Source organism: Kitasatospora sp. NPDC059088, from assembly GCF_042738155.1.
Classification (GTDB): Bacteria; Actinomycetota; Actinomycetes; order Streptomycetales; family Streptomycetaceae; genus Kitasatospora.
Genome location: NZ_JBHYGR010000010.1, coordinates 30,752 through 88,422, shown reverse-complemented (window position 1 = coordinate 88,422; position 57,671 = coordinate 30,752). Strand labels below are relative to the sequence as shown.

Genomic DNA, 57,671 nt, shown 5'->3' with positions numbered 1-57,671 from the left:
AGGCCGTGCCCGCTGCTGGAGACGGTCAGCACCAGGTCGTGCCCGGTGTCGGGGTGGACGGCGAAGCCGATGCCGAGCAGCCCGCCGACCGGGACGATCCCCCGGCCGACCTGCCGCCACGGCGCCGGCGGGGGGATCACCTCGGCAGCCAGGATCCGGTCGCGGAGCTGCTGCTGGAAGGGGGTCAGGACCATGCGGATGATCATCCCACCGACGGTCGGGGCGCTACTCCTCCGTACGGGACAGCCGCAGCAGCGCCAGTGCCCCGACCGCCGTGGTCACCGCCAGCCCGCCCCACAGCAGACCCGGCCCCGCGGCCAGCAGCGCCGTCAGCACCGCCGGAGCCGCCGCCCGGCCGACCCCCATCGACAGCTCCCAGCGGGCCAGCGCCCGCCCCAGCAGGTGCGGCGGCGCGATGGCCGCCACCAGGGCCGTACCGGAGCCGGTGTAGAGGATCTCGCCGAGCGTGTACAGCACGGACACCAGCACGATGCCCACCGTGCCCGGGACCCCGCCCAGCGACCCGGCCGCCCAGAAACCCAGGTACGACAGGCTCAGCGTCGCCCCCGCGGCCGCCAGCACCGACTGCCGGGAGTGCTTCGCCAACCGCAGCACCAGCGCCAGCTGCAGCGCGATCACCAGCACGGTGTTGCCCACGAACACGCCCGAGGACCAGGCCGCGGAGGCGTGCAGCTGGAGCACCAGCAGCGCGGGCAGCGCCACCTCCAGCACGTCGAAGCAGAACGCGTACGGCAGGTTGGCCAGGCTCAACAGGGTGATCCGGCGCAGCGGTTCACCGCCGTCCCCGGCCTCCCCGGCCCGCTCCGCCACCGTCTGCGGCGCCCGGACCCGCAGCGAGGCCACCAGGGCGGCGGCCAGCAGGCTGGCCGTGCCGGTCAGCCCGGCCAGCACCCGGATGGTGTCCGTCCCGCCGGCCACCGCGACCGTCGCCAGCAGGGCGCCCGCGCCCATGCCCGCGTTGCGCAGCGAGCGCCCGGCGGCCAGCGCCGCGTCCCGCAGCCGGCCCTCGGTCAGGGTGCTCACCACGGCGGTGTGGGTGGTCGGCCAGGACTGGCTGCCGATGCCGAACAGCACCGCCGCCGCGGTGAACAGCGGCAGCCCGTCCGCGGCGAGCAGGACCAGTGCGCCCGCCGCCCGCAGCAGCAGGGTGACGGCGGCGGGCAGGGTGCGGGCGCCGGTGTCGATCCAACGGCCGGTCAGCGGCACCATCACCAGCCCGGCGACCATCCCGGCCGACAGGGCCAGGCCGACCGCCCCGGCGGGCAGGTGGAGCATCCCGACGCCGTACAGCAGCAGGAACGGGCGCAGCATGCCGCCGCCCACCGCGTCGACGGCGACGGCCGCCGCGTACCGGGGGCCGCCGGCGGCGGTCAGCAGGCCCAGCAGCGCGGACGGGCCGCCCCGGCCGGTGCCGGTCGGCGGGGCGGGCGGTTCGCTGGTGGGGACGGAGGCGGTGTCGTGGCCGGACTTCTCCTGGATCGGGCTCATGGCCGGTACGGTCCGCCCAGGTGGCGCCGCGTGTCGCGTGGATTGACGGTTAGCGTCAATCGGCGTGGGAGGGGGCGCCGCGGGATGACAGGATTTGATCGTGAGTGTGACCATCGACATCACCGGCCTGCCCGAGGAGCGCCTGCTCTTCGCGCCCTCGCCGCTCGCCGAGCTGAACGCCATGCTGCACGTGCTCGCCGAGCCCGCGCACCATCCGGCGTTGCAGGGCTGGGCGGCCTCCACCACCACGGCGATCCCGCCGGAGCTGTCCGAGCGGCTGCTGGAGGCGGACTTCCTCTGGCGGTCCTCGCGGGCCGACTTCCTGGTGCCCGGTCAGCCCGCCGCCACCCTCGCCGAGGAGCTCGACGCCGTCGACCGGGTCGACGACGAGCTGTACGTGACCGCGGCCCTGATCACCACCTGCGGCTCCTCCCGGCTCAACCGGCGGACGGCCTCCCCGCTCAGCGACCCCGCCGCCAACGAGCGCGCCCGCGAGCTGGCCCTCGCCCGCGGCCCCCGGCAGGCGGCCTTCGCGGACCGGCTGCTCGCCGACCCGCCCGCCGTCCGGGCGCTGGTGCGCCGGATGCTGGAGGACTGCGAGTCGGCGTTCTTCGCCGACGCCTGGCAGCGGGTCCTGCCCGGGCTGGCCGCGGACTCCCGGCACAAGGCCGACCTGCTCGCCCGCCGCGGCCTGGCCGAGGCCATCGGCGCGCTGTCGCCGTCCGTCGGCCTGGACGAGAGCGGCGGGCGGCGGCGGATCGTCATCGACAAGCTCCAGGACTCCGGCACCAGCGGCACCGACGGCAACGGGGTCACCTTCATCCCCACCGCCTTCGGCCGCCCCCACCTGCTGGCGGTGCACGCCCCGGGCTGGCGGCCGGTCCTGCAGTACCCGGTGGCCGAGGCCGGGCTGCCCGAGCCGGTCTCGCTCGCGCTGGTCCAGCAGCGGCTGGAGGCGCTCGCCCACCCGATCCGGCTGCGGCTGGCCCGCACCATCGCCCGCGGCCCGCACACCACCGGCGAACTCGCCGCGGCCTGGCAGTTGAGCGCCCCCGAGGTGTCCCGCCACCTGGCGGTGCTGCGCAAGGCCGGGCTGCTGGTCACCGAGCGGCGTGGGCGGTACATGCTCTACCAGCTGGACCTGTCCGGCAGCGCCCGGCTCGGCTCGGACTTCCTGGAGGCGGTGCTGCGGTGAGCGGGCCGTACGTGGACGAGGGGAACGGCGGGAACAGCGGGCGGCCGGAACACGTTCGTCCGGTCATGACCGACGACGCTCCTGAGATCCTCCGCTACGCCGCCTTCGCGATCCGCCCCGAGGGCGGCAACCCCGCCGGCGTGGTGCTCGACGCCACCGGACTGACCGCCGAGCGGATGCTCGCCGTCGCCGCCGAGGTCGGGTACTCCGAGACCGCCTTCCTGACCCCGGGCAGTGAGCAGGGCGCCTACCACGTGCGGTACTTCAGCCCGCTGCTGGAGGTGCCGTTCTGCGGGCACGCGACGGTGGCCGCCGCCGTCGCGGTCGCCGAGCGGTCCGGCCCGGGCCGCTACGTGTTCGGCACGGCGGCCGGGGACGTCCCGGTCGAGGTCGAGCGCGGCGCCGACGGCCTGCGGGCGACGCTCACCAGTGTCGAGCCGAAGGTCGAGGAGGTGCCGGCGGCGGACGTCGAGGAGGCGCTCGCGCTGCTCGGCTGGTCGGCCGCCGACCTGGACCCGGCGCTGCCGCCGCGGATCGGCTACGCGGGCGCCCGGCACCTGGTGCTGGCCGCCGGCACCCGCTCCCGACTGGCCCGGCTGGACTACGACTTCGACGGGCTGGCCGCGTTCATGAACGCCCGCGACCTGGTCACCCTGCAGCTGGTCTGGCGCGAGGCCCCCGAGGTCTTCCACGTCCGCGACCCGTTCCCGGTCGGCGGCGTGGTCGAGGACCCGGCCACCGGCGCGGCCGCGGCCGCCTTCGGTGCCTACCTACGCGAGCTGGGCGCGGTGACCGCCCCGGCCGTGCTGACCCTGCACCAGGGCGAGGACCTCGGGCGCCCGGGCGTGCTGCGGGTCGAACTGCGGGCGGAGGACACCCGGGTGCGGGTCTCCGGCACGGCGGTGGCGATCCCGTAGTGCCTCGGCGCCGAGGGGGAGGGGAGAGGCCCTCCCCCTCGGCGCCCCGGCTCAGGACCGGGCGGCGAGCAGCGCGGCCAGGCCGTCCAGGCCCCGGTCGACGGTCGCCGGGTCCACCTGGCTGACGGAGAGCCGCAGTTGGCGCTCCCCGCCCGCACCGGGGTAGAAGTGGGACATCGGCGTCCAGATCACCCCGTACCGCGAGGCGGAGAGCTCCAGCAGGGCGTCGTCCACCACGCACGGCACCGTGAGCACCAGGAAGAAGCCGCCGCGCGGCTCGTTCCAGGTCACCCCGCCGCCCGGCGGGAAGCGCCGGGCCAGGCCCGCCAGCACCAGGGCGAGGTTGCGCCGGTAGAGCGCGGCGACCTCGGTGTTGGCGGCCCGCAGGCTGTGGCCGTGTTCGAGCAGCGCGCCGCCGATCACGGCCTGGGCGATCGGCGAGGTGTTCACCGTGGTCATGCTCTTGACCATGCCGAGCAGGTCGGCCAGCAGGACGCTGCCGCCCGCGCCGTCCGCCACCAGCTGGTCCGCGACCACGTAGCCGACCCGGGCGCCCGGGAGGGCCGTCTTGGCGAAGGACCCGAGGTGGACCACCCGCCGTGCGGTGTCCAGCGCCTTGAGCGAGGGCAGCCGCTCCTCGCCCGCGAACACGCAGTACGGGTTGTCCTCCAGGACCAGGAAGTCCTCCTCGGCGGCCAGCTCCAGCAGCTCCCGGCGCAGGTCCAGCGGCAGGCTGGCGCCGCTCGGGTTGGCCACGTCCGGGACCAGGTAGAGCGCCCGGGGGCGCAGCCCCTCGGCCCGGGCGTCGGCCAGCTGCCGACGCAGGTCGGCGAGGTCGAGCCCGTCCGGGCCGTCGGCCACCGGCCGCACCGGCAGGTCCGCCAGCAGGGCGGCGCCGGTCAGCCCGACGTAGGTGGGCGAGACGGCCAGCACCACGTCCTCGGGGCCGCGGCGCAGCGCCCGCAGCACCAGGAACATCGCCTCCTGGCAGCCGACCGTCACCACGATCGACTCGGCGGGCACCTCGATGCCCTCGTCCACCGCGAGGTGCGCGGCGATCAGCTCGTGGATGATCCCCTTGGTCCGCCCGTACTGGAGCACCTGGCGCCGGGCCTGCTCCTCGGACAGGCCGCGCTCGCCGCGCAGGTGCGCGGTGTAGCGGTCCAGGTACCGGTGGACGGCGTCCAGGTCGAAGAACTGCTCGGCCGGGCGGCCGGCCGCGAAGGAGACCGCCTCCGGGTAGCGGATGGAGATCTCGTTGAGCAGGTTCATCGAGGTCATCGCCGGGTCGGCGAGGGAGGGGTGCAGGTCGGTCAGCCGCAGCTCGTGCGGCGGGGCGGTGACGGTCACGGGGCACTCCAGGCGGGGCAGGGCAGGGGGGTGGTGCGCAGCTCGGCGGCGGCGGTCAGGTCGGCGCAGCCGGCCAGGCCGAGGGCGTGGCGAAGCTCGGCGGCCAGCAGCTCCAGCACCCGGGTGCAGCCCGGTTCGCCGGCGGCCGCCAGGCCCCAGATCGCCGGGCGGCCGAGCAGCACCCCGGACGCCCCGAGGGCCAGCGCGGTGAGCACGTCCGCGCCGCCACGCACCCCGCTGTCCAGCAGCACCTGGCAGCCGCGCCCGGCCAGCGCCTCGGCGACGGCCGGCAGGGCCGTCAACGAGGGCACCGCCCGGTCGAGTTGGCGGCCGCCGTGGTTGGAGACCACCACGGCGGAGGCGCCCAGCTCGGCGGCCCGCAGGGCGTCCGACGGGTCGAGCACCCCCTTGACCACCAGCGGCAGCCGGGTGTGCTCGCGCAGCCAGCCGAGGTCCGCCCAGGTGACGGCGGGGGAGAGCAGCTCGGCGGTGTGCGCGGCCACCGCCGAGACCTCGGCGGTGCTCCGGTGCGCCCGCCCGGCGGCGCCGCCCTCCAGCAGCGCCGCGCGGACGTCCCCGGGCAGGGCGAAGGCGTTGCGGGCGTCGCGCAGCCGGCGGCCCATGTACGGCACGTCGGCGGTGACGACCAGGCACTCGCTGCCCGCCGCCTCGGCCGCCGCGACCAGGTCGAGCAGCCGGGCCCGGTCGCGCAGCCAGTACAGCTGGAACCAGAGCGTGGCCCCGGTCGCGGCCAGCTCCTCGAAGCCGACGCTGCTGAGCGTGCCGACGGTGAACGGCACCCCCGCCGCGGCGGCCGCCCGGGCCGAGGCGAGTTCCCCCTCGGGGTGGAACAGCCGGTGGTAGGCGATCGGCGCCACCGCCACCGGCAGGGCCGAGCGGCTGGCCACCAGGGTCGCGGAGGTGTCGCAGGCGGAGACGTCGGCGAGCACCCGGGGCACCACGGCCTGCCGGTCGAAGGCCGCCCGGTTGGCGGCCAGGGTGCGCTCCTGCTCCGCACCGCCGGCCAGCCAGTCCCAGACCGGGGCGCTCAGCGCGGCCCGGGCCGCCTGCTCGTACTCGGCCACGGACAGCGGCTGCCGCGGCGCGGCGGTGCCCGCGCCCGGCGGGGTCAGGATCGGCGCGCTCATCCGGATACTTCGCTGGCGTTGCGCTGGAGTTCGACGGCCTCGTAGAGGGCGCGGATGTTGTTGCTGCCGAAGTTGCGGGCCCGGATGCGCTCGATCACCTCGAAGAAGAAGGTGCCGCGGGGGTGCTGGGAGCGGGTGAAGATCTGGAACAGCTGGCCGTCGTGGTCCTGGTCGACCAGCAGGTTCAGCTCGCGCAGCTGGTCGAAGGAGTGCCGCAGCGGGGTCAGCCGGGCGGGCAGGGCGTCGAAGTAGGTGCTCGGGGTGCGCAGGAAGGGCACGCCGCGGGCGGCCATGGTGGAGACGGAGTGGACGGCGTCCTGGGAGGAGAAGGCCACGTGCTGGACCCCGGCGCCGCCGTGGTCGGCGAGGAAGGAGGCGATCTGGCCGCCGGCGTCCGGGGTGAGCGGCTCGATCAGGGTGAGGGTGACGCTGTGGTCGGGGCTCTGCACGACCATCGAGTCCATGCCGAGGGCGCCGACCTCGATCCGCTCCTCGAAGACCATCCGGAAGCCGAAGACCTCCTGGTAGTGCCGGACGGTCGCGCGCAGTTCGCCGGAGGGGACGCAGACCGCGAAGTGGTCGACGGAGCGCAGGCCCACCTCCGCGGCGCCGGTCACGGGCGGTGCGTCGGGCAGGCCGGGGATCCGGTCGGCGGGGACGTCCGGGTCCCGCTCGATCAGGGTGTGCACCACGTCGCCGAAGGCGCCGACCACGGCGGTGACACAGCCGTCCGCGGCCTGCGGCGGGCGCAGCCCGTCGGCGCCCCGCCCGGTCAGCGCGCGGTAGGCGGCGGTGGCGTCCGGGACCCGCAGGGCCAGTGCGGCCACGCCGTCCTCGTGCCGGGCCAGGTAGGCGGTGGCCGGGTGGCCGGCGGCCAGCGGCTGGGTGAGCAGCAGCCGGATCGCGGCCTGGCCGAGCAGGGCGGAGACGCAGCGCTCGGCGCTCGCGCCGCGCTCGGTGGGCGGGACGAGCAGGTCGAAGCCGTACTCCGCGGTCAGCCGGGCGACGTCGGCGGCGAGGTCGGTGACGTAGAACTCGACGTGGTCCAGGGCGAGTTCGAGCGGCTCCCCGGTGTCGGTGGTGAGGTCGGTGAGGTCGGTGGGGAGCTCGGGAGAGGAACGGTCGGGCATCTGAGGGGCTCTCTCGTGAGGAGTGCGCGGAGGCCCGCCCCGGCGGCGGTGCGGTGCGGCAGGGCCGCCGCCGGGTGGGCCGGTGGCGTGGTGCGGGCCTGGGTGGTGCGGGGACGGGAGGTGCGGGGACGGGAGGTGCGGGACGGTCAGGTGGACTGGAGGCGCGGGGCGGGCTCGGTCTCCTCGGCCGGGGCCTGGGCCTGGGCCGGGGTGAGCTCTCCGGCGGGCTGCTCCGCCGACTCCACCTCGTCCTCGTCGTCCTCGATCGCCGCGTCGGGCTTGCCCAGCAGGTAGAGGCCGGACAGCAGCGCGCCGATCACCATGGCGACCAGCACCGTGCGGAAGTCCAGCGCGGCCACCAGGCCGGCGCCGACGCCGATGGCGATCGCCTGCGGGGCGGTGAGGGCGAGGTTGACGGCCGCCTGGGTGCGGCCCATCAGCTGCGGCGGGGTCAGCGACTGGGCGGCGGTGGCCAGGCCGACCACGCCGGCCGGCATGCCGGCCCCGGCGATCAGCAGACCGGCCGCCACCACCCACACCGAGGGCGCCAGCAGCAGCAGGGCGCCGACCCCGAAGGTGGCCGAGCCGAGCATGACGGTCCTGCGGGGGCCGAGCTTGCCGATCAGGACGCCGCCCAGCACCGAGCCGCCGAGCGCCCCGACCGCCTCCACCGTCTCCAGCACGCCCAGGAACTGCGGCGAGCGGCCCAGTCCGTGCTGGATGAGCGAGAACAGCACCGGCTGGAGGAAGCTGAGCACGGTCGCGGTGGCGGTGGTCGCGATCAGCAGCGGCAGCAGCGAGGCGGTGGAGCGCAGGTGCTGGAAGCCCGCCAGTACCTCGGTGCGCCAGTGCCGCCCGGACGGCTCCGGCTTGGACTCGGGCACCCGCAGCGCCAGGAAGGCGAGCGCGGCCGCGAGCAGGATGCCGATGTCGACCAGGGCGACGGCCCGGCCGCCGAGCCACCCGTACAGGCCGGAGCCGACCAGCGGCGCGACCAGGGTGGTGCCGGCCCGCATGGTCTGGGTGAACCCGACGGCCGCGCCGAAGTCCTGACGCTCCGTCAGGATGGTGCGCAGCATCGCGCTCTGGGCCGGGGTGAGGACGGCCCCGGCCAGCCCGTAGAGCACCGCGGTGCCGTAGATGATCCACAGGTGGCCGCGGCCGTCGACCAGCAGCAGCGGCGAAACCGCCACCGCCAGACCGAGGTTGACCGCGACCAGCAGCGGCCGTCGGCGGACCCGGTCGGCGACCAGGCCGCCGAGCGGCAGCAGCAGCATCGGGACGGCGTAGCAGAACATGACCAGACCGGCCGCCGAGCTGCTCCCCGTCAGGACCTTGGCCCAGATGCCGAGGGCGATGAAGAGCGCGCTGTCCCCGAGGACGGACAGCGTCTGTCCCGCGATGTAGAGCCGGAACTCCGGCCGCGCCAGAAGTGGGTGCATGTCCTGTCCTGTCCTTGACTGCTGCGTGTGCGGTGGGTGGTGCGGGTCCAGCGGGTCCAGCGGGTCTGGCAGGCCTAGGGCCTGTCCGGCGGATCTTGCCAGGCGCGCGACGCCGGGCATCCCGCCTGGACGCACGCCCGAATCGCCCAAGTACGTCCAGTACGAGGCCGACTCGGGCGCACGCCCAGCCGGGCGCCCAACGCCGCGCGCTGATCTGCCAAGATCCGCCGGACAGGCCCTAGCGGGGCGGTGCGCCGGCGGCCCGGTGGGCGCGGGTGAAGCCCTCGATCACGGCGTCGACGGCGTCCTTCTCGCCGACGGCGATCCGGATGCCCTGGCCCGGGTAGAAGCGGACGGCCACCCCGAGCCGCTCCAGCTCCGCCTTGACCGGGAGCTGCTCCTCGGGTGAAGGTGCCGTCACCCAGAGGAAGTTGGTCAGGCTCGGCGGCACCGACCGGCCCAGGGCGAGCAGTTCGGCCCGCAGCCGGTCGCGTTCGGCGGCGATCTCGGCGATCCGCCGGTCCACCTCGTCCTGGGCGGCGACGGCGGCCAGCAGGCCCGCCTCCTGGAGCCGGTTCACCGCGTACGGCACCTGGACGTCGCGCACCCGCCGCGCCACCGACTCCTCGGCGACGGCGTAGCCGATCCGCAGCGCGGCGAGGCCGTGCGACTTGGAGAGGGTGCGCAGCACCACCAGGTTGGGCCACTCGGCGATCCGGTCGGGCACCGCCGGGGCGGCCCAGCCCCGGGCGAAGTCGACGTAGGCCTCGTCCAGCAGGATCAGCGCGGTGGCCGGCACCTTGCGGAAGAAGTCGGTCAGTTCCGCCCAGGAGTAGACCGTGCCGGTCGGGTTGTGCGGGTTGCACAGCACGATGATCCGGGTGCGCCCGTCCACCCGGCCGGCCATCGCGGCCAGGTCGTGCCGGGCGTCCGGGCCGAGCGGGACGGACCGGGACTCGGCGCCGGCGATCGCGCAGAACAGCGGGTACGCGTCGAAGCAGGGGTCCGAGTGCACCACGTTGTCGCCGGGGCGGACGACGGAGTGGAAGAGGTCCAGGGCGACGCCGGCCGAGCCGTGGCCGACCACGACCTGCGCGGCCGGGACGTCCTGCCAGTCGGCGATGATCCGGGCGAAGCGCTCCGGGCGGAAGTCCGGGTAGCGGTTCAGGTCGCCGACCGCCCCCGCCAGGGCGGTCAGCACGGACGGCAGCGGCGGGTACGGGTGCTCGTTCTGGGCCAGCAGGTGTGCGGCCCCGGCTGCGGCGGCCATCAGTCGGCCTGGAGGACGTAGAGCCAGCTGTGCGGGGTGGCCAGCGCCTCGACCCGGTCGATCCGCAGCCCGGCGTCGGTGAACAGCTGCTCGTAGGTCTCCTTGGTGTGCAGCGGCACGCCCATCATCGCGTGGGCCAGTTCGAAGCCGACCGAGAAGACCGGCATCGCGCTCTGGGACTCGCCCGGGCCGCGCAGCATGGTGTCGCCGAGCACGAAGGTGCGGGCCTTGGGGAAGGCCTCGCGCATCCGGGTGAAGATCGAGGAGCGGGTACTCGGGTCGGCGAGCAGGTCGTGCAGCAGGAAGAAGCTCATCACGGTGTCGACCTCGGCCACCTCGGCGGCCTCGGCGTCGTTGTCGATCTGGGTGCCGAGCAGGCCCAGCACGTCGGCCCGGACGGCGGTGACCCGGTCCTGCATCCCGGCGGCGGCGATGTCGGCGCGGGCGATGTCGGTGGCCGGGCGGCTGATGTCGATGCCCAGGCCGCGGCTGCCCTCGCGCTGGGAGACCACCCGGCGCACCCGGGCGGAGGTGCCGCTGCCCAGGTCGGCGATGGTGCGGAAGTCGATGCCGGAGAGCACGTCGGTGAGCTGCGCGGCGAACATCGACTGGTCGCACTGGGCGGAGCCGAGGGCGACCATCGCCTCGTCGCGGTACACGTCCTGGTTGTAGTGGTGCGAGCCGGTGCTCAGGTGCCCGGCGCGGCCGAACACGTCGTGGTAGCCGCCGACCGCCCAGGTGAAGTAGCCGCGGGCGGCGGCGATCTCGATGCCCGCCTCGGTGGGCAGGTAGCCGGCGCCGTCGGCCTTGAGGTAGCCGTAGTCGGCGGCGGCGCGCAGCACGGCCTCGGTGCGGGCGGTGTCGCCGCGCTGGGAGGTGGCCGTGGCGGCGGACAGCGCCTCGCCGCGGCCGATCTGCTCCAGCACGCCGATCCGGTCCAGCGCGAAGATCACGTTGGCGGCGATGAAGCCGTTGTAGGCGTCGGTCGACGAGATCGGCGCCGGGGTGACGCCGCGCCAGGTGTCGGGGATGACGGCAGTCTGCATCGGTGTGTCCATTCCTCGTGTGGGCCGGGTCGCGGCCGCTTGGCGTGGTGGTGCGGGGGGTGTCGCGGTGGTGCGGGGTGGTGCGGTGGTGAGGGGAGGCTCAGGGGCGGGGCGTGGGGGCCTGCGCGGGGTCGCGCAGGCGCTGGGCGAGCACCGGGCCGATGACCGCGAGGGCCTCCGGGCCGGTCATCGCGCCGTGGGTGCTGGGCACGTGGTGGACCTCCAGCCGGCCGCCCACGTGGGGCCGCCAGCTCTCGGGGTCGGGGGCGTCGGCCGGGCGGTCCTGGGTGGCGACGAAGACCAGCGCGTCGCCGTCGTAGCCGGGCAGCGGGGCGTCGCCGGCCAGCGCCAGGTTGGCCAGGAAGACCTCGACCACCCGGGCCACCCCGGCGCCGCTCAGCCCGGCCAGCGGGCCGGCGCCGTGCCGGACCAGCTCGGCGTAGCCCGCCTCGTCGGCGGGCCAGTCGGTGATCTCGCCGGCCTGCTGCCCGAGGGACTCCAGGATCGCGGCGAGCAGCGCCGGGTCGCGGTCGGGGGAGCCGCCGGTGGACCGGGGGCGGGAGCCGCCGGTGATCCGGTCGGGGGAGGCGCCGGTGATCCGGGCGTACTCGTCCAGCTCGGGGTAGCCGTCCAGCACGGCGAGCAGGTCGACCCGCTCGCCCTGTTCCCGCAGCAGCGCCGCCACGGCGTGGGCGACCGGGCCGCCGAAGGACCAGCCCAGCAGGGCGTACGGGCCCTCGGGGCGCACCGCGCGCAGTTCGGCCAGGTAGTCGCGGGCCATCTCCGCCAGGCTCGCCGGGTGGCGGGAGAGGTCGGCCAGGCCGGGGGCCTGGAGGCCGTAGATCGGCTGCTCGGCGTCCAGGTGGCGCAGCAGGCCGGTGTACACCCAGCTGATCCCGGCCGCCGGGTGCACGCAGAACAGCGGCGGGCGCGTGCCGCGGGTGCGGATCGGCAGCAGCACCGGGAAGTCCTCCTCGGCGGGGGCGCCGTCCCGGGCCGCGGCCAGCAGGTCGGCCAGCCCGGCGACGGTCGGCGCCCGGAACAGCGCCCGGACGCCGAGTCCGGCGCTGCCGGTCAGCTCGCGCAGGCCGGCGACCAGGCGCCCGGCCAGCAGCGAATGGCCGCCCAGCTCGAAGAAGTTGTCGTCGATGCCGACCCGCTCCAGGCCGAGCACGTCGGCGAACAGCCCGCAGAGCACCTCCTCCAGCGGGGTGCGCGGCGCCCGGCCGCCGCCCGCCCGGCCCGGCTCGGGGGCGGGCAGCGCCCGCTCGTCGAGCTTGCCGTTGGGGGTCAGCGGCAGGCGTTCCAGCGGCACCAGGGCGGCGGGCAGCATGTAGTCCGGCAGCTCGGCGGCCAGGTGGGTGCGCAGCGCGTCCAGGTCCGGCGCACCGGCGTCCGGGGCCGGCACCAGGTAGCCGACCAGGCGCTTCTCGCCCGGGGTGTCCTCGCGCACCACCACGGCGGCGGAGGCCACTTCGGGACGGCGGCTGAGCACCGAGCCGATCTCGCCCAGCTCGATCCGGAAGCCGCGGATCTTCACCTGGGCGTCGATGCGGCCCAGGTAGTCCAGTTCGCCGGAGGCCGTCCAGCGGGCCAGGTCGCCGGTGCGGTACATCCGGGTGCCGGGGGCGCCGAACGGGTCGGCGACGAAGCGCTCGGCGGTCAGTGCCGGGCGGCCCAGGTAGCCGCGGGCCAGGCCGGCCCCGGCGACGTACAGTTCGCCGGGCACCCCGGCGGGCACCGGGCGCAGCCGGGAGTCCAGCAGGTACAGCCGCAGGTCCGGGATGCCGGCGCCGATCAGCGACCGGGACTGCCCGGCGGCCGTGGCGGTGTCCAGCGGGCGGTAGGAGACGTGCACCGTGGTCTCGGTGATGCCGTACATGTTGACCAGCACCGGCGCGTCCTCGGCGTGCCGCTCGTACCAGGGCGCCAGCCGGGCCAGGTCGAGCGCCTCGCCGCCGAACACCACCCGGCGCAGGGCGAGCCGGGAGCCGAGTTCCGGCTCCTCCTGGTCGGCCTGCATCAACTGGTAGAAGGCGGACGGGGTCTGGTTGAGGACGGTGACCCGCTCGCGCACCAGCAGCTCCAGGAACTCCCGGGGCGAACGGCTGGTCCCGAAGGGCACCACGACCAGGCGGCCGCCGTGCAGCAGCGCGCCCCACAGCTCCCAGACCGAGAAGTCGAAGGCGTAGGAGTGGAACAGGGTCCAGACGTCCTGCGGGCCCGGGGCGAACCAGTGGTCGGTGGCGGCGAACAGCCGGGCGACGTTGCGGTGCGGGATCACCACGCCCTTCGGCCGGCCGGTCGAGCCCGAGGTGTAGATGACGTACGCCGGGTGGTCCGGGCCGAGCGCGGGGGCGGGGGAGGGGGCCTCGGCGGGCGTCCGGGCCAGTTCGGCGGCCGTCCCCGGGGCGTCGAGGAGCAGCAACGGCAGCTGGGGGTCGAGCAGTCGGCCGGCGGCCGCGGTGGTGGTGAGCAGCAGCGCGGGGGCGGAGTCGGCCAGGGTGTAGGCGATCCGGTCGGCCGGGTAGTCCGGGTCGATCGGCACGTAGGCGCCGCCGGCCTTGAGCACGGCGAGCACGGCGACCACCAGCTCCACCGAGCGGGGCAGCGCCAGCGCCACCAGGCGCTCGGGGCCGACGCCGCGGGCGGCGAGGAGCCGGGCCAGCCGGTTCGCCCGGGCGTCCAGTTCGGCGTAGTCGATCCGCTCGTCCTCGTCGACCACCGCCACGGCCTGCGGGGTCCGGGCCGCCTGGGCCGCGAACAGCTCCGGGAGGGTGCGGGGTTCGGCGGCCGCCGGCCGATCGGTGGGCGCGCTCCAGTGGTCCAGGATCAGGGCCCGCTCGGCGGGGTCGAGGATCTCCGCCGCGTCGACCGGGCGGGCCGGATCGGCCAGCACGGCGGTCAGCAGCCGCTCGAAGCGCTCGCCGACCGCCGTCACCGTGGCCGGGTCGAACAGCTCCTCGGCGAACTCGACGACCACGCCGATCCCGGCCGGGGAACCGTCGGCGGCCAGCCGCTCGCTGAAACCGAAGGCCAGGTCGAACTTGGCGAGTTCGGCCGCCGAGGGCTCCACCCGGGCGGGCAGGCCGGCGAAGTCGAGGGCGGCCTCGGCCTCGGGCCCGGCGGCGAAGGTCAGCATCACCTGGAACAGCGGGTGCCGGGCCGTCGAGCGGGCCGGGTTCAGCACCTCGACCAGCCGCTCGAAGGGCACGTCCTGGTGCTCGAAGGCGTCCAGGTTGGCCTGCCGCACCCGCTCCAGCAGCGCGTGGAAGCTCGGGTCGCCGGAGAGGTCGGCGCGCAGCACCAGGGTGTTGACGAAGAAGCCGATCAGCTCGTCCAGCGCCTCGTCGGTGCGTCCGGCGACCGGGGTGCCGAGCGGGATGTCGGTGCCCGCGCCCAGCCGGCCCAGGGTGGCGGCCAACGCGGCCTGCACCACCATGAACACGCTGGTACGGCTCTCCCGTGCCAACTCGACGACGGAGGCGTGGAGTTCGGCCGAGAGCCGGAACTCCACGGTGTCCCCGCGGCGGGTGGGTGACAGCGGCCGCTTGCGGTCGTAGGGGAGCGTCAGCTCCTCCGGGAGACCGGCCAGCGCCCGCCGCCAGTAGGCGAGTTGGCGGTGCTGGGCGCCGTCCGGGTCGTCCTCCGCGCCGAGCAGCTCGCGCTGCCAGAGGGCGTAGTCGGCGTACTGGACGGGCAGCGGCCGCCAGTCGGGCTCCGCGTTCGCGCGGCGGGCCCGGTAGGCGGTGTCCAGGTCGCGCAGCAGCGGGCCGACGGACCAGCCGTCGCTGACGATGTGGTGCATCAGCACCAGCAGTGCCTGCTCGCCCTGTGGCAGGGAGAACAGCGTGGCCCGCAGCGGGAGTTCGACGGCCAGGTCGAAGGCCTCCCGGCTCGCGGCGGCCAGCGCGGCCCGCAGCTGCGCCTCGTCGGCCACCGTACGGGTGTGCAGGACGGGTTCGGCGCTCGGGGTGACCAGCTGGTGCGGCCGGCCGTCGGCGCCGGGGAAGGTGGTGCGCAGCACCTCGTGCCGGGCGACCACGTCGGCCAGGGCGCCGGCCAGGGCGTCGGCGTCCAGGGTGCCGTCGATCCGGAGCACGAGCGGGGTGTTGTAGAGCGCGCTCGGGCCCTCGAACTGGTCGATGAACCAGAGGCGCTGCTGGGCGTGGGAGAGCGGGACCAGCTCCGGGCGCGGCCGGGGCAGCAGCCGGGCGCGGACCGGGCCGGTGCCCTCGCCCAGGTGGCCGGCCAGGGCGGCCACGGTCGGGTGGTCGAAGAGGGCGCGGATGGGGAGTTCGACGTCCAGGGCGGTGCGGATCCGGCTGATCAGCTTGGTGGCGAGCAGGGAGTGGCCGCCCAGGGCGAAGAAGTCGTCGTCGATGCTCAGGGCGGGCAGGCCGAGGGTCTCGGCGAACAGGGCGCACAGGGCCCGTTCGGCGGTGCTGCGGGGGGCGCGGCCCTCAGGGGTGCCGGTGTAGTCGGGGGCGGGCAGGGCGCGGCGGTCCACCTTGCCGTTGGCGGTGACCGGCAGCGCGTCCAGGGTGACGATCGCGGCCGGGACCATGTAGCCGGGCACCCGGTCGGCGAGGAAGGTCCGCAGTTCGCCGGGGGTGGCGTCGCCGGTGACGTATGCGACCAGGCGCTTGTCCCCGGGCTGGTCCTCGCGGACCGTCGCCACCGCGTGCCCGACCGCCGGGTGGGCGGCCAGCGCCGCCTCCACCTCGGCCGGCTCGATCCGGAAGCCGCGGATCTTCACCTGGTCGTCGGCGCGGCTGAGGAACTCCAGCACGCCGTCCGCGCTCCACCGGACGATGTCGCCGGTGCGGTACATCCGCTCGCCCTTGCCGCCGAACGGGCAGGCCACGAAGCGCTCCGAGGTCAGGCCCGGGCGGCCCACGTAGCCCCGGGCCAGGCCGTTGCCCGCGAGGTACAGCTCACCGGGCACCCCGGCGGGGACGGGCCGCAGGGCGTCGTCCAGCACGTACGCCCGGGTGTTGGCCAGCGGGCGGCCGATCGGCACCACGGCCGGGACGTGCCCGCCGGGCGTCATGGTGAAGGTGGTCTTGATGGCCGTGGTCTCCGTCGGCGCGTACACCGCCACCACGTCCGTCTCCGGGCACGCCCGGAACAGCTGCCGGACGGCCTCCGGGGGCACCACGTCACCGCCGGTCCACACCTGGCGCACCCCGCGGAACGCCTCCGGGGTCTCCTCGGCCATCAGGCGCAGCAGACCGGAGGGCGCCTGCACCAGGGTGACGGCGTGCCGGGTGATGGTCGCGGCCAGCGCGGGGAGGTCGAGCTGTCCGGGGGCGGCCAGCACGATCCGCCCGCCGGTCACCAGCGGGGCCCACACCTCGGTGGTGGAGGCGTCGAAGGCGGTGGGCGAGTGCAGCAGGACGCTCTCGTGGTGGCCCTGGTGGAAGTGCGGGTTGGTGAGCAGGTCGACGACGTTGCGGTGGGTCACCGCGACGCCCTTGGGGAGGCCGGTCGAGCCCGAGGTGTACATCACGTAGAGCAGCTGGCCGGGGTGGGAGCGGCGGCCGGCGGGGGTCTGGGCGTTGGGGGTCCGGGCGGCGGGGGCGAGGCCGGTGGGGGCCTCGGTGACGTCGAGGGCGGTGAGGCCGGTGCCGGTGCCGTCGGTGCCGCTGTCGAGGACCGGGTGGTCGCGGTGGGCCGGGTCGACCAGGACGAGCTGCGCCCGGGTGTCGGCGAGGATGTGCCGCATCCGGTCCAGCGGGTACCGGGCGTCCAGCGGGACGTACGTGCCGCCCGCCTTGGTGACCGCCAGGATCGCCGTCACCAGCTCGGCCGAGCGGTCCATCAGGATCGCGACCGGCTCCTCCACCGCCAGCCCGCGGGCCAGCAGTACGGCGGCCAGGGCACCCGCCCGGGCGTCGAGTTCGGCGTAGCTCAGCCGCCCGGTGTCGGACACCACGGCCACCGCCTCGGGGGTGGCGGCCGCCCGGGCCTCGAACAGCTCGGACAGCGTGCTGTCGGCGATCGGGACGGCGGTGTCGTTCCAGCCGGTGAGCAGCTGCTCGCGCTCGGCCGGGTCGAGGATCTCGATGGTGCCGATCGGCGCGTCCGGGTCGGTGGCGGCGGCCTCCAGGACGCGCAGCAGGCGCTCGGCGAGGGTGGCGACGGTGGCGTGGTCGAAGAGGTCCGCCGCGTACTCCACGGCCGCGGCCACGCCGAGCGGGGTGCCGTCCGCGTCGTGCTGCTCGGTGAAGTTGAAGTTCAGGTCGAAGTGCGCCTGGGACTCGCCCGCGCCCTCCAGTACCCCGCTGACCCCGCCCAGGGTGAGCACGGGGGCCGGGCCGCTGCTCACCGTGAGGACGGTCTGGAAGAGCGGGTGGCGGGCCGGGGTGCGGGTGGGGTTGAGCTGTTCGACCAGGCGCTCGAAGGGGAGGTCCTGGTGCTCGAAGGCGTCCAGGGCGGTGCGGCGGACGCGGTCGAGGAGTTCGCGGAAGCCGGGGTCGCCGGAGGTGTCGGTGCGCAGGACGAGGGTGTTGACGAAGAAGCCGACCAGGTCGTCCAGGGCTTCGTCGGTGCGTCCGGCGACGGGGGTGCCGAGCGGGAGGTCGGTGCCGGCGCCGAGCCGGGTGTACAGCGCGGCGACGGCGGCCTGCACGACCATGAACAGGCTGGCCCGGTTGGCAGCGGCCAACTCGCTGAGCCGTCGGTGCAGTTCGGCGTCCAGCCGGTACTCCACCGTCCCGGCCCGGTGGCTAGGGGCGGCCGGTCGCGGCCGGTCGTACGGGAGCGCCAGCTCCTCCGGGAGCTCGGCCAGGGCCTGCTTCCAGTGGGCGAGTTGGGTGTGCTGGGCGCCGTCCTGGTCGTCCGCGGTGCCGAGCAGGCCGCGCTGCCAGAGGGTGTAGTCGGCGTACTGGACGGGCAGCGGCCGCCAGCCGGGTTCCGTGTGGGCCAGGCGGGCCCGGTAGGCGGTGTCCAGGTCGCGCAGCAGCGGGCCGACGGACCAGCCGTCGCTGGCGATGTGGTGCAGCAGGACGACCAGGGCGTGCCGTTCGGCGTTCAGCGAGAACAGCGAGACCCGGATCGGCAGGTCCTCGGCGAGCCGGAACACCGCGCCGGTGGCCTCGGCGACGGCGGCGCGCAGCTGTGCCTCGTCGGCCACCGTGCGGGTGTGCAGGGCGGGTTCGGCGTGCGCGGCGATCAGCTGGTGCGGCCGGCCGTCGGTGGCCGGGAAGGTGGTGCGCAGCACCTCGTGGCGGGCGACCACGTCGGTCAGGGCCCCGGCCAGGGCCTCGGGGTCGATCTCTCCGCTGAGGTGGGCGACGAACGGGGTGTTGTAGAGCGCGCTCGGGCCCTCGAACTGGTCGATGAACCACAGGCGTTGCTGGGCGGGGGAGAGCGGCACCAGGGCGGGCCTGGCCTGCGGGCGCAGGGCCGGGCGGGCCGGGGTGTCGACGGTCGGCAGGGTGGTGGCCAGGGCGGCCACGGTGGGGTGGTCGAAGAGGGCGCGGAGGGGGAGTTCGACGTCCAGGGCGGTGCGGATCCGGCTGATCAGCTTGGTGGCGAGCAGGGAGTGGCCGCCGAGGGCGAAGAAGTCGTCGTCGATGCTCAGGGCGGGCAGGCCGAGGGTCTCGGCGAACAGGGCGCAGAGGGCCTGCTCGGTGCCGGTGCGGGGGGCGCGGCCCTCAGGGGTGCCGGAGTAGTCGGGGGCGGGCAGGGCGCGGCGGTCGACCTTGCCGTTGGGGGTGACGGGGAGGGCGTCGAGAACGAGGACGGCGGCCGGGACCATGTAGCCGGGGAGGCGCTCGCCTGCGAAGGCGCGCAGTTCGCCGGGGGTGGCGTCGCCGGTGACGTAGGCGACCAGGCGTTTGTCGCCGGGCCGGTCCTCGCGGACCAGGGCGAGGGCCTGGCGGACGGCGGGGTGGGCGGTGAGGGCGGCCTCGACCTCGCCGAGCTCGATCCGGAAGCCGCGGATCTTGACCTGGTCGTCGGCGCGGCCGAGGAACTCCAGCACGCCTTCGGTGGTGCGGCGGACGAGGTCGCCGGTGCGGTACATCCGGCTGCCGGGGGCGCCGTAGGGGTCGGCGACGAAGCGTTCGGCGGTGAGGGCCGGGCGGCCGACGTAGCCCCGGGCCAGGCCGTGTCCGGCGACGTAGAGCTCGCCGGGGACACCGACTGGGACGGGCCGCAGGGCGTCGTCCAGCACGTAGGCCCGGGTGTTGGGGAGCGGGCGGCCGATCGGGACGCTGTCCGGCACCTCGGCCGCGGTGGTCATCCGGTGGTGGGTGGCGAAGGTGGTGGTCTCGGTCGGGCCGTAGCCGTCGACCACGGCCAGGCCGGGGCAGGCGGTCATGACGCGGCGGACGGCGGCGGCGGAGACCACGTCGCCACCGGTCCACACCTCCCGGAGGCCGGTGAAGAGGGTCGGCGCCTCGGTGGCCATGACGTTGAACAGTCCGGCCGTGAGCCAGGCGGCGGTGACGCCGCCTCGCTGGAGGGTGTCGGTGAGTTCGGTGACGCCGAGTCGCCCGGGCGGGGCGATGACGAGGCGGGCGCCGGAGAGCAGGGGGGCCCAGAGTTCGTAGGTGGAGGCGTCGAAGGCGGTGGGCGAGTGGACCAGGACGCGTTCGTGGGCGCCGCCCGCGAAGGTGCCGCCGAGGGCGAGGTCGACGACGGAGCGGTGGGTGACGCCGATGCCCTTCGGCGTGCCGGTGGAGCCGGAGGTGTGCATGACGTAGGCCAACTGCTCGCCGCTGGCCACGAGTTCGAGGTTGGGGGCTCGTTCCTCGCCGACGGTGAGGGTGGTCAGCCCGGCCAGCGCGGGGTGGTCGCGGTCGGTGACGGCGATCCGGGCGCCCGCGTCGGCGAGCACGGCCGCCAGGCGCTCCTGCGGCTGGGCGTCGTCCAGTGGGACGTAGCTGCCGCCGGCCTTGAGCACCGCGAGCAGGGCGATGACCAGGGCGGGGGAGCGCTCCAGCAGCAGGGCGACGGGGGTCTCGGTGCCGACGCCCGCCTCGGCCAGGCGCAGCGCCAGGCCGTTGGCCCGGGCGTTGAGTTCGGCGTACGTCAGCTCGGTGGAGCCCGCGACCAGGGCGATCGCCTCGGGCGTCGCTGCGGCCTGGGCCTCGAACAGCTCGGGCACGGTGCCCGCCGGAAGCTGCGCCACCGGCCCGTGCCAGCCGGTGAGCAGCTGCTCGCGCTCGGCCGGGTCGAGGATCTCGATGGTGCCGATCGGCGCGTCGGGGTCGGTGACGGCGGCCCGGAGGACGCGCAGCAGGCGCTCGGCGAGGGTGGTGACGGTGGCGTGGTCGAAGAGGTCCGCCGCGTACTCCACCGCGCCGGAGAGGCCGCCCGGTACGCCTGGTCCGCCCGGTCCGGCCGGACCGCTCAGCTCGGCGAAGCCGAAGGAGAGGTCGAACTTGGCCACGTTGAGGTCGAACTCCAGCTCGCCGCACGGGAGGCCGCCGAAGGTCTGCGGCGCCTTCGCCTGGTTCTCCAGGGCGATGAGGGTCTGGAAGAGCGGGTGGCGAGCCGGGGTGCGGGTGGGGTTGAGCTGTTCGACCAGGCGCTCGAAGGGCACGTCCTGGTGCTCGAAGGCGTTGAGGTCGGACTGCCGTACCCGGTCCAGGAGTTCGCGGAAGCTGGGGTCGCCGGAGGTGTCGGTGCGCAGGACGAGGGTGTTGACGAAGAAGCCGACCAGGTCGTTGAGCGCCTCGTCGGTGCGTCCGGCGACGGGGGTGCCGAGCGGGAGGTCGGTGCCGGCGCCGAGGCGGGTGTAGAGGGTGGCGACGGCGGCTTGCAGGACCATGAACAGGCTGGCCCGGTTGGCGGTGGCCAACTCGCCCAGCCTCTGGTGCAGTTCGGCGTCGACGGTGAACTCGACCAGCTCGCCCCGGTGGCTCGGCGCGGCCGGTCGCGGCCGGTCGTAGGGCAGCGCCAGTTCCTCCGGCGCGTCGGCCAGGGATGCCTGCCAGAAGACGAGTTGCCGCCCGATCAGGCTGTCCTGGTCCTCCTCGTCGCCGAGGAGTTCGCGCTGCCAGAGGGTGTAGTCGGCGTACTGGACGGGCAGCGGCTCCCACTGGGGCGCGTCTCCGTGGCGGCGGGCCCGGTAGGCCTCGCCCAGGTCGCGGAAGAGCGGGGCGACGGACCAGCCGTCGCTGGCGATGTGGTGCAGCAGGAGCAGCAGCACGTGCCGCTCGTCGGGCAGCGAGAACAGCGCCGCCCGGAGGGGCAGTTCGGTGGCGAGGTCGAAGGCGTGCGCGTTCGCCCGGTCCAGCAGCCCGGCCAGCTCGGTCTCGTCGGCGACGGTGGTGACGGTCAGGGTGGGCTCGACGGAGTCGGTGACCAGCTGGTGGGGCTGCCCGTCGGCGACCGGGAAGAGGGTGCGCAGCACCTCGTGCCGGGCCAGCAGGTCGTGCAGGGCGGCGGTCAGGGCCCCGGTGTCGACCGGGCCGGTGAGCCGGAGCGCGAAGGGGGTGTTGTAGAGGGCGCTCGGGCCCTCGAACTGGTCGATGAACCAGAGGCGTTGCTGGGCGTAGGAGAGCGGTACCGGCTCAGGGCGGGTGCGCGCCGTCAGCCCGGCCCGGCCCGGGGTGGTGTCCGCGCCGAGGTGCTGGGCGAGGGCGGCGATGGTGGGGTGGTCGAAGAGGGTGCGCAGGGGGAGTTCGGTGCCGAGGGCGGTGCGGATGCGGCTGGTGAGCCGGGTGGCGAGGAGGGAGTGCCCGCCCAGGTCGAAGAAGTTGTCGTCGATGCTCGGCTCGGCGGTTCCGAGGACCTCGGCGAAGAGCGCGCACAGGGTCTGCTCGGTGGCGTTGCGGGCCGCCCGGCCGGGGGTGGCGGCGGAGTAGTCGGGGGCGGGGAGGGCGCGGCGGTCGACCTTGCCGTTGGAGTTGACCGGGAGGGTGGTCAGCGGCACGACGGCGGCGGGGACCATGTAGCCGGGCAGCCGGTCGGTGACGAAGGCGCGCAGTTCGTCGAGCGGGGCGTCGCCGGTGACGTAGGCGACCAGGCGCTTGTCACCGGGATGGTCCTGGCGGACCGTCGCGAAGGCCTGCCGGACGGCCGGGTGGGCGGCGAAAGCGGCCTCCACCTCGGCGAGTTCGATCCGGAAGCCGCGGACCTTGACCTGGTCGTCCGTTCGACCGACGAACTCCAGTTCTCCTGTGGTGGTCCAGCGGGCGAGGTCGCCGGTGCGGTACATCCGGGTGCCGGGCGCGCCGTACGGGTCGGCGACGAAGCGTTCGGCGGTGAGGGCGGGGCGGCCGACGTAGCCGCGGGCCAGGCCGTGCCCGGCGAGGTAGAGCTCGCCGGGGACGCCGACCGGGACCGGCCGCAGGGCGTCGTCGAGGACGTACACCCGGCTGTTGGGCAGCGGCCGGCCGATCGGCACCACGGCGGCCGGCACCTCGGCGGGGGAGGTCATCGCGCGGAGGGTGGCGAAGGTGGTGGCCTCGGTCGGGCCGTAGGCGTTCACCACCTTCAGCCCGGGGCAGGCCTCCAGGACGCGTCGCATGGCCGCCGGTGAGGCGATGTCCCCGCCGGTCCAGACCTCGCGCATCCCGGCGAAGGACTGCGGGGCCTCGGTGGCCAGCACGTTGAACAGGCCGGCGGTGATGAAGGCGCCGGAGACCTGCTGCCGGCCGAGCAGGTCGGCGAGTTCGGTGACGCCGAGCCGCCCGGGCGGGGCGATGACGAGACGGCCGCCGGAGAGCAGCGGGGCCCAGAACTCGTAGGTGGAGGCGTCGAAGGCGGTGGGGGAGTGCACCGCGACCCGGGCGAGGTGCTCCCCGGTGAAGGCCCCGCCGAGGGCGAGGTCGACGATCGCGCGGTGGGTGATGCCGATGCCCTTGGGGGTGCCGGTGGAGCCGGAGGTGTGCATGACGTAGGCCAACCGCGCGTCCGGGATGGCGAGTTCGAGGTTCTCCGCGGTCTCCTCGCCGACCGCGAGGGTGGTCAGCCCGGTCAGCGCGGGGTGGTCGCGGTCGGTGACGGCGATCCGGGCGCCCGCGTCGGCGAGCACGGCCGCGAGGCGCTCCTGCGGTTGGGCGTCGTCCAGCGGGACGTAGCTGCCGCCGGCCTTGAGCACCGCCAGCAGGGCGACGGCCAGGGCGGGGGAGCGCTCCAGCAGCAGGGCGACGGGGGTCTCCGCCCGCACCCCGGCCTCGGCCAGGCGCAGCGCCAAACCGTTGGCCCGGGCGTTGAGTTCGGCGTACGTCAGCTCGGTGGAGCCCGCGACCAGGGCGACGGCCTCGGGCGTCGCGGCGGCCTGCGCCTCGAACAGCTCGGGCACGGAACCGGCCGGAAGCTGCGCCACCGGCCCGTGCCGGCCGGTCAGCAGGTCCTCGCGCTCGGCCGGGTCGAGGATCTCGATGGTGCCGATCGGCGCGTCCGGGTCGGCGGCGGCCGCCCGCAGCACCCGGGCGAGGCGCTCGCCGAGGGTGGCGGCGGTGGCGTGGTCGAAGAGGTCCGCCGCGTACTCCACCGCGCCGGTCAGGCCGTTGGCGACGCCCTGCGCGTCGTGCTGCTCGACGAAGGCGAAGGACAGGTCGAACTTGGCGAGGTGCTGGTCGAGGACGTGCTCCCGGCAGGCGAGCCCGGCGAAGTCGGCGGGGAGGTCCTCGTCGCTGTCCAGCGTCAGCATGGTCTGGAAGAGCGGGTGGCGGGCCGGGACGCGGGCCGGGTTGAGCTGTTCGACCAGGCGCTCGAAGGGCACGTCCTGCTGGTCGAAGGCGTCCAGGTCGAGGAGGCGCACGCGGGCCAGCAGCTCGCGGAAGCTGGGGTCGCCGGTGGTGTCGGTGCGCAGGACGAGGGTGTTGACGAAGAAGCCGACCAGCTCGTCCAGGCCCTCGTCGGTGCGCCCGGCCACCGCGGTGCCCAGCGGGAGGTCGGTGCCGGCGCCGAGCCGGGTGTACAGCGTGGCGACGGCGGCCTGGAGGACCATGAACAGGCTGGCCCGTTCCTTCGCCGCCAACTCGGCCAGGTCCGCGTACAGTTCGGCGTCCAGGGCGAGTTCGGCGGCGCCGCCGAGCCGGGTGGGCGCGGCGGGTCGCGGCCGGTCGTAGGGGAGGGCCAGCTCCTCCGGGGCCTCGGCCAGGGCGCGCTGCCAGTGGGCGAGTTGGGTGGCGACCACGCTCTCCGGGTCGTCCTCCTCGCCGAGGAGTTCGCGTTGCCAGAGGGTGTAGTCGGCGTACTGGACGGGCAGCGGCTCCCACTGCGGCGCGGCGCCGGTGAGGCGGGCCCGGTAGGCGGCGTCCAGGTCGCGGAAGAGCGGGGGGACGGACCAGCCGTCGCTGGCGATGTGGTGCATCAGCACCAGCAGCACGTGCTCCTCGGCGGAGAGCGAGAACAGCGAGCAGCGGATGGGCAGTTCGGTCGCGAGGTCGAAGACGTGCCCGGCCGCTGCGGTGAGCCGGGCGGTCAGCTCGGCCTCGTCGGCGACCGGGACGGCGGCCACCTCGACGGCGGTGACGGCGGGGCTCTGCGGCTCGGCGATCGACTGCTGCGGGCGGCCGTCGACGGCGGGGAAGGTGGTGCGCAGCACCTCGTGCCGGGCGAGCACGTCGCGCAGCGCGAGGGTGAGGACGGCGGCGTCGAGCCCACCGGTCAGCCGGACGGCGAACGGGGTGTTGTAGAGCGCGCTCGGGCCCTCCAGCTGTTCGATGAACCACAGCCGCTGCTGCGCGAACGACAACGGGATCACGGTCTGCCTCCGACGGATGACGTGCTGAGTGGGGACTGGGCGTTCGGGCCACCGGGGACGGCCGGTGGCCCGCGCGACCTGCGACGAGCGGTGAGCTGCGGGGACCCGCGAGGACCGGGGAGGCCCTACGCCGGACCGCCGGGCCGGCGCATCGGCCGGAGGGCGGGCCGGGCCTTGCGGGCTGCGGGCAGCGCGTCGGCGAGCTCGCCGACCGTGGGGTGGTCGAAGAGGGTGCGGATCGTCATCTCGACGCCCAGGGCGGTGCGGATCCGGCTGACCAGCTTGGTGGCGAGGAGCGAGTGGCCGCCGAGGTCGAAGAAGTCGTCGTCGATGCTGACCGTGCCCAGCCCGAGCACCTGGGCGAACTGCTCGCACAGGCTCCGCTCCTGGGTGGTGCGGGGGGCGCGGCCCTCGGGGGCGCCGCTGTAGTCGGGGGCGGGCAGGGCGCGGCGGTCGACCTTGCCGTTGGCGGTGACGGGGAGGGCGTCGAGGACGAGGACGGCGGCCGGGAGCATGTAGCCGGGGAGGCGGTCGGTGACGAAGGCGCGCAGTTCGCCGGGGGTGGCGTCGCCGGTGACGTAGGCGACCAGGCGTTTGTCGCCGGGCCGGTCCTCGCGGACCAGGGCGAGGGCCTGGCGGACGGCGGGGTGGGCGGTGAGGGCGGCCTCGACCTCGCCGAGCTCGATCCGGAAGCCGCGGATCTTGACCTGGTCGTCGGCGCGGCCGAGGAACTCCAGCACGCCGTCCGACCGGCGCCGGACGATGTCGCCGGTGCGGTACATCCTCTCGCCCTTGCCGCCGTACGGGCAGGCCACGAAGCGCTCGGCGGTGAGCGCCGGGCGGCCGAGGTAGCCGCGGGCCAGACCGGCTCCGGCGAGGTGGAGCTCGCCGGGGACGCCGACCGGGACGGGCTGGAGGCCGTCGTCCAGGACGTACGCCCGGGTGTTCGCCATCGGCCGGCCGATCGGCACCGTGTCCGGCACCGAATCGGCGGCGGGCAACGGCAGTTGGGTCGCGCAGAGGGTGATCTCGGTCGGGCCGTAGAGCACCCGCACGCCGATCCCGGGGACGGCCGCCAGCACCCTGCGCACGGCGGGCGCGGAGACCACGTCCCCGCCGGTCAGCACCTCGCGCACCCCGGCGAAGACGCCCGGGTCCTCCTCGGCGATGACCCGGAACAGGCCGGCGGTGACGTGCACGTGGGTGAGTCCGTGCGTCCGGACCAGCGCGCCGATCGCGGCCGCGTCCAGGTCGCCCGCCGGGGCGACGACCACCTGGCCGCCGGAGAGCAGCGGCGCCCAGATCTCGTAGGTCGAGGCGTCGAAGGCGTGCGGGGCGTGGAACAGCACCCGCAGCCCGTCGGGGTGCTGCCAGCACGGGTCGGTGGCGAGCTGGACGACGTCCCGGTGGGTGATGGCGATGCCCTTGGGCACTCCGGTGGAGCCGGAGGTGAACATCACGTAGGCGAGCTGTTCCGGGTGGACGGCGGGGCGGTGGGAGCGCCGCCGCAGCGGGCCGTCGAAGCGCTCCGGGGTGAGCGTCAGGACGGGGCAGGGGGCGTCGGCCGCGAGCGGGTGGTCGCGGTGGGCCGCGTCGACCAGGACGAGCGCCGCCCCGGTCTCGGCGGTGATCTGCCGCAGCCGCTCGGCCGGGTGCCGGTCGTCCAGCGGGACGTAGCTGCCGCCGGCCTTGAGGACGGCCAGCAGGGCGGTCAGCAGCTCGGCGGAGCGGTCCATCAGCAGGACCACCGGGGTGTCGGTGCCGACGCCCGCGGCGGCGAGGTCGGCGGCCAGGTGCTCGGCCCGGGCGTCGAGTTCGGCGTAGCTCAGCCGTCCGCCGTCGGTGACCACGGCCACCGCGTCGGGGGTGGCGGCGGCCCGGGCCTCGAACAGCTCGGGCAGGGTCGCGTCGGGGACGGGGAGCGCGGTGTCGTTCCAGCCGGTGAGCAGCTGCTCGCGCTCGGCCGGGTCGAGGATCTCGACGGTGCCGATCGGCGCGTCGGGGTCGGCCGCGACGGCGCGCAGCACCCGCAGCAGGCGCTCGGCGAGCGCGCCGGCGGTGGCCGGGTCGAAGAGGTCGGTCGCGTACTCGATCGCCACCGTCAGACCCGCCTGCGGGCCCTGTTCGGTGAAGCGGAAGGACAGGTCGAACTTGGCGACGTCCAGTTCGAAGGGGTGCTCGGCGCAGGCCAGGTCGCCGAAGGCGGTGGGGACGGCCGCGCGGCTCTCCAGGGCGATGAGCGTCTGGAAGAGCGGGTGGCGGGCCGGGGTGCGGGTGGGGTTGAGCTGTTCGACCAGGCGCTCGAAGGGGAGGTCCTGGTGGTCGAAGGCGTCCAGGTCGGTGCGGCGGACGCGGTCGAGGAGTTCGCGGAAGCCGGGGTTGCCGGAGGTGTCGGTGCGCAGCAGGAGGGTGTTGACGAAGAAGCCGACCAGGTCGTCCAGGGCTTCGTCGGTGCGTCCGGCGACGGGGGTGCCGAGCGGGAGGTCGGTGCCGGCGCCGAGGCGGGTGTAGAGGGTGGCGACGGCGGCTTGCAGGACCATGAACAGACTGGCCTGCCGATCGGCGGCCAACTCGGCCAGCGCGGCGTGGAGTTCGGCGTCGACGACGGCCGTGGCCAGGCCGCCGCGGTGGGTCGGCGCGGCCGGGCGCGGGCGGTCGTAGGGCAGCGCCAGTTCTTCCGGGGCGTCCGCCAGGGCCTGCTGCCAGTGGGCGAGTTGGGCGCTCAGCAGGGCGCTGGGCTGCTCCTGGTCGCCGAGCAGCTCGCGCTGCCAGAGGGCGTAGTCGGCGTACTGGACGGGCAGCGGCCGCCAGTCGGGTTCCGTGTGGGCGTGGCGGGCCCGGTAGGCGGTGGCGAGGTCGCGGAAGAGCGGGGCGACCGACCAGCCGTCGGCGGCGATGTGGTGCATCAGGACCAGCAGGACGTGCTCGTCGTGCGGCAGGGAGAACAGCGTGGCGCGGACGGGCAGGTCGCGGGCGAGGTCGAAGACCTCCCGGCCGGCCTCGGCCAGGGCGGTGCGCAGCGCTTCCTCGTCGGCCACCGGCACGGCCCGCAGGGGGAGTTCGGGGGCTTCGGTGACCAGCTGGTGCGGCCGGCCGTCGGTGGTCGGGACGAGGGTGCGCAGCACCTCGTGCCGGGCCACCACGTCGCGCAGCGCCAGTTCCAGGGCGGAGTGGTCGACCGCGCCGGTGAGCCGGACCGCGACGGGCGTGTTGTAGAGCGCGCTCGGGCCCTCGAACTGCTCGATGAACCAGAGGCGTTGCTGGGCGGGGGAGAGCGGCACCAGGGCGGGCCTGGCCTGCGGGCGCAGCGCCGGGCGGGCCGGGGTGTCGACGGTCGGCAGGGCGGCGGCCAGGGCGGCCACGGTCGGGCGGTCGAAGAGGGTGCGGATCGGCAGATCCGCGCCCAGGGCGGCGCGGATCCGGCTGGCCAGCTTGGTGGCGAGCAGGGAGTGGCCGCCCAGGTCGAAGAAGTCGTCGTCGATGCTCACCGAGGCCAATCCGAGGACCCCGGCGAAGAGTTCGCACAGCGCCCGCTCGGCCCCGGTGCGCGGGGCGCGGCCCTCGGGGGTGCCGGTGTAGTCGGGGGCGGGGAGGGCGCGGCGGTCGACCTTGCCGTTGGGGGTGACGGGCAGCGCGTCCAGGGCGACGATCGCAGCCGGGAGCATGTAGCCGGGCAGCCGGTCGGTGACGAAGGCGCGCAGTTCGTCGAGCGGGGCGTCGCCGGTGACGTAGGCGACCAGGCGCTTGTCGCCGGGCCGGTCCTCGCGGACCACGGCGACGACCTGGCCGACGGCGGGGTGGGCGGTGAACGCGCTCTCGACCTCGCCGAGTTCGATCCGGAAGCCGCGCAGCTTGATCTGGTCGTCCGCTCGACCGGCGAACTCCAGTTCTCCTGTGGTGGTCCAGCGGGCGAGGTCGCCGGTGCGGTACATCCGGCTGCCGGGGGCGCCGTAGGGGTCGGCGACGAAGCGTTCGGCGGTGAGGGCGGGGCGGCCGACGTAGCCGCGGGCCAGGCCGTGTCCGGCGAGGTAGAGCTCGCCGGGGACGCCGACCGGGACGGGCCGCAGACCGCTGTCGAGGACGTAGGCCCGGGTGTTGGGGAGCGGGCGGCCGATCGGGACGCTGTCCGGTACCTCGGCCGGGGTGGTCATCCGGTGGTGGGTGGCGAAGGTGGTGGTCTCGGTGGGGCCGTAGCCGTTCACCACCCGCAGTCCGGGGCAGTGCTCCAGCACCCGGCGCAGCGCGACCGGCGAGACGACGTCCCCGCCCGTCCACGCCTCGCGCAGCCCGGCGAAGGCCTGCGGCGCCTCGGCGGCCAGCACGTTGAACAGGCCGACCGTCATCCAGGCGGCGGTGACGCCGCCGCGCTGGAGGGTGTCGGTGAGTTCGGTGACGCCGAGTCGCCCGGGCGGGGCGAGGACGAGGCGGGCGCCGGAGAGCAGGGGGGCCCAGAGTTCGTAGGTGGAGGCGTCGAAGGCGGTGGGGGAGTGGACCAGGACGCGTTCGTGGGCGCCGCCCGCGAAGGTGCCGCCGAGGGCGAGGTCGACGACGGAGCGGTGGGTGACGCCGATGCCCTTCGGTGTCCCGGTCGAACCCGAGGTGTGCATCACATAGGCCAACTGGGCGGCACGCAAGGGGAGATCGAGATTGGCGGCACGTTCCTCGCCGACCGCGAGGGTGGTCAGCCCGGCCAGTGCGGGGTGGTCGCGGTCGGTGACGGCGATCCGGGCGCCCGCGTCGGTGAGCACGGCCGCGAGGCGCTCCTGCGGTTGGGCGTCGTCCAGCGGGACGTAGCTGCCGCCGGCCTTGAGCACCGCGAGCAGGGCGATGACCAGGGCGGGGGAGCGCTCCAGCAGCAGGGCGACCGGCGTCTCCGCCCGCACCCCGGCCTCGGCCAGGCGCAGCGCCAAACCGTTGGCCCGGGCGTTGAGTTCGGCGTACGACAGCTCGGTGGTACCCGCGACCAGGGCGATCGCCTCGGGCGTCGCGGCGGCCTGGGCCTCGAACAGCTCGGGGACGCTCCCCGAGGGCAGCTCCGCCGCCGGCCCGTGCCCGCCCGACAGCAGCCGCTCGCGCTCGTCACCGGTCAACACCTCGACGGTGCCAAGGAGTTCGGCCGGATCGGCGACGATCCGGTCGAGCAGGGCGAGGAAGCGGTCCAGCAGCGTACGGGCCTCGGCGGGGCCGAAGGCGTCCGGCTGGTGGTCCAGCCGCAGCTGGAGGCCGTCGCCCGGGGTGAGGGCGAGCAGCAGCGGGTAGTGGGCGCTGTCGACGTCCTCGACCAGGGTGACCTGGGTGGCGCCGCTCGGGTCGGCCGCGTCCAGGGCGGACGGGTCGGGGTAGTTGCCGTACACCGTGACGGTGTCGAACAGGCTTCCCAGTCCGGCGAGTTGCTGGATCTCGGTGAGGCTGAGGTGCTGGTGGTCCAGCAGTGCGGACTGCTCGTGCTGGAGGCGCAGCAGCAGCTGCCCCCAGGACTCGGCCGGGTCGAGGGTGACCCGCACCGGCACGGTGTTGATGAGCAGGCCCATCATCCGCTCGACGCCAGGCAGGTCGTGCGGCCGGCCGGAGACGGTGGTGCCGAAGAGCACGTCGGTGCGGCCGGTGAGCCGGGCCAGCAGGACGCCCCAGGCGGCCTGGACGAGGGTGTTGAGGGTGACGCCGTAGCGGCGGGCGGTGCGGCCGAGCGCCTCGGTGGCCGCCGGGGTGAGGCCGGTGTGCAGGCGCAGCGGCAGGTGCGGGGAGTGGGTGGTGCGGCCGGGGGCGAGCAGGGTGGGCTCGTCCACGCCCGCGAGGGCCCGGGTCCAGGCGGTGCGGGCGGCGGCGCCGTCGCGCCGGGTGATCCAGCGCAGGTACTCCCGGTAGGGGGCGGCCGGGGGCAGCGGCTGCCGGAAGTAGAGGGCCCAGAGTTCCTCGGCGAACAGCGGGGTGGACCAGCCGTCCAGCAGGATGTGGTGGGCGGCGGCGATCAGCCGGTGCCGGCCGGGGGCGAGGGTGAGCAGGGTGTAGCGCAGCAGCGGCGGCCGGGTGAGGTCGAAGCGGCGGCCGTACTCGGCGGCGGCGATCCGGTCGGCCTCGGCCTCCGGGTCGGCGTGGCCCGTCAGGTCGAGGACGGTGAAGGGCAGTGCGGCCCGGTCCGGGACGGCCTGGACGGGCGGTCCGTCGGGGCGCTGGTGGAAGCCGGCCCGGAGGTTGGGCTGGCGGAGCAGCAGGGCCTCGGCGGCGGCGCGCAGCCGGTCGGCGTCGACCGGGCCGGTGAGGTCGAAGGTGCAGACCGAGGTGTAGACGTCGGCGCCGTCGGTGTCGTACGCGGCGTGGAAGGCCATGCCCTGTTGCAGCGGGGAGGTCGGCCAGACGTCCACCAGCTGTGCGGGGGCGTGGAGTTCGGCGAGCCGGTCGATCTCGTCCTGGTCGAGGGCGACGAGCGGGAAGTCGGCGGGGGTGTGCCCGCCGGCGTCCGGCCGTTCGGCGTGCTCGGCGAGGGCGCGCAGGGCGGTGAACCAGGCCTCGGCGAGGGCCCGCACCCGCTCCTCGTCGAGCAGTTCGCCGGCCCAGGACCACTGGGCGACCAGCAGCGGGCCCTGCGGGGTGTCGACGGTGGTGGCGTCAAGGCCCAGCACCCGGCCGAGCGCGAGGTCGGGGGCGGCGCCCTCGGTCATCGCCTCGGCCCCGGCGTGAACGTCGTCGGCGCTGACGCCCTCGGGCTGGAAGCGGCCCAGGTAGTTGAACTCGACCTGGGGGTCGGCGTGTTCGGCGAGCACCTCGGCGGTGGCCGGGTTGAGGTGGCGCAGCAGGCCGTAGCCGATGCCGTTGTCGGGGACGGCGCGCAGCTGCTCCTTCACCAGGCCGAGGGCCCGGCCGAGCGCCGGTCCGGCGGTGGTGACCTCGGCCCAGGTGAGCGGGCCGGGGGCGAGCCGGACGGGGTAGACGGAGGTGAACCAGCCGGCGGTGCGGTGCAGGTCGACGCCCTCGACCACCTCCTCGCGGCCGTGCCCCTCGACGTTCACCAGTACGGCGCCGTCGGGGTCCGTCGCGTCGCCGCGCCAGTGGGTGAGGGCGAGCGCCAGCGCCGTCAGCAGGACGTCGTTGACCTGGGCGTGGTAGGCGGCGGTGACCTCGGTCAGCAGGGCCCGGGTGGTGTCGGCGGGGAGCACGACGCGCAGGGTGCCGCCGGTGGCGTAGGTGTCCTTCGCCTGGTCCAGCGGGCGGGCGCCGAGCAGCGGGTCCGGGGTGGCCAGTGCGGCCTGCCAGTAGGGGAGTTCGGCGGCCCGGCGGTCGCTGCGGGCCTCGGCGGTGAGCCGCTGGGCCCAGCGCCGGAAGGAGGTGGGCACCGGCGGGAGCTCGGGGGTGCGGCCCGCGCGGGCGGCGGTGAGCGCGGCGAGCAGGTCCTCCTCGACGATCCGCCAGGTGACGCCGTCCACCACCAGGTGGTGGATCACCAGCAGCAGCCGGGCGGGCCGGTCCGGGCCGGCCTCGAAGCGGACGGCCCGGAGCATCCGGCCGTCCTCGGGCGAGAGCCGGTCGCGGGCGGCCTCGGTGGCGGCGCGCAGGGCGTCCGGGTCGGCCGGGCCGGGGACGCTGCTCAGCACCTCCTCGGCGGGGACGGCCCCGGGGGCGGGGACGTGCAGCGTCCAGGGGCGTTCGGCGAGCGGGGAGGTGCGGGCGCGCAGCAGGTCGTGGTGGTCGAGCAGCGTCTGGAGGGCCGTGGTGAGGTCCCGCTGCCCGGTCCCGGCGGGGAGGGTGAGCAGGGTGGACTGGTAGAAGCTGCCGACGGCGCCGCGCTGCTCGGACAGCCAGTGCACGATCGGGGTGGGCGGCACCTCGCCGAGGCCGGCGCCGGGCGGCTCGACGGCGACCGGGCCCTCCAGCGGGCGGGCGAGCAGGGCCAGCGCCTCGACTCTGGGCGCCTCGAAGACGGCGCGGGGGGTGAGCCGGAGTCCGGCCTGCCGGGCCCGGGAGACCAGTTGGATGGCGACGATGGAGTCGCCGCCGAGCTCGAAGAAGGAGTCGGCGACCCCGACCCGGGGCAGCCCGAGCACCTCGGCGAAGAGCCGGGCGAGGGCGTGCTCCACCTCGCCGGCCGGGGCCCGGCCGCCCTCCTCGGCGGTGCCGAGCGCGGGCGCGGGCAGGGCGCGCTTGTCCACCTTGCCGTTGGGCGTCAGCGGCATCCGGTCCAGCACCACGACGACGGGCACCATGTGGTCGGGCAGCTGCCCGGCGCAGTGGGCGCGCAGCTCGGCCGGGTCGGCGGTGCCGACGGTGTAGCCGACCAGCCGGCGCTCGCCCGGGCGGTCCTCGCGGACCAGTACCACGGCCTGGCGGACGCCGGGGTGGGCGGAGAGGGTCTGCCCGATCTCGCCGAGCTCGACCCGGAAGCCGCGGATCTTCACCTGGTCGTCGGCCCGGCCGAGGAAGTCCAGCTGGCCGTCGGGGCGGAGGGTGCCGAGATCGCCGGTGCGGTACATCCGCTCGCCGGGCGCGCCGAAGGGGCAGGCGACGAAGCGGTCGGCGGTCAGGCCGGGGCGGCCCAGGTAGCCGCGGGCCAGGTGCGGGCCGGAGACGTACAGTTCGCCGACGGTGCCCGGCTCCACCGGGCGCAGCCGCTCGTCCAGCAGGTGGATCCGCACGTCCTGGCAGGGGTGGCCGATCGGGGGCTGCTCGGTGCCGGTGAGCGGCTCGCTCATGGTGACGATGACGGTGGTCTCGGTCGGCCCGTAGCTGTTGAGCATCAGCCGGTCCCGGCCGAGCCGGGCGGCCAGTTCGCGCGGGATGGCCTCGCCGCCGCCGATCAGGGTGCGCAGGGTCGGCAGCGGGGCGTCCGGCAGGGTGGCGGCCATCGCGGTGGCGACGTCGGCGTGGGTGACGCCGTACCGGTCGATCAGCTCGGCCAGCGCCTCGCCGACCAGCTGGCTCTGCTCGTGGGGGAGGACGAGCGCGGCGCCGGTGGTGAGCGCCACGGCCAGGTCGGAGACGGAGACGTCGAAGCTGAGCGAGGCGGCCTGGAGCACCCGGCTGCCGGGGCCGACGCCGGTGGCGGCGACCTGGGTGCCGATCATGCTGGGCAGCCCGGTGTGGGTGACGGCCACGCCCTTGGGCAGGCCGGTGGAGCCGGAGGTGTAGATGACGTACGCGGTGTGGTCGGCGCTCAGCGGCCGGACCCGCTCGGCGGTGGTGAACGGGGTGCCGGGCCGGTCGGCCAGGTCGGCGAGGTGCGCGGCGGAGTCGAGCAGCAGCCGGGGGGCGCCGGTGTCGGGCAGCCGCTCGGCGGCGTCGGCGGTGGTGAGCACCAGGGCGGCGCGGGAGTCGGTGAGCATGTGGCGCAGCCGCTCGGCGGGGTAGGCCGGGTCGGCGGGCAGCCAGGCGGCGCCGGTCTTGGTGACGGCCAGGATCGCGGCGACCGCCTCGGGGGACTTGGGCAGGGCGAGCGCGACCACGTCCTCGGTGCCCAGGCCGCGGGCGGCGAGCACCCGGGCCAGCCGGTTGGCGCGGGCGTCCAGTTCGGCGTACGTGAGGGTGGTGGACCCGGCGTACAGCGCGGGGGCGTCCGGGGTGCGGGCGACCTGGGCGTCGACCAGGGCGCCGAGGGTCGGGCGCGGGTCGGCGGCGGTCGTGCGCGGGTCGGCGGCAGCCGGGGCCGCATCGGGAGCGGTCGGGGCCGGGTCGGCCAGCCGGGTGGCCAGATCGGCCGGGGTCGGGGCGTCCAGCAGCAGCGGCAGCGGCACCCGGAACCCGAGCTCGGCGCGCACCCGGGCCAGCAGCCGTACGGCGGCGGGCCGGTCGCCGCCCAGTTCGAAGAAGCCCGCCGCGGGGTCGACCGACTCCCGGCCGAGCACCTCCGCGAACAGTCGACACAGCACCTCGGCCGGTCCCGGCCGCGGGTCGGTTCTGTGCGTCTGCTGGTCCCCGGACATCTGCTTCTCTCTCCCTCGTTGCTGCGTGACCCGCGGGCGGTCGGCCCGGTCGGCGTGGTCGGCGTGGCCGGTCGGTGACGGCCGGTCAGGCCGGTCGGTCAGTGGCCGGACAGGTGGGCGACCAGGCTCTTCGGCCGCAGGTCCTGCCAGTTCTGCTCCACGTACTCGACGCACTCCGGCCGGCGGGCCGCGCCGAAGACCTGGTGCCAGCCGTCGGGCACCGGGCTGAACACCGGCCACAGCGAGTGCTGGCCCTCGTCGTTGGCCAGGACGAGGTAGTCGGCCTCGGGGTCGTCGAACGGGTTCGCCATCGTCGGTTTCCTCTCTGTTGGGAGAATTACGAGGAGGGGGGAATTTCGTCGGCGCGCGGTGAACGGCTCACGTCGGCCGGCGGTTCACCGGGTTCGCCCCAGTGCGTTCACGGGCCCCAGCCGGAGTCGTCCCCGTGCACGGCCGAGGGACCTGCGGCAACGGTGGACTGGTACGGTGCGGCGTGCATCTGGACGCCGATCCCGGCGACCACGAGAACGGCGAGAATCCCGAGCATCTTGTGAATGCGAACGGCAAGATTCGTCATGGCGAATTCCTCTTCCTGAGGCGGGCGGTGTGTGCGCTCCTCGCTGTGAATGAATCCTGCCGAGGCCCAAACTGGCGTGGAAGCTCTGGCCGTTATCGGGATCACGCAATGCGGGAACCGGAAGCGTGAACAGACTGTGCCAAAATCGGGCAGAACTGATGCAAAGAACACCTGGGTCTGTCAGATCAGTGGTGGGAAGGCGGGCGCACGGCGGCCCGGCGCGGCCGGAACCCCACCGCGGAGGCCGGGAGCCCGGGCCGACGGAGGTCGGGAGCGCCCACGACAGGTCACGGCCGGGATTGCTGAGATAAGGTCAACTATCGGTAAAGCAGAGGCAGTTGGACGGCATCAGCGCCGAGAGCCCCGGCGCAGCTCCGCACGGACGGCCGGCCAGTCCCCGGTCCACGGCCGGCGGGCCCCGGCCGACGACTCCAGGGCGAGGGTCGCCAGGTAGACGCGCTTGAGCGCGGCCCGCTCGTCCCGCACCCGCCCCGCGGCCTGCTCGATCCGGCGCAGCCGGGCGTGCAGCCGCTCCAGCGCACCCCCGCCCGCCAGCAGCCGCCGTGCCTCCGGGCCGAACCGGAACCCCGGCGCGAGCAGCGGCCACGCCGCCCGCCAGACCCGGAACACCTCGCGGTGGCCCGGCCCCCACTCCCGCTCGGCCCGGCCCAGCCGCTCCAGCGCCGCCGCCTCGGTGGGCGCCGTGCAGATCTCGTGCAGCACCCGGGCCAGCCCGCCCCAGTCCTCGCCCGGCGCGTGCCGCAGCGCGGCGTGCAGCAGGTGCGCCACCGAGGTGTGCACCACGGTGCGCGGCCACCGCGCGGCCGCCGCCTCGGCCAGCCCCGCACCGGCGGCACCGACCAGCACCCAGACCTCGCGCACCCCGCGCTCGGCCAGCCCGGCGAGCACCTGCGGCCACTGCTCGCCGTCCTCGGCGGGCCACAGGCCCAGCACCTCGCGCAGCCCGTCCGTGGAGATCCCCAGCGCCAGGTGCACCAGCGGGCCGCCCGAACGCCCGCTGCGCACCGAGTCGACGAAGACCACCGGGTACACCGGGTCCAGCGGGCGCCCGCGCCGGTCGGCGAGCTCGTCGAGGACCTGGTCGGTGATCACCGAGACGGTCTCCCGGCTGATCTCCACCCCGTACACCTCGGCCAGGTGCGCCACCAGCTCGCCCGAACTGAGGCCGCGCGCGGTGAGCGAGACCACCAGTCGGTCCAGTCCCGGCAGTCGGCGTGCCCGGGGGCGGACCGTACGGGGGGCGAAGCTGCCCTCCCGGTCCCGGGGGACCCGCACCTCGACCGGCCCGATCTCGGTCAGCAACCGCCTGGCCCGGGCGCCGTTCGGGCCGTTGGGGCCGCGGTGGCCGGCGGGCCCGCCGGAGCCGCCCGGGCCGCCGGCCGCCCCCGCGGGGTTGTTGGTGCCCGGGCCGCGCAGGTGCTCCTGGAACTCCAGCTCCAGCGCACGCTCGATCAACTGCTTGGCCAGCGCCTGGAGCAGGCCGCCGTCGCCGAGCAACTGCACCGAGCCCGCACCGACCTGGGCCGCGGCCGCCTCGGCGAGCTGCCGCACCAGCCGCTGGTCCACCAGCCCGGCCGGATCCACCAGCCCTGCGGGGTCCACGAGCCCGGCCGGATCCACCGGTCCGGCTCGGTCCACCGGGCCGGGCGTCTCCACCGGCGGGGGCGGGTCGGGATCAGCTCGCAACAAGGGGGTGCCCTCCGTCCGTCCGTCGGCCGGGCCGGTCCACCGGCCCTTCGCTCCGGCCGCCCTGACGGGGCGACGCGCGCAATGCGGCGGCCATCCGCCCGTTACCGCAGCCGGGTACGGTCGTCCTCGCCGTCACCACCGTCGGACGCCGTTGCCGGGCATGCCCGGTTTCGCCGTCAACCGCTGATTTCCGCGCCTTTAGGGCGTACACTCGCGGCTGTCGTGGCCCGGGGGGGATGCGTCCGAACGGCAGGTGAGCACCATCCTGCCCTTCCGGACGTCTGGCTGTTGCCGGTGCGGGCATTCGTGAAAGCGCAATGCCGAAGCCGGAAGGATGCCCAGATGTGCCTATCCCAGGACACCAGCGCGGAAATGGGGACACCCCAACTGTGTGACCGGGGGGTCGAGTTCTACCGGATCGCACTCGCCGAGGGCGGTGCCAGCGCCGGACAGGCCCCGGAATGCCTGGTCAGCATGGGCCTGCTGCGCACCCTGCCCGGCGCCGGGCACCGGCTCGCCCCCGTCCCGCCCGACCTCGCGGTCACCGGCCTGACCCGGCCGCTCGAACTCGCCGTGCTGGCCCACCAGGAGCAGCTCGCCGAACTGCGCACCGCCTTCACCGCCGCCGAGCACGCCTACCGCGACGTGATGAGACAGGCCCAGCTCCCGATCCGCCTGCTGGCCGGCGAAGAGATCAACCCGGCGCTGGAGAAGGCCGTCGCGGCCTGCACCGAGGAACTGCGCACCGCCCAGCCCGGCGGCGGCCGCGGCGCCGACCACCTGGCCGCCGCCCTCCCGCGCGACCTCGCCCTCGCCGAACGCGGCGTCCGCCAGCGCACCCTCTACCAGCACACCGTCCGCTCGCACGGCCCGACCCTCGCCTACATCGAGCAGGTCTCCGCCCGCGGCGCCCAGGTGCGCACCCTCAACGAGGTCTTCGACCGGATCATCATCTGCGACCGCTCCACCGCCTTCATCCCGGCCGGCGCCCAGCGCGAGGCCGCCGCGGTGCTCATCCAGTTCCCGCCCCTGGTCGAGTACCTGCTCAAGATCTACGAGTTGATGTGGGAACGCGCCGAGCCCGTCACCTACCTGGAGGGCCACCACCGCCCCCAGCTGCTCACCGACCGCACCCGCCGCAACGTCCTGCGGCTGATGGTCAACGGGTTCACCGACGAGGCGATCGCCAGCCGCCTCGGGATGAGCACCCGTACGGTCTCCAGCCACATCCAGAAGGCCAGCGAGCTCCTCGGCAGCCGCAGCCGGGGCCACCTCGGCTACATCATCGCGCGCGAAGGCGTCCTGGACGAGCCGCTCGACGACCTCTGACGTCGATCCCGGTGACGACTCCCGGGTGCGACGGACCGGGTGGGAACGCCGGCAGGAGGCTCCGGGCAGCGCAGCCTCACGGTGGCTCCCGCGACGAACGGGTCCGCCTCCCGGGAAAACCGGTCGCCACCGCCTCGCTCCGTGGGCGAAGCTGCTCGGATGCAGCGAGCGAACAGCCGGACCGTGACCGTCGACCTCACCCACGAAGGCGCCTACTACGGGCAGTTGGGCCCCTTCGAGACGGACCTCGGCTGGTGGTCGGCGGTGGACGGCGTGGTCGCCCGGGCCACCGAACTGGCCGGCGTGCCGGTGCTGGTGACCAGACTCCTCGACGGGCACAGCGCGGACCCGGGCCACGGCGGCCGGGTCCGCTACCACGCCGAGGCGCTCCGGGCGCCCGCCGCCCGGACGCCCCGCCCGCCGGACGCCGGGACGGCCGCGCTGCTGGCCCCCGCCGCCCGGCGGGCCGCCTGGGCCACCCCGGACGGGCTGCGCTCCGCGCTGGAATGGGCGCGGGAGCGGCTCGCCGACCTCGGCCGGCCGACCGGGGCGGCGCGGCAGATCCGGACCTGGAACCTCTCCGGCCTCTTCCGGTTCCCCTCCCCCGTCGGGGCCGACGCCTGGTTGAAGACCACCGGCCCGGAGTTCAACGCCGCCGAGGGGGAGGTGATCGCGCTGCTCGGCGGCGTCGACCCCGCCCTCGTCCCGCCGGTTCTCGCCGCCGACCCGGCCGCCGGCCGGCTGCTGCTCGACCACGTCCCCGGCGAGGACTGCTGGAGCCCGAGCGAGGCGACCGTCGCCGACGTCGTCCCGCGCTTCGTCGCCGCCCAGGCCGCGCTGGCCGGGCGGCCCACGGCCCTGGCCGGCCTGCGCGACCGCACGCCCACCATGCTGCACACCCAACTGACGGCGCTGCTGGACCGGCTCCCCGCCGAGACCGACCTGACGGCACCCGAACGCGACCGACTGCACCGGTTCGCCGCCGAACTGCCCGCGCTGCTGGACGAACTGGCCGCCTGCGGCCTCCCGGAGACACTGCTGCACGGCGACTTCCACCCCGGCAACTGGCGCACCGGCGACGCCCGCCCGGTCGTGGTCGACTACGCCGACGCCTGCCTCGGCCACCCGGCCCTGGACGGGCTGCGCCCCCGCGCCTACCTCACCCCGGCGGCCTGGCACCACCACGCCGAGGTCTGGACGGCGGCCTGGCGCGAGCACGCCCCGGGCTCGGACCCGCACCGCGCCCTCGAACTCGCCGCTCCGCTCCACCACGTGTCCTACGCGCTGCGCTACCAGGAGTTCCTGGACCACATCGAGCCCAGCGAACGCCCGTACCACGAGGGCGACCCGGCCGCCGAACTGCGCGCCGCCCTGGCCGCCGCCCCGCGCGGGGGAGCCCGCGACGCACGCTGATCCCCGGTGCCGTGCGCGGCGGAGGCCGTCGACACGACACCGGGGATCAGAAGGTCACGGGGCACCGGATCAGGTGGTCACCCGGTCCGGCGGGTCACACCGTCCGGCGGGTCACTCCGTCCGGTGCGTCACTCCGCAGGTTCGATCCGGTAGCCGCCCCGGGCCGAGAACAGGGTGAGCGCCTCGACCGGACAGAACTCCACCGCTTCGGTCAGCCCGTCCGTCAACTGCGCTCCGCCGACGGCGTACCCGGCCACCGGCCGGGCCTGCCCGTCGGTGTCGAGGGCCAGCGACCCGGGGGCGCTCAGGGCGCACATCCCGGAGCCGATGCAGCGGTCCCGGTCGACCCGGACCAGCACGGATTCGGCCGCCGCCGGGTCGGCGGGCCCGGTCGGACCCCCCGTCACCAGGTGACCCTCAGGGTGTTGGGGCTGCGGGTGAGCAGCCCGCGCCGCCAGTCGATGTCCCGGGCCTCGTCGGCCAGCCGCAGCGCGGGCAGCCGGCGGGCCAGCCGGTGCAGGGCGAGTTCCAGCTCCATCCGGGCCAGCCAGGCGCCCAGGCAGTGGTGCGGTCCGGCGCCGAAGGTGAGCATCGGCGCGGCCAGCGGGGAGAACAGCTCGGTGCGCAGGTCCCCGGTGAAGACCTCCGGGTCCTGGTTGGCGGTGCCGGTGTCGGCGGCGACGACGCTGCCGGCCGGGATGACCACCCCGCCGATCTCGACGTCCTCCACCGTGCGGCGCAGCAGCCCGGGCATGTGCTCGGCGGCGTCGCCGAGCGGTACGGCGCGCAGGATCTGCTCGGTCGCGGCGGCGGCGCTGGCCTCGTCGGAGGCGAGCCGCTGCCAGGCGTCCCGGCCGTCCTGGAGCAGGTAGACCAGGGCGTTGCCGAGGCTGGTCATGGTGGTCTCGTGACCGGCCACCACGAGGCCGATGACCAGGGCGATCAGCTGCCCCTCGGTGATCGAGCCGTCCTCGGCGGCGGCCGACAGCAGGCTGCTGACCAGGTCATCGCCGGGTTCCGCGCGGCGCTCGGCGATCACCTCGGCGCCGAAGGCCGCGAACTCGGTCATCGCGGTGGCGATCGCCTCGGCGCTGTGGGCGGTGGTGGAGAGCGCGTGGTCGCTCCAGTGGGCGAGCCGTTTGCTGTCGAGGTTGTCCAGGCCCATCAACCGGCTGATCACCAGGACCGGCAGCGGCCGGGTGTAGGTGGCGACAATGTCGGCGGGCGAGCCGTGGTCGATCAGTTCGTCGATCAGCGACTCGATCACCGAGGCGACCCAGGGCTTCCAGCGCGCGATCGCGCGCGGGGTGAAGGCCCGTTGCACGGTGCGGCGCAGCCGCTGGTGCTCGGTGCCGTCGATGTTCAGCATGCTCTGCGGGTCGTCCAGGATGTTGGGCGTGACCATGAGCGGCGGGGCGTCCGGCGCGTAGAGCGGGGCGCGCCCGAGCCGCGGGTCGGTGAGCACCTGCCGGACGTCGGCGTGCCGGCTGACCAGCCAGACCGGCGTGCCGGTGGGCAGCGCCGCGAGCCGGGGCGGACCGGGCTCCAGGTGGCGCAGGCAGTGCATCGGGGGGAGCGGGGCGGTGCCGGTGCCGGCACCGGTCGCACTGTTCTCGGTGGACATCCGTACTCCAGACTCCAGGGCAGGGACCGCGCGGGGCGGCCCGACGGGGGGTGGATCCGGGGTTCGTGCGGGACGGGCGGTTCGGCCGGGGCGGCTCGACTCGGGGCCGGCGGTGCGGTGGGACGCGGTGGGACCGGGAACGCTGCCCGCGCGGGGGCGCGGGCCCGTCCGCGGGATGGCGCGGGATGGCGCGAAACGTGCGGGGGCGTACGGTCGGTACGCGCCCGGCACGAGCGGCGCGCGGTGGCGTGCCGTCAGGTGGGGCGGGTGTGCTGAGCGTGGTCGCGTGGACCGTCTCTGCTACGACCGTACGTGGACGGCGGGGTGCCCGTCTGCGGCACTTCCAGCCAACGGTGGCGCTTTCCGGGCAGTTCGTGGCACGTTGACGGGCGCTCACCGCCGCCCGCGCGCCCCTGGTCCGGGGCCGCGCCGGGGCCGCGCGGGGGCGAGTGCCCGGTGGGCCCGGCAGGACTGCCGGGCATGCCTGTGGCACATGCGCCCGGCCGGGCGGGCGCTACCCTTCGTAGGCACTCCTTCGGAAGTGCTTCTAGAGTTCTCTCGCAGTCGTTTGTCGCAGGTCACGCCGGTGCGTAGCCGTACCGGCCGACGGAGGTGGAATCGGATGGCCCAGCAGGTCAAGGCAGTCATCGCGCGCGCCAAGGGCGCACCCGTGGAGGTGACCACGATCGTGGTGCCGGACCCGGGGCCGGGCGAGGCGGTGGTGCGGATCCAGGCGTGCGGCGTCTGTCACACCGACCTCCACTACCGCGAGGGCGGCATCAACGACGAGTTCCCGTTCCTGCTCGGCCACGAGGCCGCGGGTGTCGTGGAGTCGGTGGGCGAGGGCGTCACCGAGGTCGAGCCGGGCGACTTCGTCGTCCTCAACTGGCGCGCGGTGTGCGGCCAGTGCCGGGCCTGCAAGCGCGGGCGCCCGCAGTACTGCTTCGCCACCCACAACGCGAAGCAGAAGATGACGCTGCTCGACGGCACCGAGCTGTCCCCGGCGCTGGGCATCGGCGCCTTCGCCGAGAAGACCCTGGTCGCGGCGGGCCAGTGCACCAAGGTCGACCCGGCCGCCGACCCGGCCGTCGCGGGCCTGCTGGGCTGCGGCGTGATGGCGGGCCTCGGTGCCGCGATCAACACCGGCAACGTCGGCCGCGGCGACACCGTCGCCGTGATCGGCTGCGGCGGCGTCGGCGGGGCGGCCGTGATGGGCTCCCGGCTGGCGGGCGCGGCGAAGATCATCGCGGTGGACATCGACGACCGCAAGCTGGAGAAGGCCCGCTCCCTGGGCGCCACCCACACCGTCAACTCCCGCACCACCGACCCGGTCGAGGCGATCCGCGAGCTCACCGGCGGCAACGGCGCCGACGTCGTGGTGGAGGCCGTCGGCCGCCCCGAGACCTACAAGCAGGCGTTCTACGCCCGCGACCTCGCGGGCACCGTCGTCCTGGTCGGCGTGCCGACCCCGGAGATGACCCTGGACCTGCCGCTGCTGGACGTCTTCGGCCGCGGCGGCGCGCTCAAGTCCTCCTGGTACGGCGACTGCCTGCCCTCCCGGGACTTCCCGATGCTGATCGACCTCCACCTCCAGGGCCGCCTGGACCTGGACGCCTTCGTCACCGAGCGGATCGGGCTCGACGAGGTGGAGCAGGCCTTCGAGCGCATGCACCACGGTGACGTCCTCCGCTCGGTGGTGATCCTGTGACCACCCGAGTGGACCGCCTGGTCACCGCCGGGACCTTCGAACTCGACGGCGGCAGCTGGGAGGTGGAGAACAACGTCTGGATCGTCGGCGACGACGAGGAGGCGGTGGTGATCGACGCCGCGCACGACGCCGCGGCCATCGAGGCGGCCCTCGGCGGGCGCCGGCTGCTGGCGATCGTCTCCACCCACGCCCACAACGACCACATCGACGCCGCCCCGGAGCTGGCCGCGCGCACCGGTGCGCCGATCCTGCTGCACCCGGACGACCTCCCGCTGTGGAAGCTCACCCACCCCGAACGGCTCCCGGACGGCGAACTCGCCGACGGGCAGCGGATCGAGGTGGCCGGCACCGAGCTGACCGTGCTGCACACCCCGGGCCACGCGCCCGGCGCGGTCTGCCTCCACGCCCCCGGGCTCGGCACCGTGTTCACCGGCGACACCCTGTTCCACGGCGGGCCGGGCGCGACCGGGCGCTCCTTCTCGGACTTCCCGACCATCATCGAGTCCATCCGCGAGCGGCTGCTGTCGCTCCCGGCCGACACGGTGGTGCGCACCGGCCACGGCGACCCGACCACCATCGGCGCCGAGGCCCCGGCCCTGCCGGAGTGGATCGCCCGCGGACACTGAGGCCCCGTACGCAGTCCCAAGGCTGCTCGCCGCGTTACCGTACGGCCCCCGGGGAGGACGCCGCCCCCGGGGCCGTACGATCGCGATCATGGCCCATGACCCGCGTGACCTCGACGACGCCTTCCTCGCCTTCTGGCGCGAGCGGCACATCGCCACCCTGACCACCACCCGGCCCGACGGCACCCCGCACGTGGTGCCGGTCGGTGTGACCTTCGACCCGGAGACCGGCACCGCCCGGGTGATCACCAGCCGCACCAGCCGCAAGGCGCGCAACGTGGCGGCGGCCGGACCCGAGGGCCTGCGCGTCGCGGTCTGCCAGGTGGACCGGGCCCGCTGGTCCACCCTGGAGGGCGTCGCGGTGGTGCGCGACGCCGCCGAGCAGGTCGCCGACGCCGAGCGCCGCTACGCCGAGCGCTACCGCCCGCCGCGCGAGAACCCGGACCGGGTGGTCATCGAGATCACCGTCACCCAGGTCCTCGGCCGCGCCTGACCGGGCCGCCACCGGGCTGCCACCGGGCCGCACCCCGCCGCACCGCTCACGCGTCAGCGGCCGGCGATCCGCTCCGCCGCGTACTCCACGTACTCGTGCAGGCCGTAGGCGAGCCCGACGGCCAGCAGGGCCGAGCACACGACCGCGACGCAGAACGCGGCGGCGGCCAGGCGTGGTCCGCGCCCCTGCGGCCCGGCGGGCTCCGGTCCGAGCAGCGCCTGCACCCGCTGGGGCACCGGCCCCGTGTCCACGGCGAGCACCCGGCCGCCGCCGTGCCGTCCGTCGCCGTACCGGCCGCCGCCGTACCGTCCGGCACCGGCACCGGCACCGGCCAGCGCGGCCCGGGCGATGGCGGTCGCGGCGGTCCGCCGGTCGGCCACCACCCGGGCCGCGGCCTCGTCCGCCCACCGCTCCAGGTGGAACTCCAGGGCGGTGCGCAGCCGCCCCAGCGCCGGATGGACGGCGGCGGCCAGGTCGGCGACACCCGCGAGCAGGTGGTGGCGTCCGTGCAGATGGGCCCGCTCGTGCGCGAGCAGCACCGCCCGCTCCGACGGTGTCAGGGCCCTGAGCATGCCCTCCGTCACGACGACCCGGCCGGCGCGCCCCCGGTGGCGGGGCAGGGCGAAGGCCTCCGCCTCCTCGCCCGGCACGACCAGGAGGTCGCTCCCGGGCGTGGCCGCGCCGGTCAGCTCCCAGGCACGCGCCAGCAGCGCGCGGTGGCGGCGCGCGGCCAGCGCGAGCCGGACCGCCTGCGCGGCGAGCAGCGCCCCGGCCGCGCAGGCCACCGGCAGCGCCGCCGGCCAGTCCGCGACCACCCGGCCGAGCGCCATGTGCTCCAGCCCCGCGAGGAACGGCACGTGGAGGAGGCCGACCAGCGCCGCTAGCGTGCCGCCCGCGAGGAGCACCGCCGCCCCGGTCAGCACGAAGGAGGCCGCGCGGGGCGGGAGCAGTCCGGCCAGGCGGTCCGCCGCGGGCACCGCTGCCCAGGGCAGGGCGACGGCGAGGGCGACGATCACGAGGAACAGCGTCATGCTCCGCCTCCCGCTGCTCCCGCTACTCCCTCGCCCGCCACGGCCGCGGGGGATCCGCCCTCCGCTTCGAGGAGGAGGCGGCGCAGGGCGTCCCCGTCGTCCGCCGAGAGCGAGGACACGAACCGCTTCAGGACGAGGTCCCGGTGCGGCTCCTTCTCCAGCTCCCGGCGCATCCGGCCGGCCGCCAGCCCGGCGGCGTCCGCGACGGGCGCGTACGCGAAGGAACGCCCCGGCCGGGTGCGGGCCACGGTCCCTTTCTCGTGCAGGCGGGTGAGGATCGTCGCCACCGTCGTCCGGGCGAGGTCCTGGTGCAGGGCGCCCTTGACCTGCTGGGCGGTCAGCGGCTCCCCGGCCGCCCACAGCACCGCCAGCACGTCCGCCACGAGCTCGCCGTGCGGGCGCCTGGCCTCCTGGCCGTCCCTCGCCATCTCTCTCCCCGGTCCGTACAAGTTAGGTGTGCCTCAGCTAACTTTACCGGGCCGGAGGCGGGCCACCGGAGGGTGTCCGGGCCGTGGACGGAGACGGCGCTCTCCGTATATCGGCTGTAGATCGGCGCTTGTGAAGGTTCTCCTGTCAGCCCGAACGGGCCGACGGAACGAGAGGAAGGACCGTCACCATGGACATGCAGCTGAACTCGCTCGACCTGGACGCCCTGGACGTCACCGGCATCGAGCTCGCCGAGGGCGACGCCATCGGTTCGCTGGCCACCGACAGTGCGCACACCGAGGTCGGCGCCTCCTGCGCCCCCTACGGCTGCCACTGCTACTTCAGCCTGACCTGATCGATCGGGCAGGGCACCCGCCCGACGGGTAGCCACTGAGGAGCGTCCCGCCGGTCCCGCCGGTCCCGTCGGTCCCGTCGGACCCGGCGAGGGCCTGCGGGACGCTCCCCGGCAGCACGACCACCGGTGACTGACCGGCGGTACCCCTCCGGCGCGCTGGGAAGAGCCCGTCGGACCCTCCGGAGACGAAACGGCGTTCCCACCGTGATTCCCCCCACCACCCCTGCCGTCCGCCGGTTCGCCGTCCGCGTCGCGGGACTGCCGGCCGACGCCCTGCACGAACTGCGCCGACCGGCCGTCCGCTCCGCGGTGGACCACCTGCTCGCGGAACGCGACCGGCTGGCCCACGAGGGCACGCGCCTGGCCGACGCCTGCCACCCGGTGATCGGCGCGCTGGCCGGCTCCGAGCTGAAACCGCGGGTGGTGGCGCTGCGCCGCAGCCTCCACGGCGCGAGCGTGCCCGGCCCCGCGGTCTGGTCGGACCAGGTCCGGCAGGCCCTGCCGACCGCCCTCGCCGAACGGATCGACGCCTGGCTGGCCGCCCTGCGCGCCCACCGGGCGGACTTCGCGGCGCTCCCGGACCGCTACGACCGCGACCTCCCGGACGCCCTGTCCGCCGTACGCCGCCACACCGCGAACCCGGCCTTCCGCCACGGGCTGGTCCAGGGCAACCCGATGCTCTCGGACGCGCTCACCGCGTGGCTCGACTCCCCGGCCGGTACCGAGCCGGCCCGCCGCACCAGGCTGCGCCTGGTCAAGTACCTGGCCCGGGCGGCCGCCAAGACCAGCCCGTACGCCACCTTCACCGTGACCGGCCTCGGCGAGTGGCGCCGCTGCGGCTCCGCCGTCGCGCCGACCGGCGCGACGGCCTGGCACAGCGTCGTCGAGCCGAACGTCTGGGTGATGCAGCGGCTGGCGCACGCGCTGGCCGGGCCCCGCACGCCGCCGCGCGGCCGGGTGCTGCGGGTCAATCCGACGCTGTGCGAGGAGGACGGCCGCTTCTGGTTCGTCGCACCGGGCTGGTCGGAGCGGGTGCTGTCGGTCGCCGCGGACGGAGCGGCCCGGGCCTGCGTCGACCTCCTGCGGGCCGGCGGCCCGCGCGCCGCCGCCGAACTGCGCGACCACCTCGCGGCCCGCGCCGGCGGGTCGGCCGCCCGGCCCGACGCGGTGGCGGCGGTAGCGGAGGTGACGGCGGCAACCTCGGCGACGACTGTGACGGAGACCGCGACGGCCTACCTCGCCAGACTCGTCGAGGTCGGCCTGCTGGAGGCGGGGCTGCCGTTCGCCGACCAGTCCCCGGACCACCTCGGCGAGCTGCTGCGCCACCTCGAACGCTGGGAACTCCCCGACGGACAGCGGCAGTTGCAGGCCGTCCGGCGCGCCCTGGCCGCCTACCCAGGGTCGTCGGCGGCGGTCCGGACGGCGCTGCACCGGGGGGTGGACCGGGAGATCACCGGCCTGCTGGAGACCTACGGCACGCCCGGCGACCGGACCCAGGCGCCGCCCCGCAAGAACCTCTTCCACGAGAACGCCGTCTTCACCGAGGTCGTCCTGCACGGCGACCCCCAGCGCTGGGCAGGCGCGCTCGCGGACCTCGCCGCCGTCGGGCGGCTGCTCGCGCTGTTCCGGCCCGACGCCGCACTGCGGCTGGTCGCGGCCGAGGTCTTCGCCGACCACGCCGGGCCCGTCCCGTTCCCGCTGTTCCACCGCGCTCTCGTCACCCGGCTCCGGGACGCCCGCCCCGGCAGCGCCGCGGCCGAACTGCGCGCCCTGCTCAACCCGGCCACGGCCGGCGGGCACCCGCCGGGCGCCAGCCCGGTGCCCGCCGTCCGGGAGCTCGCCGGGCTGCGGGCCGAGGCGATCGGCTTCCTGCGCGACCACCCCGCCGACAGGGACGGCGTCGTCCGCCTCCCGGCCCGCGCCGTCGACCGGCTGCTCGCCGACCTGGCCCCCCACCGGTCGGCCCCGGGACCGCTGTCCTGCTACGTGCAGGAGGCCGGCCGGGACGACGACGGCGACCTCGACCTCGTCCTCAACGGCGTCGGCGCCGGCCACGGGCACGGCACCGCCAGGCTGCGCCGCGTCCTGCCGGAACTCGCCCAGGAGAAGGGGGACTTCGCCGACCGGACGGCAGAACCCGCCGACGGTCCGGCGGACCGCCCGGGCGGCGTGCTGTTCGCCGAGAGCGGCGGCGCCTTCGGCAGCAACCTCAACCTGCGGGCCGACGGCGTCCGCTTCGAGATCGACACCCCGGGCGTCGACAGCCACCGGCCCGCGGCCGAGCGCCTGCCCGCCGCCGAGCTCTTCGTCGACCACGACCCGGACCGGCGGCGGCTCGTGCTGCGCCACGGACCGGACGGGCCGGAGGTCCGGCCGCTGCACCTGGGCACCATGGCCGACCGGCTGCTGCCGCCGCTGATGCTGCTCCTGGTCAGGCTGTTCGGCGAGACCCCCGGGCCCTCGGCCGGGCTGTGGGAGCTGCTGACGACCACGCCCGCCGCGCACTCCCGGGAGGTCCTGCACCGGCCGCGCACCGCAGTGGGCCGGGTCGTCGTGGCCCGGGCCTCGTGGTGCGTGCGGGCCGACGCCGTCCCGCGGCAGAGCCGCGGCGAGCACGAGGCCCACTACCTGCTGCGGCTGACCGACTGGGCCCGCCGGCACGGCGTGCCGGAGCGCACCTTCGTACGGGCCGTCCCCGACCGCCCCGCGCCGCGGCAGCCGGCCGGCGGGCGGGAACCGCAGCGCCCCGGGGACCTCGGGGAACTGCGCGACCGCAAGCCGATGTTCCTCGACCTCGCCAACCCCGACCTGGTCCTGCTGTTCCACCGGCTGCTCACCCGCCCCGACCGCGTCCTGCTGTTCCAGGAGGCGCTGCCCGACCCGGTGGCCGCGCCCGTCCTCGGCGACCTCGGACGACGGGTCGTGGAGTACGTCGTCGAGGTCGACCCGAGTGCCGAGCCGAGTGCCGAGCCCGGTGCCGACTCCGCTGCCGACCCGGGTGTCGACCCCGAGGTCGCCCCGGGTGCCGACCCTCGGACGGCGGGGGCCGGTCGTGGCTGAGCCGGGGCGCGGGAGCGGCCGGGAGTGGCTGAGCCTGCACGCGTTCAGCACGGCCGACGCCACCGCGCTGCTGGTGCGGACCGTCCGGCCGCTGGTCGCCGACCTGCGGCGGGACGGGCTGATCGACGAGTACTTCTACCTGCGGTACTGGGAGGGCGGCCCGCACCTGCGGCTGCGGCTGCTGCCGCGCACGGCCGCCCGGGCGGAGGCGGTGCGGGACCGGGCCCGCACCGCGCTGGGCCGGCACCTCGACACCCACCCGTCCGCCGGCCGGATGCCTGCCGCCGACTACGCGGCCTGGGCCGAGCGGCTGGCCGCCGCCGAGGGGCTCGCCGACCACGACCGCTCGGTGCGCGAGCACGACGCCGTCGAGGAGATCCGGTACCGGCCCGAGGAGTCGGTGTTCGGCGGGCCGGAGGCGGTCCGCGCAGTGGAGCGGCACTTCACCCTCTCCAGCGACCTCGCCCTCGGGCTGCTCGCCGACGGGGCGACCGGGCCGCAGCGCGCGGGCTTCGGCGCGGACGCGCTGATCCTGGCGCTCGCGGTCTGGGAGCCCGACCGGGACCGGCTGGCCGCCGCGCTGCGCCCCCGCCCGGGCGGCGCGACCGATCCCGCGATGGCGGACCGGGTGGCCCGTGCCCGGCGGCAGGCGGACGGCCCGGTCACCGGCGACGGACCGAAGGACCGCTGGCTGCGCTCGGTGCGCGAGCTGCGGGCCGACCTGCTCGACCTGGACGCCCGCGGCCGGCTGCGGATCACCGCCCCCCACCCCACCGCCGTCCCGCCGCCCGGCTCCGCCGCGCCCGGGCGGCGCGCGGTGCTGGCCGTGCTGCTGCGCTGCGTCCACCTGCTGCACAACCGGCTCGGCCTCGACCACGGCGTCGAGCAGCGCATCCGGCGCCTCGTCGAGTCCGGGCTGGCCGCAGCCCCCTCCGGCGCCGGTCGCGCCGGCCCATCCACCGACCCCGCGAGGACCGGGTACCACCGTGACTGACACCCACTGGCGCAGCCTCCAGATCCGCTACTACCAGGACGACAAGGACGCGCTGCTGCTGGACGCCGTCCGCCCCCTGTTCGCCGAGCTCGCCGACGTGATCGAGCAGCCGTACTTCCAGCGCCACTGGCGGCGCGGCCCGCACGTGCGGCTCAACTTCCGTACCACGGACAGTGCTTGGCGCGGGACCGTGCAGCCGGCCGCCGAACAGCGGCTGGCCGCCTTCCTGCGGCGCAGCCCGTCCACCGCCGTCCTCGACGAGGCCCGGGAGACCGCGGGCCACGCCCGCAGGGCGGCCCTGCTGGACGAGCGCGGCCCGCTGTCGCCGTGGTACCCCGACAACACCCTCCAGAGCGAGCCGTACGAGGACCGTCGGCACGTCCTGGGGAGCCCGCGGCTGGCCGAACTGCTGGACGAGGGCCACGCCGCGAGCAGCCGGCTCGCCCTCCCCGTCCTGGAGCACGTCCGCCGCACCGGCCACAGCCGGCTGCGGCCCGCGCTGTGGCTGATGTTCGCCTTCGCGCACACCAGCCTGCCGCCGGTGTCCCGGGGCTTCATGTCCTTCGCCTCGCACGCCGAGGGCTTCTTCGCCCAGTGCGCGGAACCGGACGACGTCCGGGCCGCCTTCGAGGCGCGGTTCCAGCAGCTGCGCGGCGAACTCGGCGACGACCTGGCCGCGGTGCTCGACACCCTGGACGGCACCGGACGGCTGCCCTTCGTCACCGAGTTCGCCGGGTACGTGCGGGACCGGAAGGCCGCCGCCCTGCCGCTGCTGGAGGGCGGCCTGATCGACCTGGACCACGCCGCCCGCACCCCCCTGCTCGCCGAGCCGCGACTCGGCGAACTGCTCGGCCTGCTGCTCGGCAACGCGTCGTACCGGAGCGAGGTGATGTCCACGACCTGGTTCCGCGGCCACCGGCTGGCGATCAACCAGCTGTACACCCACCTCGACCGGCTGGGCCTCTCGATGACCCAGCGCTTCCTGCTCTGCTACCTGACGGCCCGCACCGTCGAGGACGCCTTCGGGGTCAGCGCGCTGGACCGGGCCCGCGCCTACGCCGAGCGCCACCCCGCCGGAGCCGCCCCCACCGAGCTCCACCCCGCCGGAGCCGTCCCCGCCACCACCGACCCGCAGAGGAGCTGAGCCGGATGCGACCCAGACTCAACGACGACGTCCGCTGCGTGCCGGTCCCCGAGGGCGCCTACCTGCACGCCGGCCACCGCTCCTGGGTCCTGCCCGGGGCACAGGCGTACGAGTGGCTGCGACGGCTGACCCCGCACCTGACCGGCCGGCACACCCTGGACGAACTGACCGCCCCGCTCCCGGCGGACAAGCAGGGCGCCGTACGGGACCTCGTGCTGCGCCTGCACCGGCTCGGCTTCGTCAAGGACGCCCGGGAGGACCGGCCGCACGGCCTCGCCGAGCACGAACTGCGCGAGTACGCACCGGAGATCGCGTTCCTGCGGCACGCGCTGGACTCCGCCGAGCACCGCTTCCAGCGCTACCGGGACACCCGGGTGCGACTGATCGCCGACGGGCCGCTCCGGGAGGCGGCGCTGCGCGCGCTGCTGCGGACCGGGTGCCGCGACGTCGAAGTGGTCGCCGAACCGGCCGCGTTCACCGCACTGGACCGGTTCGCGTCGGCGCAGCGACGGGACCAGGACCAGCGGGTGCACCTGACGGACGGGTCGGACCTGCCGGACCGGTCGGACCGGTCGGACCGGTCGGAGCGGCCGGAGCTGACGGAGCGGCCGCGGGTCGGGGCCGTGCTGGAGGTCCGGACGGCGCACGAGGGGTTCGGGGCCGCCCGCCGGGCGCTCCTCGCGACCGCGGAGCACTGCGCCGCCGCCGGCCTGACCCCGGCCCAACTGCTGCTCGGCGGCGCCGAGGCCTGGTTCGGTCCGGCCGACGCCGGGGCCGCCGCATCCGGCTGGCGCCGGCTGCTGCCGCCGCGCGACGGAGAACGCGAGGCGCCGCTGGGCGGCGCCGTCCCGGGCCTGCTCGCGCACCGGCTGGTGCTCGGCCTGTTCCGCGCCCTGACCGGCCTGGACGACCTGCCGCCCGCCCCCGGGACCTCCGCCGCCCCCACCCTGGCCCGCACCGACCTGCACACCCTGGCCGGCTCCCGGCACCTGGTCCTGCCCCACCCGGCGGCCCCGACCAGCGGTGCGGCGACGCCGTCCGCCGACGCTCATGCCGCTGCCGCCGCCGACGCCGCTGCCGACGCCGACCTGCTGGTCCGCGCGGCGCGCGTCGTCGACGCCCGGACCGGCCTGCTCGGCGCGGTGGACGAGGCCGACTTCACCCAGTCCCCGCTCTGGGTCTGCCGGGCCGTCCCGCACGGCTACCGGGGCGAGCCGCTGGACGTACCGGCCATCGGCTCGGGCCTCGAACGGGACGAGGCGCGGGCCACCGCCGTGCTGGCCGGTCTGGCGGCCTACGCCGCGGACGCGACCGCCGGCCGGGCCGCGGACGAGGGCCGGACCACCCTCCAGGGCGTGGACCTGGCCGACGGCCGGCCCGTCCCCGTCCCGGTGCCGACCGCGTTCCCGGACCGCACCGCCGGGCAGCGGCTGCGCGGCACGGCCGGCGGCCGCTCGCCCGAGGAGGCGCACTGGCTCGGCCTCGCCGACCAGGTCGAGGCCCTGCTGGCCCGGGCGCGCGGCGCCGCCCGGGCCGGGGCCACCGCACTCGATCCGGCGGACTTCGCCGCCGACCCCCGCACCGGCCACCTGCTGCGGCTGCTCGGCACGGTCGGCGAGCCCGCCCTGTACGACCTCACCGCGGTGACCGGCGTGCCGGCCTGCGCCACCCGGCTGGGCACCGGGACCGTCGCCGCCGCCGGACGGGACCTGGCCGAGGCGGTCGCCCGCTCCGCCGAACGCGCGCTGCTGGCCTGGCAGTCCAGCACGGAGGACCAGCCCGGGTACCGGCCCGAGCCGGTTCCGCCGGTTGCCGTGCCCGTGCCCGCGGTCGCGGTCGCCGTGCCCGAGCCCGCGGCCACGCACATGGCCGCCGCCCCGGACCCCGACCTGGCGGCGCTGGCCGCGGCGCTGCGGACCACCACGGGTCTGCGGGCCGTCGCCGTCCCGCTGGACCTCGACCCGCAGGCGACCGCCGTCCTGCCCGACCTCACCCGGGTGGTGCTGCTCCCGTGACCGACCTCCGCACACCCGCCCGCGGCGCGGTCACCGTCGCGCTGCTCGGCTCGCCCTGGCTCGCCGCCGCCCCCGACCGGCGGACCGTCACCGCCGCCGACCCGGCGCAGCCCGGCCCGGACCTCCCGGACCTCCCGGAGGTCGCGGACGTCCTGGTCGTCACCACCGCCGGCCCCGGCGACCTCGAACCGCTGCGCCGGGGCCGCGCCTGGGCGGCCGCGCACCGCCGCCCCTGGCTGCCGGTCCGGCTGCTCGCCGGACAGGTGGTCCTCGGGCCCGCCGGCCTCCCCGGCCGCCCCGGCTGCCCGGGCTGCGCCGAGCTGCGCGAGCGCGACAACAGCGCGGAGCCGGCCCACCGTGAGCTGCTCCCGCCCGACCTGCCGGCGCTGCGGACCAACCCGCTGCTGCTCGACGCCGTCCGAGGCCTCGTCAGCGAGGAGACGGCCCGGCTCGCCGCCTTCGCCGGTCCCACCGTCGGCCCGCTCCCGCCCCGCACCGTCGACGCGGTGCTGCGGGTGGCGGCGGACACCGGCGAGACCTCCCGCAGCACCCTGCTGCCGCACCCGTACTGCCCGGACTGCGGCGCCCTGCCGGCCGACAGCGCGGCGGCGGCCGTCCTCGCGCTGCCGCCCGCGCCGAAGCTCCACCCGGACGTGCCCCGTACCGCCCAGCCGGACCCGGAGGTCCTCGCGGACCGCTACGTCGACCCGGTCACCGGCGTGATCGCCTCGGTGGACACCTGGTCCACCCCCGCCGCCCTGTGCGCCACCGCCCGGACGGCCCCCTCCCGGGCCGTCCACGCCAGCGCCAACGGCTACGGTCACGCCACCGACCTCGGCTCCACCCGGCTCGCCGCCGTCCTGGAGGCCCTGGAGCGGCTGGGCGGCGAGGCCCCGCGAGGCCGGCGCACCACCGTCACGGCCCGGTTCCGCGACATCGCGGACCACGCCGTGGACCCCCAGGGGCTCGGCCTGCACCACCCCGAGCAGCACGGCCTCCCCGGCTTCCCGTTCGCGCCGTACACCCCCGACCGGGAACTGCGCTGGGTGTGGGGGTACTCCTTCGCCCGGGGCCTGCCCGTCCTGGTGCCCGAGAGCTACGCCTACTACAACCGCGGCCACCTCGACGACTCCTTCGTGTTCGAGACGTCCAACGGCTGCGCCCTCGGCAACAGCCCGGCCGAGGCGGTGCTGCACGGGCTGCTGGAGGTCGCCGAGCGGGACGCCTTCCTGCTCACCTGGTACGCCCGGCTGCCCGTCCCCGAGGTCGACCTGGCCTCGGCCGCCGACCGCCGGATCCCGCTGCTCGCCGAGCTCGCCCGGCACCGGCTCGGCTACCGGCTGCGCGCGTTCGCCACCACCACCGAGCACCGGGTGCCCGCGTTCTGGGTCCTGGCCGAGGCCGACCCCGCCGCCGGATCCGCCACGCCGCGCGGGCTGGACCTGCTCTGCGGCGCCGGCACCGCGCTGACGGCCGAACGGGCCCTGCTGCGCAGCCTCTCCGAGCTCACCGGCTTCCTGTCCGGCGCCGACCGCCGGCACGACCCGGACCGGGCGGCCCGGATGCTGGCGGACCCGGCCGAGGTGCGGACGATGGACGACCACGCCACCCTGTACGGCCACCCGGCCGCCCGGGAACGGCTGGGCTTCCTCGGCGCCGGCGCGCCGCCCGTGCCGCTGGCCGCCGTGGCCGCCGGCACCCCCTGGCCGGAGCACCGGGACCTGATCGGGGACCTCACCGAACTGGTCGGCCGGTTCACCGGCACCGGCCTGGACGTGGTGGTGGTCGACCAGACCTCGGCCGAACACCGGGCCGGCGGGCTGGCCTGCGTCAAGGTGCTGGTCCCCGGCACGCTGCCGATGACCTTCGGGCACCGGTTCCGGCGCACCCACGGGCTGCCACGGCTGCTGACGGTGCCCCGGCTGCTGGGCCACCGCGACCGGGACCTCACCCCGGCGGAGCTCAACCCGGACCCGCACCCGTTCCCCTGAACCGCCGCGACCGATCCGCCACGGGCGACCGATCCGCCCCGCGCGACCGGCCGAGACCGGACCGCCACGACATTCCGCAGAGGTCACCCGTGTCACCCAGCGCTCCTCCCACCGACCCGGCACCGGGAGCGGCGGCCCGTGCCTACCTGCCGTACGGCCGCCACCCCGGACCGCTCCCGCAGTCCCCGGGCCCGCTCCCGCCCGCACACCTCGTCCACGCCGACCGCCCCACCGTGCCGCTGCCGTGGGAACCGGCGGACGGCGCCCACGACTGGCCGGCCGTCCTGGGCACGCTGATGCGCGAACTGCTCGGCCGGACCAGGGCGAACTGGATGTACCCGGTGGACCCGGCGACGGGCACCGCGCTCGCCGCCCCGCCCGGCCAGGGCGACTGCCGCCCCGCGCCGAGCGGCGGCGCCCGCTACCCGATCGAGGCGTACCTCGCGCTCGGCGCGGCCCCCGGCCTGCCGGCGGCGGTGTACCACTACGACGGCGTCGGGCACCGGCTGGTCGCCGTCCGCCCGGGGGACCACCGCAGGGCCCTGGCGCCGGGCACCGGCGAGGTGCCCGACCTGGTCCTCGTCCTCACGACGGTGTTCTGGCGCAGCGCCGTGAAGTACCGGGAGTTCGGCTACCGGCTGCAACAGCAGGAGACCGGGGTGCTGCTCGCCCAGGCCCAGACGGTCGCCGAGGCGCTGGGCGCGGCCGTCGGGGTGCGGCTGCGCCAGGACGACCGGCCGGTCGACGCGCTGCTCGGCCTCGACCCCTACGGGCAGAGCGTGACGGCCGTCCTGACGCTCCGCCACCCGGCCGCCCCGGCGGCCGGCCCGGGCCCCGGCGAGCCGCCGTCGCTGCCGTCGGTGGCGGCCGTACCGGAGACACCGCCGACCTCGATCCTGGGGCTGCTGCCCTACACCGCCGCCGTGCACGGGGCCTCGCTGACCGAACGGCCGGACGCGGTCCAGCCCGCCCGGCCGCTGCCCGCGCCCGTGTCCGCGCCCGGGGCGGCGATCCGGCTGCCCGACGCGGCCCCCCTGGGCTCGGCCGGCCTCCGCGCGGGGGTCGCGCGGCGCGCCTCGGCGAGCAACGGGTTCCTGCCGGTGCCGATGGACCGGCGGGCGCTGGCGGCGCTGCTCGGCGCCGCGGCCGCCGGGTACCCCGGGGACCTCGCCGGGGTCGCGACGGCACCCGCCGCGGTCGCGCTGTGCTGCGTGGTCCGCGACGTCACCGGCCTCGCCGCGGGCTGCTACGCCTACCGCGACGGGGAGTTGGCCCCGCTGCCGGTCCCGCCCGGCGCACCGGGACGGATCGCCGCCGGGCTGGCCGCGCCGCCGACCCGGCTGGACTACCTGGAGGCGCCCCTGACGGTCCTGCCGGTCGCCGCCCTGGAGGCGGGCATCGACGCGTACGGCGACCGCTGGTACCGCCTGGCCCACATCGAGGCCGGGCTGGCCCTGCAACGCGCCGCCCTCGCGGCGGCCGCCCTCGGCCTGTCCGCCCGGATCCGCTCCGACGCCTCCTGCGCCGCCACCGACGAGGCCCTCGGCCTCCCCACCGCCGGGCTGACCAGCCTCAGCGCCCTCCACATCGGCACCCCCCGCCCCGGCCCGACGCTCGGCTTCCCGGTCTAGCTGCCCGTGAGGGGCGTTGATCATTTGTCTATCGGCGGCTGCGAAGCTCACCGGGTCGGCACACACTCCGGTGGGCCGGCGCTACTGCCTCCGCAACGAACTGGAGTCCCCCATGAACCGTGTTCCGAACGCCGCCAAGCGCGCCGCAACCCTGCTGGGCCTCGCCACCGGTGCCGTGCTGCTCGCGGCCCCGGCCGCCCAGGCCGCCCCGGCCGGGGCGGAGGGTTCCGCCCGGGTGTCGGCGTCGGCTGTGACGTTCCAGCCGGGGGCGGCGGCCCTGGCCGGGGTGAACGGTGACCCCAGGGTGCACATCGACGAGACCAACGAGTGGAACACCATCGCCTCCAGGCCGCTGCCGTCCGGCGGGCAGCTCTGAGCCGCCCGGCCCCGACCGCGGCGGATCCCCGGGGGATCCGCCGCTCAGACCTCGGAGCGCAGCCGGTCGAGGAGTTCCCGGGCGTCCGCCGCCTCCGGCAGTCCCAGGGCGGCCAGCGAGGCGTACGCCCGGGCCGCGTGCACCTCGGCCGCCGCGCGGTCGCCGAGGCCGGCCTCGGTCCGGGCCAGGATCTGGAGGGCGTAGGCCAGGTCGCGTTCGCCGTCGCGCGCGCCCTCCAGGTGGGTCACCGCCGCCCGGGCCTCCGTCAGGGCCTCCGCGGGCCGGCCGGTCACCCGCAGGGTGTCGGCGCGCCGGTAGCGGGCCATTGCCTCCTGGCGGGGCAGACCGGCCGTGCGGCACAGCTCCAGGCATTCCTGGTAGGTGGCCAGGGCCTCGTCGTGGCGGCCGAGTTCGTGCAGTGCGCGGCCGCGGATCCCGAGGGCGTGGGCGGCCCCGTGGCTGTCCGGGACGTCCCGCAGGGCCAGCAGTTCCTCGTCGCAGATCGCCACCGCCTCCTCGGCGTGGGGCGGCCCCTGACCGGGGGGTGGGGGGGGGGTGGGGGTGTGGGGGGGCCCGCG

33 protein-coding genes (1 of these 33 cut by a window edge) are annotated in these 57,671 nt (G+C 75.9%); 15 read left to right on the top strand and 18 right to left on the bottom strand.

Annotated features, from left to right (window positions below):
* Positions 1-206, bottom strand: the beginning of a protein-coding gene (locus tag ACFWXO_RS07290; protein WP_380522696.1) for a hypothetical protein. Its footprint begins 376 nt before the window's first position; only the first 206 of its 582 coding nucleotides appear in the window; its start codon is at positions 204-206; its stop codon lies off the left edge, out of view.
* 19 nt (positions 207-225) lie between these two features.
* Positions 226-1,509: an MFS transporter gene (locus ACFWXO_RS07285; RefSeq protein ID WP_380522695.1), complete on the bottom strand. Its 1,284-nt coding sequence runs from the start codon at positions 1,507-1,509 to the stop codon at positions 226-228.
* 100 nt (positions 1,510-1,609) lie between these two features.
* Here ACFWXO_RS07285 and ACFWXO_RS07280 point away from each other — a divergent pair, with 100 nt between their 5' ends.
* Both ACFWXO_RS07280 and ACFWXO_RS07275 read left to right on the top strand, forming a co-directional pair.
* The gene (locus ACFWXO_RS07280) at positions 1,610-2,704 is read left to right on the top strand and encodes a DUF5937 family protein (RefSeq protein ID WP_380397212.1); all 1,095 of its coding nucleotides are present in this window, start codon (positions 1,610-1,612) and stop codon (positions 2,702-2,704) included.
* A 65-nt stretch (positions 2,705-2,769) separates the two neighbouring features.
* Positions 2,770-3,621, top strand: coding sequence for a PhzF family phenazine biosynthesis protein (locus tag ACFWXO_RS07275; protein WP_380522694.1), 852 nt, complete (start codon positions 2,770-2,772; stop codon positions 3,619-3,621).
* 51 nt (positions 3,622-3,672) lie between these two features.
* Here the strand turns inward: ACFWXO_RS07275 and ACFWXO_RS07270 are convergent, their stop codons facing one another.
* The 11 genes from ACFWXO_RS07270 to ACFWXO_RS07220 all read right to left on the bottom strand — a co-directional run bounded on the left by ACFWXO_RS07270 (position 3,673) and on the right by ACFWXO_RS07220 (position 36,829).
* Positions 3,673-4,902 carry a PLP-dependent aminotransferase family protein gene (locus tag ACFWXO_RS07270; RefSeq protein WP_375891700.1) on the bottom strand — a complete coding sequence of 410 codons (1,230 nt, stop codon included), beginning with the start codon at positions 4,900-4,902 and terminating at the stop codon, positions 3,673-3,675.
* A gap of 65 nt (positions 4,903-4,967) precedes the next feature.
* A complete protein-coding gene (locus ACFWXO_RS07265; protein ID WP_380522693.1) occupies positions 4,968-6,119 on the bottom strand; it encodes an alpha-hydroxy acid oxidase in 1,152 nt (383 codons plus the stop codon).
* Positions 6,116-7,249, bottom strand: a complete 1,134-nt coding sequence (gene hppD, locus ACFWXO_RS07260) for a 4-hydroxyphenylpyruvate dioxygenase (protein WP_380522692.1) — start codon at positions 7,247-7,249, stop codon at positions 6,116-6,118. Before hppD ends, ACFWXO_RS07265 begins: the two co-directional genes overlap by 4 nt.
* A gap of 146 nt (positions 7,250-7,395) precedes the next feature.
* Positions 7,396-8,691, bottom strand: a complete 1,296-nt coding sequence (locus tag ACFWXO_RS07255) for an MFS transporter (protein WP_380522691.1) — start codon at positions 8,689-8,691, stop codon at positions 7,396-7,398.
* Positions 8,692-8,929: 238 nt separating this feature from the next.
* A complete protein-coding gene (locus tag ACFWXO_RS07250) occupies positions 8,930-9,961 on the bottom strand; it encodes an aminotransferase class I/II-fold pyridoxal phosphate-dependent enzyme (protein WP_380522690.1) in 1,032 nt (343 codons plus the stop codon).
* Positions 9,961-11,007, bottom strand: a complete 1,047-nt coding sequence (locus ACFWXO_RS07245) for an SAM-dependent methyltransferase (protein ID WP_375891663.1) — start codon at positions 11,005-11,007, stop codon at positions 9,961-9,963. Before ACFWXO_RS07245 ends, ACFWXO_RS07250 begins: the two co-directional genes overlap by 1 nt.
* A 100-nt stretch (positions 11,008-11,107) precedes the next feature.
* On the bottom strand, positions 11,108-24,682 hold the full coding sequence (locus tag ACFWXO_RS07240; protein ID WP_380522689.1) for an amino acid adenylation domain-containing protein: 13,575 nt from the start codon (positions 24,680-24,682) through the stop codon (positions 11,108-11,110).
* A gap of 125 nt (positions 24,683-24,807) precedes the next feature.
* Positions 24,808-34,593 carry an amino acid adenylation domain-containing protein gene (locus ACFWXO_RS07235; RefSeq protein ID WP_380522688.1) on the bottom strand — a complete coding sequence of 3,262 codons (9,786 nt, stop codon included), beginning with the start codon at positions 34,591-34,593 and terminating at the stop codon, positions 24,808-24,810.
* A gap of 98 nt (positions 34,594-34,691) precedes the next feature.
* Entirely contained in the window at positions 34,692-34,904 is a 213-nt protein-coding gene (locus tag ACFWXO_RS07230) for an MbtH family protein (protein WP_375891657.1), read from the bottom strand.
* A gap of 107 nt (positions 34,905-35,011) precedes the next feature.
* Positions 35,012-35,140: a hypothetical protein gene (locus tag ACFWXO_RS07225; RefSeq protein WP_380522687.1), complete on the bottom strand. Its 129-nt coding sequence runs from the start codon at positions 35,138-35,140 to the stop codon at positions 35,012-35,014.
* Positions 35,141-35,518: 378 nt separating this feature from the next.
* The gene (locus ACFWXO_RS07220) at positions 35,519-36,829 is read right to left on the bottom strand and encodes an IS256 family transposase (RefSeq protein WP_380522686.1); all 1,311 of its coding nucleotides are present in this window, start codon (positions 36,827-36,829) and stop codon (positions 35,519-35,521) included.
* A gap of 393 nt (positions 36,830-37,222) precedes the next feature.
* Here ACFWXO_RS07220 and ACFWXO_RS07215 point away from each other — a divergent pair, with 393 nt between their 5' ends.
* Together ACFWXO_RS07215 and ACFWXO_RS07210 are read left to right on the top strand one after the other, a co-directional pair.
* Positions 37,223-38,209, top strand: coding sequence for a LuxR C-terminal-related transcriptional regulator (locus ACFWXO_RS07215; protein WP_375891652.1), 987 nt, complete (start codon positions 37,223-37,225; stop codon positions 38,207-38,209).
* A gap of 159 nt (positions 38,210-38,368) precedes the next feature.
* Entirely contained in the window at positions 38,369-39,622 is a 1,254-nt protein-coding gene (locus ACFWXO_RS07210; RefSeq protein WP_380522685.1) for a phosphotransferase family protein, read from the top strand.
* 128 nt (positions 39,623-39,750) lie between these two features.
* On the opposite strand, the gene ACFWXO_RS07205 is transcribed toward ACFWXO_RS07210, so the two are convergent.
* Both ACFWXO_RS07205 and ACFWXO_RS07200 read right to left on the bottom strand, forming a co-directional pair.
* Complete coding sequence (locus ACFWXO_RS07205) at positions 39,751-40,029, bottom strand: ferredoxin (RefSeq protein WP_380522684.1); 279 nt, start codon at positions 40,027-40,029, stop codon at positions 39,751-39,753.
* Complete coding sequence (locus ACFWXO_RS07200; protein WP_375891646.1) at positions 40,026-41,246, bottom strand: cytochrome P450; 1,221 nt, start codon at positions 41,244-41,246, stop codon at positions 40,026-40,028. Before ACFWXO_RS07200 ends, ACFWXO_RS07205 begins: the two co-directional genes overlap by 4 nt.
* A gap of 622 nt (positions 41,247-41,868) precedes the next feature.
* On the opposite strand from ACFWXO_RS07200, the gene ACFWXO_RS07195 reads away from it, so the two are divergent.
* The 3 genes from ACFWXO_RS07195 to ACFWXO_RS07185 all read left to right on the top strand — a co-directional run bounded on the left by ACFWXO_RS07195 (position 41,869) and on the right by ACFWXO_RS07185 (position 44,070).
* Positions 41,869-42,954 carry an S-(hydroxymethyl)mycothiol dehydrogenase gene (locus ACFWXO_RS07195; RefSeq protein WP_375891644.1) on the top strand — a complete coding sequence of 362 codons (1,086 nt, stop codon included), beginning with the start codon at positions 41,869-41,871 and terminating at the stop codon, positions 42,952-42,954.
* Positions 42,951-43,580, top strand: a complete 630-nt coding sequence (locus ACFWXO_RS07190; RefSeq protein ID WP_380405249.1) for an MBL fold metallo-hydrolase — start codon at positions 42,951-42,953, stop codon at positions 43,578-43,580. Before ACFWXO_RS07195 ends, ACFWXO_RS07190 begins: the two co-directional genes overlap by 4 nt.
* 88 nt (positions 43,581-43,668) lie before the next feature.
* Positions 43,669-44,070 carry a pyridoxamine 5'-phosphate oxidase family protein gene (locus tag ACFWXO_RS07185; protein WP_375891640.1) on the top strand — a complete coding sequence of 134 codons (402 nt, stop codon included), beginning with the start codon at positions 43,669-43,671 and terminating at the stop codon, positions 44,068-44,070.
* A 53-nt stretch (positions 44,071-44,123) separates the two neighbouring features.
* Here ACFWXO_RS07185 and ACFWXO_RS07180 read toward each other — a convergent pair whose 3' ends face one another.
* On the bottom strand, positions 44,124-45,101 hold the full coding sequence (locus ACFWXO_RS07180) for a M48 family metalloprotease (protein WP_380522683.1): 978 nt from the start codon (positions 45,099-45,101) through the stop codon (positions 44,124-44,126).
* Complete coding sequence (locus ACFWXO_RS07175; protein WP_380522682.1) at positions 45,098-45,529, bottom strand: BlaI/MecI/CopY family transcriptional regulator; 432 nt, start codon at positions 45,527-45,529, stop codon at positions 45,098-45,100. Before ACFWXO_RS07175 ends, ACFWXO_RS07180 begins: the two co-directional genes overlap by 4 nt.
* Before the next feature lie 188 nt (positions 45,530-45,717).
* Here ACFWXO_RS07175 and ACFWXO_RS07170 point away from each other — a divergent pair, with 188 nt between their 5' ends.
* From ACFWXO_RS07170 to ACFWXO_RS07135, 8 genes are all read left to right on the top strand, one after another.
* Complete coding sequence (locus ACFWXO_RS07170; protein WP_360234200.1) at positions 45,718-45,882, top strand: hypothetical protein; 165 nt, start codon at positions 45,718-45,720, stop codon at positions 45,880-45,882.
* A 204-nt stretch (positions 45,883-46,086) separates the two neighbouring features.
* Positions 46,087-48,942, top strand: a complete 2,856-nt coding sequence (locus tag ACFWXO_RS07165) for a lantibiotic dehydratase (RefSeq protein WP_380522681.1) — start codon at positions 46,087-46,089, stop codon at positions 48,940-48,942.
* The gene (locus ACFWXO_RS07160) at positions 48,935-49,936 is read left to right on the top strand and encodes a lantibiotic dehydratase C-terminal domain-containing protein (RefSeq protein WP_380522680.1); all 1,002 of its coding nucleotides are present in this window, start codon (positions 48,935-48,937) and stop codon (positions 49,934-49,936) included. The genes ACFWXO_RS07165 and ACFWXO_RS07160 overlap by 8 nt, the downstream gene beginning before the upstream one ends.
* The gene (locus tag ACFWXO_RS07155; RefSeq protein ID WP_380522679.1) at positions 49,929-51,080 is read left to right on the top strand and encodes a thiopeptide maturation pyridine synthase; all 1,152 of its coding nucleotides are present in this window, start codon (positions 49,929-49,931) and stop codon (positions 51,078-51,080) included. The genes ACFWXO_RS07160 and ACFWXO_RS07155 overlap by 8 nt, the downstream gene beginning before the upstream one ends.
* Positions 51,081-51,085: 5 nt before the next feature.
* On the top strand, positions 51,086-53,095 hold the full coding sequence (locus ACFWXO_RS07150) for a hypothetical protein (protein ID WP_380522678.1): 2,010 nt from the start codon (positions 51,086-51,088) through the stop codon (positions 53,093-53,095).
* The gene (locus ACFWXO_RS07145) at positions 53,092-55,086 is read left to right on the top strand and encodes a TOMM precursor leader peptide-binding protein (protein WP_380522677.1); all 1,995 of its coding nucleotides are present in this window, start codon (positions 53,092-53,094) and stop codon (positions 55,084-55,086) included. The genes ACFWXO_RS07150 and ACFWXO_RS07145 overlap by 4 nt, the downstream gene beginning before the upstream one ends.
* Positions 55,087-55,175: 89 nt before the next feature.
* On the top strand, positions 55,176-56,717 hold the full coding sequence (locus ACFWXO_RS07140) for a SagB family peptide dehydrogenase (protein WP_380522676.1): 1,542 nt from the start codon (positions 55,176-55,178) through the stop codon (positions 56,715-56,717).
* A 112-nt stretch (positions 56,718-56,829) separates the two neighbouring features.
* On the top strand, positions 56,830-57,093 hold the full coding sequence (locus ACFWXO_RS07135; protein ID WP_380522675.1) for a hypothetical protein: 264 nt from the start codon (positions 56,830-56,832) through the stop codon (positions 57,091-57,093).
* Between the two features lie 44 nt (positions 57,094-57,137).
* Here the strand turns inward: ACFWXO_RS07135 and ACFWXO_RS07130 are convergent, their stop codons facing one another.
* Positions 57,138-57,602: a tetratricopeptide repeat protein gene (locus tag ACFWXO_RS07130; protein ID WP_380522674.1), complete on the bottom strand. Its 465-nt coding sequence runs from the start codon at positions 57,600-57,602 to the stop codon at positions 57,138-57,140.
* Between the last annotated feature and the right edge of the window lie 69 nt (positions 57,603-57,671).

Excerpts from the sequence above, each read along its gene's own strand:
- ACFWXO_RS07285 (WP_380522695.1), bottom strand. The coding sequence starts at position 1,509 with ATGAGCCCGATCCAGGAGAAGTCCGGCCACGACACCGCCTCCGTCCCC.
- ACFWXO_RS07275 (WP_380522694.1), top strand. The coding sequence starts at position 2,770 with ATGACCGACGACGCTCCTGAGATCCTCCGCTACGCCGCCTTCGCGATC.
- ACFWXO_RS07270 (WP_375891700.1), bottom strand. The coding sequence starts at position 4,902 with ATGACCTCGATGAACCTGCTCAACGAGATCTCCATCCGCTACCCGGAG.
- ACFWXO_RS07265 (WP_380522693.1), bottom strand. The coding sequence starts at position 6,119 with ATGAGCGCGCCGATCCTGACCCCGCCGGGCGCGGGCACCGCCGCGCCG.
- hppD (WP_380522692.1), bottom strand. The coding sequence starts at position 7,249 with ATGCCCGACCGTTCCTCTCCCGAGCTCCCCACCGACCTCACCGACCTC.
- ACFWXO_RS07255 (WP_380522691.1), bottom strand. The coding sequence starts at position 8,691 with ATGCACCCACTTCTGGCGCGGCCGGAGTTCCGGCTCTACATCGCGGGA.
- ACFWXO_RS07250 (WP_380522690.1), bottom strand. The coding sequence starts at position 9,961 with ATGGCCGCCGCAGCCGGGGCCGCACACCTGCTGGCCCAGAACGAGCAC.
- ACFWXO_RS07245 (WP_375891663.1), bottom strand. The coding sequence starts at position 11,007 with ATGCAGACTGCCGTCATCCCCGACACCTGGCGCGGCGTCACCCCGGCG.
- ACFWXO_RS07235 (WP_380522688.1), bottom strand. The coding sequence starts at position 34,593 with ATGTCCGGGGACCAGCAGACGCACAGAACCGACCCGCGGCCGGGACCG.
- ACFWXO_RS07230 (WP_375891657.1), bottom strand. The coding sequence starts at position 34,904 with ATGGCGAACCCGTTCGACGACCCCGAGGCCGACTACCTCGTCCTGGCC.
- ACFWXO_RS07225 (WP_380522687.1), bottom strand. The coding sequence starts at position 35,140 with ATGCTCGGGATTCTCGCCGTTCTCGTGGTCGCCGGGATCGGCGTCCAG.
- ACFWXO_RS07215 (WP_375891652.1), top strand. The coding sequence starts at position 37,223 with ATGTGCCTATCCCAGGACACCAGCGCGGAAATGGGGACACCCCAACTG.
- ACFWXO_RS07210 (WP_380522685.1), top strand. The coding sequence starts at position 38,369 with ATGCAGCGAGCGAACAGCCGGACCGTGACCGTCGACCTCACCCACGAA.
- ACFWXO_RS07200 (WP_375891646.1), bottom strand. The coding sequence starts at position 41,246 with ATGTCCACCGAGAACAGTGCGACCGGTGCCGGCACCGGCACCGCCCCG.
- ACFWXO_RS07195 (WP_375891644.1), top strand. The coding sequence starts at position 41,869 with ATGGCCCAGCAGGTCAAGGCAGTCATCGCGCGCGCCAAGGGCGCACCC.
- ACFWXO_RS07185 (WP_375891640.1), top strand. The coding sequence starts at position 43,669 with ATGGCCCATGACCCGCGTGACCTCGACGACGCCTTCCTCGCCTTCTGG.
- ACFWXO_RS07180 (WP_380522683.1), bottom strand. The coding sequence starts at position 45,101 with ATGACGCTGTTCCTCGTGATCGTCGCCCTCGCCGTCGCCCTGCCCTGG.
- ACFWXO_RS07175 (WP_380522682.1), bottom strand. The coding sequence starts at position 45,529 with ATGGCGAGGGACGGCCAGGAGGCCAGGCGCCCGCACGGCGAGCTCGTG.
- ACFWXO_RS07170 (WP_360234200.1), top strand. The coding sequence starts at position 45,718 with ATGGACATGCAGCTGAACTCGCTCGACCTGGACGCCCTGGACGTCACC.
- ACFWXO_RS07150 (WP_380522678.1), top strand. The coding sequence starts at position 51,086 with ATGCGACCCAGACTCAACGACGACGTCCGCTGCGTGCCGGTCCCCGAG.
- ACFWXO_RS07135 (WP_380522675.1), top strand. The coding sequence starts at position 56,830 with ATGAACCGTGTTCCGAACGCCGCCAAGCGCGCCGCAACCCTGCTGGGC.